The sequence below is a fragment of the Acetobacter sp. P1H12_c genome (genome assembly GCF_018811975.1).
In the GTDB taxonomy this organism is placed as follows: domain Bacteria; phylum Pseudomonadota; class Alphaproteobacteria; order Acetobacterales; family Acetobacteraceae; genus Acetobacter; species Acetobacter persici.
Genome location: NZ_JACRVR010000003.1, coordinates 114828 through 171614, shown reverse-complemented (window position 1 = coordinate 171614; position 56787 = coordinate 114828). Strand labels below are relative to the sequence as shown.

Below are 56787 nucleotides of genomic sequence, written 5' to 3'. Positions count from 1 at the left end.
CGAGGGCGATCTGGTGATTACCGATGTGGTGATGCCCGATGGCAACGGGCTGGATCTGATTCCCCGCATCCGGCAGGCGCGGCCTGATCTGCGCATTATTGTCATGAGTGCGCAGTCCAATCTGGTAACGGCGGTCAAGGCCACGCAACGCGGGGCGTTTGAATATCTCGCCAAGCCGTTTGACCTGAAGGAACTGCTGGGCGTTGTGGCCCGCGCACTGGTAGCCCCGGCGCATGAGGCGGATAAGCCGGTCGCACTGTCTCCGCCGGAAGAACGCCTGCCGCTGATTGGTCAGTCCCCGGTCATGCAGGGGATTTACCGGAGCATTGCCCGCCTCACGACATCTGATCTGACGGTGATGATCAGCGGGGAAAGTGGCACGGGGAAAGAACTGGTGGCCCGTGCGCTGCATGAATACGGCCGCAGGCGGGGTGGCCCGTTTGTTGCTGTGAATATGGCGGCCATCCCGCGGGATCAGATTGAGAGTGAACTGTTCGGGCAGGAGCGGGTGCCCGGCGCGGTAACAGGCCGAAGCCCCGGACGTTTTGAGCAGGCAACAGGCGGCACGCTCTTTCTGGATGAAATTGGTGATATGCCGCCGGAAGCCCAGACCCGGTTGCTGCGCGTCTTGCAGGAAGGTGAATTTACAACCGTTGGTGGCAGAGCGCCCATTCGTGCGGACGTGCGGATTATTGCCGCGACACACCGGGACCTGCGGCAGGCCATCCGTGCGGGTACTTTCCGTGAGGACTTGTATTACCGGCTGAATGTTGTGCCGCTCCGCCTGCCGCCTTTGCAGGAGCGGTTGGAGGATATTCCGCTGCTGGCCCGGCATTTTCTGGCGCAGAGCCGGGAGGCCGGAGCCGGGGCGCGTGTGCTGGACGATTCTGCCATTGCCCGCCTGCAATCCTGGCGCTGGCCGGGGAACGTGCGTGAGCTTGAAAACCTCATGCGGCGCATTGTGGCGCTTTACCCGCAGGAAACCATCAGCAGTGATCTGGTTGATGCGGAACTGGCCGAACCGCTGGCGCATGAAGCAATTACAAAAAATGAAGTGGTGGAAGAACCGCTGTCTGATGCCATTTCCCGCCATATCATGCGGTATCTGACAGCCGGGCGCGAAGGGATGCCCTTGTATGATCTGTATGAGCGTGTGATTGCGGAGGTGGAACGTCCTCTTATCCAGATGACATTGCAGGAAACGCGTGGAAACCAGATCAAGGCAGCGGCCATGCTGGGGCTGAACCGGAATACGCTGCGCAAGAAAATTCGCGAACTTGAAATTCCCGTTGTGCGCGGTGTGGTCTAACCTGCCTGCATGCAGCGTTTTCTGTCTTCCCTGAGCACTCTTCTGGCCCGCACCCGCTTCCACTGGCTTTTACGGTCTCTGGAGCGGAAAACTGTTGCCCTCACGCTGGCGGCGCTGGCGCTTGGCCTTGGGTTTGCAACCTTTGTGGTGCTGTCGGGCGGCATGTCCTTCGGCCATTATGCGGTTATTGAGCCGCTGGTGGTGGTGCTGAACAGTGTGGTGCTGGGCCTGCTGCTGCTGGCCGTAACCATGCGCGTCGGGCCGATGCTGGTGGAGCACCGGAAAGGGCTGGCGGGTGCCAGACTCCATGTCAGGCTGGTCACGCTGTTCGGGATTGTAGCGGTTGCGCCGACACTGGTGGTGGGCGTCTTTGCGACGCTGTTTTTCCACTACGGTATCCAGATCTGGTTTTCAGACCGGGTGAATACGGCGCTGAATGAGGCCATGGAGGCCTCCCGCGGGTATCTGACGGAACATAACGCCAATATCCGTACCGATGCGTTTTCTATGTCCAACTACATCATGAGCGCACAGAATGAACTGGCCGCCAGCGGCATGAATCTGTTGCAGGACCATGATGCTCTGGCGGAAATGCTGGATAGTCAGGCGACCATGCGCGGGCTGACGGATGCGCTGGTGTATGATCCGATTACCAACAAGGTTGTGGCATCCGGCGGGCTGATGAGCCGCTCCGGTGCGCAGGCTCTGCCACCTCCCGCCGCCACGACGATGGCGCGGTCCAATGATATCGCTATTCTCGATTCTCCAGATCAGCGAACAGTGCGGGCGGTTGTTGAACTGTCCCAGACCCCGGCGCTGATGCTGGTGATTACCCGTCTGGTGGACCCCACCATTCTGGAACATATGCACCGCACAGAAAAAGTGATTGCGGACTACCGGCGGCTTAACGGCAACCGCGCCAAGATCCAGCTGACATTTGTCATGATTTTTGCGCTTGTCGCGTTACTGGTGCTGGCGGCGGCGGCGCTGATTGGGCTGGCGCTGGCAAACCAGATTGCCAGACCGCTCGGCCTGCTGATTCTGGCGGCCCGCCGCATCAGTGAGGGCGATCTGGGTGTGCATGTGCCCGAAGCCAACCGGGATGATGAGGTGACAAGCCTTTCCCGCGCCTTCAACCGGATGACGGAGCAGCTTGCCAGCCAGCGTTCTGAGCTCATGGTGGCCTATGGGCAGATCAATGAGCGGCGGCGCTTTACGGAAGCCGTTCTCTCCGGCGTGTCCGCCGGGGTGATCGGGCTGGATGTAGAGCAGCGGATTGAACTGCCGAACCGTGCGGCAAGCCTGCTGCTGCAAATGGACCTGATGAACGCCATTGGCGAACCTCTGGCGACCCGTGTGCCGGAATTTGCTGAACTGCTGGCCGAGGTCCGCTCCGTGCCCGATCAGGTTGTTACGCGGGAAGTGCAGACCGGGCCGGAGACAAGCCGCCGCATGTTGCTTGTGCGGATTGGCGCGGAACTGCGTGGCACGGTGACGGAGGGCTATGTGATGACGTTTGATGACATCACGGCCCTGCAACAGGCTCAGCGAAAAGCCGCGTGGGCGGATGTGGCCCGCCGCATTGCGCATGAGATCAAAAATCCGCTGACCCCCATCCAGCTTGCAGCCGAACGGCTGAAGCGCCGCTTCCTGCGGGAAATTACGTCTGATCCTGAGACATTTGCACAATGTGCGGATACCATTGTGCGCCAGGTCGGGGATATTGGCCGCATGGTGGATGAATTCTCCGCCTTTGCCCGTATGCCCCAGCCTGTCATGACCAATGAGGATCTCTCCCGTATTATTCGGGAAGTTCTGGTTTTGCAGCGGAATGCGCACCCGGAAATTACCTATCATGTCGGGCTGCCGGACAGAGGGCCGGTGGTGCGGTGTGACAGGCGGCTGATCAGTCAGGCGCTGATCAACCTGTTGCAGAATGCAGCCGATGCCATTGCCATGACAGCAAAACAGGGTGATGCTGAGGGAAATGGCTCACATGCGGCGAGTGCTGTATGGATTGGTCTGAGGGAAGAGGAAGGCAACGTCGAAATTTCTGTTGCGGATACCGGCGTCGGTCTGCCTTCGGGCGACAGGCATCGGCTGACTGAGCCATATGTGACGCACAAGGCGAAAGGCACCGGGCTGGGGCTGGCTATTGTGAAAAAGATTATGGAAGACCACGGGGGTGCGGTGCGTCTGGAAGACAGGGCGGAGGGAACTGGAACGGTGGCTATTCTGATTTTGCCGATGAAAGACGACCATGGCGCATGAAATCCTGATTGTTGACGATGAGCCCGATATCCGGATGCTCATTGAGGGCATTCTTGAAGATGAAGGCTATGAAACGCGGGTTGCCGCGACATCAGATGCCGCCATTGCCGCGTTTCGGGCCCGCAGGCCGTCTCTGGTGATTCTGGATGTGTGGTTGCGGGACTCTCAGCTTGATGGGCTGGGCATTCTGAATGTGCTGCACGCGGAAGAGCCGTCGATCCCGGTGATCATGATTTCCGGGCACGGCACAATTGAAACCGCTGTTGCGGCCCTCCAGCATGGCGCGTACGACTTTATTGAAAAGCCGTTTCAGGCTGACCGCCTGCTGGTTGTGGTGCGGCGTGCGCTGGAAGCCTCGCGTCTGGCACGGGAAAATGAGGAACTGCGCCTGCGCGCCGGACAGGATACGGAGCTGTTTGGCAACAGCGCGCTGATTACCGCCGTGCGCGGCCAGATTGAACGTGTCGCCCCCACCGGCTCCCGTGTGTTGATTACCGGTGGCCCCGGTGCGGGGAAGGAAGTTGCTGCCCGGATGATCCACGCCCGGTCCCGCCGGGCCGACGGCCCGTTTGTGGCCCTGAACTGCGCTATTCTCGCCCCCAACCGGTTTGAGGAAGAGCTGTTCGGGCTGGAAGGGGCGGCCGATGGCACGGGCCGGCGCACAGGTGTGCTGGAACGCGCGCATGGCGGGACGCTGGTGCTGGATGAAGTGGCGGACATGCCGCTGGAAACACAGGGCAAGATTGTGCGCGCCCTGCAGGACCAGACGTTTGAGCGGCTGGGGGGCTCGACCCGCGTAAAAGTGGATATCCGGGTGCTGGCCACCACCAACCGGGACTTGCAGGCCGAGATTATGGCCGGGCGCTTCCGGGAAGATCTGTATTATCGGCTGGCCGTTGTGCCCTTGCGTCTGCCGGGCCTGCGGGAACGGCGGGATGATATTCCGGGGCTTGCGGAACTGTTCCTGCGTCGCGCTGCGGAAATGGCAGGTCTGCCCCAGCGTGAACTCTCAGCGGATGCGATTGCGGCCCTTCAGGCTTATGACTGGCCGGGTAATGCGCGTGAGTTGCGGAACCTGATGGAACGCGTGCTGATTATGATGCCCGGCAACAGTATGGAACCCATCCGGGCGGAAATGCTGCCGTCCACGCTGGGGGAGGGGGCTCCGGCCCTGCTGAAGTTTGATGCCTCCGCCGATGTCATGAGTCTGCCCCTGCGGGAGGCGCGAGATATGTTCGAGACGCAGTACCTGCAGGCCCAGCTCCTGCGTTTTGGCGGAAATATCAGCCGGACAGCAATATTTGTTGGCATGGAACGCAGCGCACTGCATCGCAAACTGAAGCAGCTTGGTGTAACCTCTGAGGAACGAGGGGTCGGCTGACGTGTTTGCATTCACTGTGCAAGCCATCGTCCGGCTATAACAAAAAACGAGAATAGGGCCTCCCACCGTGGATAAGGACACCGGATATAATGTGCAGGACGCGTTTCTGAGCCAGATTCGCCGTTCGCGCTCATCTGTGACAGTTTTTCTTGTGAATGGCGTAAAATTGCAGGGCAATATTACGTGGTTTGATGATGCCGCCGTTTTGCTGAAACGCGACGAGCATACACAGCTTATTTACAAGCATGCCATCAGCACGGTCATGCCGACTGTGCCTGTTAATATCTTTGAAGCACCGGAAAATGGTGCTCAGACAGACAGAGAACCCACACTTGGCGACGATTTTATCTGATACAAAGCCTGTTGCGACCCGTGGCGCGGTTATTCTCCCGTGGGAAAAATCCGCCCATGATCAGGACGTAAGGGCAGCGGAAGCCCGGCTTGAGGAAGCAGTTGGTCTGGCGGCCTCCATCGGGCTGGTGATTGTTTTACAGGCCACCCTGCTACTGCGGGCCAGACGGTCCGCGACCTTACTGGGCAAAGGGCAGGTCGATTCCCTCAAAATTGCCGTGCAGGCTGAGAAAATCGACGTTCTGGTGGTGGATGCCCGGCTTAGTCCGGCGCAGCAGCGTAATCTGGAAACCGCGTTTGGCTGTAAGGTTATTGACCGGACCGGGCTGATTCTCGACATCTTTGGCGCACGCGCTGCGACAAAGGAAGGGACGCTGCAGGTCGAACTGGCGCATCTGGAATATCAGCGGTCCCGGCTTGTGCGGCTGTGGACCCATCTGGAGCGTCAGCGCGGAGGCTTCGGCTTCCTCGGTGGCCCGGGTGAAACGCAGATTGAAGCTGACCGCCGGATGATTGGTGACCGCATTGTGCGGCTCAAGAAAGATCTGGAGCAGGTGCGCCGCACACGCGGGCTGCACCGCCAGGCCCGCAAGCGGGTACCGTTCCCTGTGGTGGCACTGGTTGGGTATACCAACGCGGGGAAATCAACGCTGTTCAACGCGCTGACGGGGGCGACTGTTTATGCAAAAGACCAGTTGTTCGCGACGCTCGATCCGACCATGCGGGCTATTACGCTCCCCTCCGGCCGACGGGTGATTTTGTCCGATACCGTGGGCTTTATCAGTGACCTGCCGACGGAGCTGATTGCGGCCTTCCGCGCAACGCTGGAAGAAGTGGCGGAAGCAGACATTATCCTGCATGTGCGCGACATTGCCCACCCGGACAGTGCTGCGCAGAAAAAGGATGTGTTCCACGTTCTGGAAGGCATGGCGCGGGATAACATGATTGAGCCAGACTGGTCTGGTCGCATGATTGAAGTGCTGAACAAGATTGATCTGCTCGGTGAGCCGGAAGAGCTGGCGCAGATGGGCGATGCGGTTGCGATTTCCGCCATGACCGGAGACGGTCTGCCGGAACTGCTGGCCCTGATTGACCAGCAGATGACGGCGACGATGGAAGAGGTGCGCTATCGTGTGCCCTTGTCTGACGGCGCTGCCTCTGCATGGCTGCATCAGCATGGTGAAGTTCTGAACCGTATTGATGATGAAGAGGGCGCGGATATTACCGTTCGCATCAAGGCTGAGGATCGGGCACGTTTTGAACTGTTGTTCAAACAGGTTGAACCGCTTCTGGCGTAAAGTCTGATCCGGGTATCGGTTTGCAAAACGGTCAGGTTCTGTATGAGCCTGACCGTTTTTTATGGCCTTGTTTTCCCTTCTGTTCCCGTAATGTTTTGCGGGCAGATGCAGGAGGTCCTCACCAATGGATATCATTCTGGCGCCGACCAACCTTGGACTAAGCCCGCTTTATGCAGGGCATGAACCCGGAACATGGCGTGCGCCGCAGGCGCTGATGTCTGCGGGGCTGTTGGAGGCTCTGGGCGTGGAAGCCTCGGTTATCAGTCTTCCGCGTCCTCATTATTCTCCGGAGCCTCCAGCCGGGACACTTATCCGCAATGGCTATGCAATACGCACGTTCAGTCTGAGGCTTGCGGAAGAGGTGGCGAAGAGTGTCGCGAGTGGGCGGTTTGCTCTGGTGCTGGGCGGGGATTGCTCAGTTCTGCTGGGAGCTCTGGCGGGTGCGCGGCGCAGTGGTCCGTTGTCCCTCATTCATTGTGACGGGCATAGTGATTTTCGGCATCCCGGTAATTATGACGCGAGCCGGACAATGAGTGGCGTGGCAGGGATGGATCTGGCACTGGCGACAGGGCGAGGGGAAGATTTTCTGACCCAATGGCCCGGGAGCACTGGCCCGTTAGTGCAGGATGTGCATGTGCTCCAGATCGGGGAACGGGAAAGCCATGACGCTGATTTCGCATGGCCCGATAGTGTTCAGACAGTTATCACCCAGATTGATATTTTTGCGTTTCAGGCACTAGGGGTATCCGGGGCCTCTCTGGTTCTTCAGGAATTTTTAAAAAAGCAGCCTGCTGGCTTCTGGATTCATTTTGATGTGGATGTTCTGGACCAGAGCATCATGCCCGCGGTGGATTGCCCAGGTTCGCCCGGTCTTTCGCCTGATGATGTGGTGGCTCTCCTCAACCCTCTGCTCTCTGATGCACGCTGTCTGGGTATGACAGTTGCCATTTATGATCCGGACAAAGATCCGACGGGATGCTGTGCCAGAACATTGGTCGAGATATTGGGGCAGTTCGCATACCGGACTACTAAGGCGCCCGGCTAAATGCGGAAGCGTCTGGCCCCTGTGCGCGAGTGGCAGGTGGGGTGGAGAATTTGTAGATTTTCCTTCAGTATTTCAGGAAATTTTTGAAAGACACGCGAGCCGGTGAAGCCTGTTCCTGTTCTTTGAGGGAACGGGAACAGAGCTTTCGTTTACGCTTCTGGTTGCGCTGCCATCAGGGCCGCAACAGCCTCCCATTCCGGGGCGGCGTCTGCTGCGCCGTGGCGTGTTGTCGCCAGTGCGCCGCAGGCTGAAGCAATTCTTACGGCTTGTGAAAGCGGTTTCCCCTGAGCCAGAGCGAACGCCAGTCCGGCGTTGAAGCAATCTCCCGCTGCCACAGTGTCAACCGGGTTGACCGAGAAGGGCGCACTATGGCCGCTCTGCGTGCCGTCATGCCAGAACACACCCCGGCTACCCATTTTAACCAGAACCGCCCTGACGCCTTTTGCAAGAAGCAGATCAGCCGCGCGGGCAGCGTCTTCCGCTGTGTCCGGGCGCAGGCCGGTAAGCTGGAAGGTCTCACTTTCATTCGGGGTTAGAATATCAATCTCCTGCCAGAGCGCATCCGGCAGGCCCTGTTCCGGGGCAGGGGCAGGGTCCAGAACAACCAGAGCGCCCGCTGCACGCGCTTTGCGGGCCGCAGCCAGAACGGCGGCGTGAGGAATTTCAAGTTGCAGCAGGACAACGGCGGCACGTTCCAGCCAGGCAGATGCGGCCTTAACGTCCGTCTCATCCACAGCCATGTTCGCTCCGCCAACGACCGTAATGCAGTTTTCCCCGCTGCCATCTATCCCGATCAGGGCGATACCTGTGGGGTTGGCAGTGTCTTCCCGCAGCGGAGCCAGATCAACCCCAAAGCCTTCAAGCGCCTGACGTGCCTGCGCGCCAAAACTATCCTGACCGATGCGCCCGGCGAGTGCGACCTGAAGACCGGCCCCCGCAGCCAGCCGCCCGGCAGCAGCAGCCTGATTGCTGCCTTTGCCGCCTAGCATCACGGCGTAGCTTTCTCCATGCACCGTCTCACCGGGGCGTGGCAGGCGGGCAGCACGCGCTGTGACGTCAATATTGATGCTGCCAAAGGACAGGATCAGGGGCTTCAGGTTCGGCATGGGGTGTATTCCGCTCAGATTCGAGCGCCCTGTTTAGCATAAAGCAGCGGCGGCAGAGGAGGGGAGGCTAGCAGGCCGGGCGAAGCGGTATGCGCGTCAGTCGAACTCGGTCGGCAGGGTGGGGGTCGCATGATGTGCAAAGAGTCGTTCAATCTGGTGCGGGAGAACGCGGCCGGTTGAAAGGTCAGCGGGGATTTCGTCACGAGCAAAAAAGCGCACTTCGCTGGTTTCAATACTGGTGGTGGGGCTGCCGCCTGTCAGTTCTCCAAGAAAAAACAGTTTGGTCACGGTAAAGGCTTCCGGCGGCTGATGGCCCTGCGTGGAACGATCAAGCGCCATGGCGAGCTTGGTAATGCGGACGGTATAGCCGGTTTCTTCCCACACTTCCTTTGCCGCGCAGTCTGCAGCGGTCAGGTTCACATCGGTCCAGCCGCCGGGCACGGTCCATTTGTTATGGTCCAGCACTTCCCGCACCATGAGAATACGGTCGTCTTTGTCAAACACGCCGACGCGCACTTCCAGTTTTGGTGTGGCATAGCCAGACTGTTCCTGAAAAAGCGTTTCTATTTTTCCGGCGGGCAGCCCGCTCCCTTCCGCCATCATCCGGGCTGCGAGGGTGCGCAGCATTTCATAGCGTTCTTTATCAAAAGGGTCTCTGGCGTAGGTCAGCCCGGTCTGGGAAATGCCCTGAAGTTCACGGGCCCACAGCAGCCAGTTGGGTTCAGCCATAAGGAAACTCCCTTCATCATGCGCGCAATAAAAAACGGGAAGGCCTGAGCCTCCCCGTTTCCGTTGTGCCTGTTTGTCGGGTGATCAGGCAAGAGCCGCCGCGGCGTCCTGACCGTTAATGAGGAGGCCATCACCGTTGGCGGAGACTTTAACATCCTCACCATCATGGATGGTCCCCTGTAGCAGCAGTTCTGCCAGCGGGTTCTGAAGGCTGCGCTGGATGACCCGTTTGAGCGGGCGGGCCCCATACACAGGGTCATACCCCTCATTGGCCAGCCATGCGTGGGCCAGATCATCCAGACTGAGGACGATCTTACGATCTTCCAGCAGCTTTTGCAGGCGGCGGATCTGGATATCCACAATCTTGGTCATGTCTGCTTTCTGCAGGCGAGAGAACAGAATGATTTCATCCAGACGGTTCAGGAATTCCGGACGGAAATGCTCCCGCACCACCTTCATCACCTGTGCCTGCACCATGTCGGTCGATTCACCGTCCGGCTGGTGGGCCAGAACATCGGAGCCGAGGTTGCTGGTCAGCACAATAATGGTGTTGCGGAAGTCTACCGTGCGGCCCTGACCATCCGTCAGGCGGCCATCATCCAGCACCTGAAGAAGAATGTTGAAGACATCTTCATGCGCTTTTTCAACTTCATCAAACAGGATGACCTGATAGGGCCGACGCCGCACCGCTTCTGTCAGAACGCCGCCTTCTTCATACCCGACATAACCCGGAGGGGCACCAATGAGGCGGGCGACTGCGTGTTTCTCCATGAATTCACTCATGTCGATCCGCAGCAGAGCCTTTTCATCATCAAACAGGAAGCGCGCCAGAGCCTTGGTCAGCTCGGTTTTACCCACACCCGTCGGGCCGAGGAACAGGAAGGAGCCAATCGGGCGATTGGGGTCCTGCAATCCGGCACGCGCCCGGCGCACGGCGTTGGACACAGCTTTAAGCGCCTGCTCCTGACCCACTACGGATTTACGCAGATCATCTTCCATGCGCAGCAGTTTGGCGCGTTCACCTTCCAGCATGCGGTCCACCGGCACACCTGTCCAGCGGGAGACAATGGAGGCCACGTCCTGATCCGTCACGGCTTCTGACACGAGGCCGCTTTTGCCTGCGTCAGACTGGGATTTCTGCGTTTCCTCTTCAATCTGCGCCTGAAGATTGGGAATGACGCCATACATCAGCTCAGAGGCTTTACCGAGGTCGCCTTTACGCTGAGCCACTTCCACTTCGGACTTAGCCTGATCAAGCTGTTCCTGAAGCTTCTGCACAGCGTTCACACGGTCTTTTTCCGCGTGCCAGGCCGCACTCATGGCGTCAGATTTTTCTTCCAGATCGGCCAGTTCCGCTTCCACGGCTTCCAGACGATCCTTGCTGGCGCTGTCATTTTCCTTGCGCAGGGCTTCACGCTCGATTTTGAGCTGAATGACGCGACGGTCGAGTTCGTCCAGTTCTTCCGGCTTGCTGTCAATCTGCATGCGCAGGCGGCTGGAAGCCTCGTCAATCAGATCAATCGCTTTGTCCGGCAGGAAGCGGTCCGTGATGTAGCGGTTGGACAGCGTGGCTGCAGAGACCAGCGCACCGTCCGTAATCCGGATGCCGTGGTGCAGCTCATATTTTTCCTTGATGCCGCGCAGGATGGAGATGGTATCCGCAACCGAGGGTTCCCCCACAAAGACCGGCTGGAAGCGGCGGGCAAGCGCTGCATCCTTTTCGATATATTTGCGGTATTCATCCAGCGTGGTGGCACCTATGCAGTGCAGGGTACCGCGGGCCAGTTCCGGCTTGATAAGGTTGGAGGCATCCATTGCCCCATCCGTGCGGCCAGCGCCAACCAGCGTGTGCATTTCATCAATAAAGAGAATGACCTGCCCTTCGGCCGATTCAATTTCTTTCAGAACAGCTTTCAGGCGTTCTTCAAACTCACCGCGATATTTGGCGCCAGCCACCAGAGCGCCCATGTCGAGCGAGAGCAGCTTTTTGTTTTTGAGTGCTTCCGGCACGTCCCCGTTCACGATGCGCTGGGCCAGACCTTCCACAATGGCGGTCTTACCCACGCCGGGTTCACCAATCAGCACCGGATTGTTCTTGCTGCGGCGGGCGAGAACCTGAATGGCGCGGCGAATTTCCTCGTCACGGCCAATCACAGGGTCCAGCTTGCCAGCTAGTGCTACTTCCGTCACGTCACGGGCGTATTTCTTCAGAGCATCAAAATTGGCTTCAGCGTTTTCGCTGGTCACGGTGCGTCCTTTGCGGATGGTGGCAATGGCTTTGTCCAGAGCGTCCGGCGTGGCGCCGTTCTCTTTTAAAGCGCGCGCGGCAGGGCTGTCAGAGGCAGCAATGGCCACCAGCAGGCGGTCCTGCGCTACAAAGGAATCACCGGCTTTTTGGGCCTGCTGCTCGGCAGCATCCAGCACACGGACCAGATCGGGTGTGGCGGATGGCTGGCCAGCGCCGCCGCCCTGTACTTTAGGCAGTTTTGCCAGAGCCTGTTCATTCGCCGCTCTTACGGCATCGGGGTTGCCCCCGGCCGCGCGGATCAGCGAGGAGGCAGCCCCTTCCTCATCATCCAGCATGGCTTTGAGAAGATGTTCCGGTGTGAGCTGCTGATTAAAATCGCGGATGGCGATTGTCTGTGCGGCCTGCAGAAAACCGCGAGACCGTTCAGTAAATTTTGCGATATCCATAATTTCCCTCTTGTCCCTTCTACTCAGGCGACTGAAGGCCTTGTCTCCATCCCATTATGGCAATGGCGGCATGGTCTTTTCTCGCAAACAGAGATTGGAAGACCTGTTGCAACAATCAAGAGGGGGTGATGCAGGGCTGGTATTTTTTGCAGGCAATCAGGCAAAAAAACGCCTCCGGTGAGGGAGGCGTTCTTTGCGGATCAAACTTGAAAAAAACTCAGGCAGCGTTGAGCTGAGCTTCAGCAAATTCGTAGTTTGCCAGCTTGTCCAGATAGTTGGTGATGTAGTCCGGGCGGCGGTTGCGGAAGTCCAGATAATAAGCGTGTTCCCACACATCCAGACCCAGCAGCACCTTGCCCTGACCTTCAGCCAGCGGGTTGGAGCCGTTGGCGGTTTTGGTCACAGCCAGCTTGCCGTCCTGACCCAGAACCAGCCATGCCCAGCCGGAGCCGAACTGCGTGGTGGCGGCCTTCTTGAATTCGTCCTTGAAGGCATCAACGCTGCCAAAGTCACCGTTGATTTTTGCGGCCAGCTTATCCGGAATGGCGCCACCGTTGGCGGAGAGGTTCTGCCAGAAGAGGATATGGTTCCAGTGCTGCCCTGCATTGTTGAAAACAGGAGCCTGAGCGCTGTCACCTTTAACGGCCAGAATAATTTCGTCGAGGGATTTGCCCTGCAGCGCCGGGTTGGCTTCGACAAAGTTGTTCAGAGCCGTAACATAGGCCTGATGGTGTTTGTCATGATGCAGTTCAAGCGTTTCCTGGCACATGCCGCGTGCGGCAAGAGCGTTGTAGGAATAGGGAAGGGCTGGCAGTTCAAAAGCCATGACATACTCCATAAGAAAAAAGCGCGCGGATATGCGCCATAATCCAGAGCTATGAGGCTCCGGCACATGCGTCAAGGGAGGGCGGTGTGACAATCGTGCTTTTCTGCGGGCCGGTCACACACTCTTGTCCCTGCATGCGGTGTCTTTCTGATTAACGTCTTCTGCCGGAAAAAGATCCCTTGAGGCCTGATCAGGCGTGGCAGATTTTTCCATCAGGCCCGGTTACAGCAGGTTCAGGTTCAGGTTCAGCGTCAGCAGCAGGAGTGAGGGTTGAAGGTCTAGAGGAGAAAGGCGTGCTGGCTGGAAGGGGTGCAGCAGATAAAATGACGGCAGAGAAGATGCAGGGGAAGAGTGCGTGAAGAGAGAAGAGCGGGGTGAGCAGTCGGCAGGGCCTTCCAGAACGGAGGGGCTGGAGGAGGCCGTGCGTCAGGCGGACCCTGATCGCGCTTTGTGTGCGGGGTTTTTGCCTGCTTCCGTCCGGGCAGACGTGACGGTGTTGCTGGCGTTCCACACAGAACTCACCCGTGCGCTGGCCCCGGCGCGGTCTGCTGCAATAGCCGGGCCTATGGCGGGGCTGATCCGCCTCCAGTGGTGGCGGGATGTGCTGGAGGGGGTGCGTGCTCCGGACCACGCACTGGCTCCGGCGATTTTGTCCGCGCTGGCGCGTGGTGTTTTTCATCGGGAGACGCTGCTGCGGGTTCTCAGCGCACGGGAAGCAGAACTTAACCCTGAGCTGGAAGTCAGCCCATGGCGGCAGATGATGCGGGACGGCGCAGGCGGTGTGCAGCGGGCGGTGGGTGAGGCGCTTGGTGTGCGGGATGAGGCTGTACTGACGCGGCTGGAAGCCAGTGGCGCGGCCTACGGTGCAGGCGCCATGCTGCGGCACTGGCCGCATATCCAGCAGAGCGGGCGGTATTTATTCCCCGGAGAGACTGCGACCCTGCGGCAGGAGGGCGAGGCGTTTCTGCAAAGCTGTGGCATGGAAACACTGCCCGCAGCCGGGAGGCTTGCCGCTCTGCCCGCTGTGCTGGCTACCCGGGATCTGGCGCGGACCAGCGCGCAGGCCGGGCAACCGCGCGGGCTGGGGGACCGTCTGGCCGTGATGCGGGCAGGCTGGAAGGCGGCCCGCATGTTTCAAAAGTCCAGTGAGCCAGCGTTATAAACCGGGGCTATAAACCGGAAAGCTGCCGTCCTGCTGGCGTGCTTTGCGCTGTGGCGTAAAGCTCCACCAGTTTCTGGCTTCTCCCGTACGGGCCTGATGAATGGCCGCGGCAAAGACATCATGCACGCAGGGGTCATGCCGCTGCCGGGTTTTCTGGCAGAGCGTCAGATAAAGGTGATCCGCGTCCTGCCCGGCAAGTTGCCCGATTGTCTGGATTTCCAGCACGGCAAAGTCCGCAAGTGCGGCCTTGCCAATGTTGCGCAGGCTGGCGAGGCCCCCGTGGCCATCCGGCGCAGCCGGTTTCCCGGCCTCGCGTTGCTGAGGTGAGTCGTCAGGCATCATTCGCGACGATATGTTCCATCACCCCGATCAGGGCAGAATAGTCCTCATTCGCGGCAGCGCGACGGGTGAGGGAGAGTTGCTGCGTTGTGGCGGCCATGGTCGGCATGGGCACAGCCTGACGGGCGGCGGCATCCAGCAGCAGGCGCATGTCCTTCTGCATCAGGCGGGTGGGGAACTGCGGCGTGAAGTCTCCCTCCTTAGCAGCCCGGATTTTACGTTTGTGGTGGGGGGAGATTACGGCGACTTCTCCCAGCGCATCAAACAGCATCGAGCGGTCCAGCCCGGCCGCCAGACCGTAGGCAATGGTTTCCGCTACGGCTGCAAGGCCAGCCCCCATAATCCCGTTAATCACCAGTTTCAGCCGTGCGCCGCTGCCAGACGGCCCGGCGTGGATGGTTGTCTTGCCAATGCAGTCAAACACGGGGCGGGCGCGTTCCAGCAGGGCGTCGTCCCCCCCGGCCAGCACAACCAGAGCGGCGGCTTCAGCTTCCGGCGTGCTGCCGGAGACGGGGCAGTCAATCACACAGACCTGTTTGTCCTGCCCGGCTTTCTGGAGCGCATCCGTCGCTTCCGGGGAGACAGAGCTGGTGTTGAGCAGCAACTGGTTTGCGTGGGCACCTGCCAGTGCGCCGTGTTCTCCATACATCGCGGCGGTCAGTGCTTCATCATCCGGCACGCAGACAAGGATGATATCCGCTTTGCGCGCGACATCGGCAGGGGTGGGGAGGAAAGGTGTGGTGCCATCGCCTCCCTTTCCGGAGGGGGTATAGGCAACCAGAGCATATCCGGCCTTTTTCAGGTTATCCCCCATCCGGCTGGCCATGGCGCCAAAGCCGATAAACCCAATGGTCTGCTGCGTCGTCATTCTGCAAGTCCCTGTTCTTGTGTGTGCGCGGAGTATGGCAGAAACGGCCGGGCGGCTCATGTGGTTTCCTGCATGGCGCTGTTACACGAAATGCGGCGTAAGGCCGGACGGCGCGACCGGCTACCAAATTTTCATGACGCTTTTTTCCATATACATCCGCCAGACTTTCGTTTTCACTGAACGGACTGGTTAGAGTTCTGTAAAAAAGGAAGGGGCTTCCTTATGGCTGTGTATCGCTATCCTCGCCCGGCTTCCTCGGATATTACGCCGCGTCGGCTGTTTTTTTCACGTCGGGCTTTGCTGGGCACAGCTGTCGGGGGTGTTCTGGCCGGTGGCCTCAGGCCCGGTATGGCACAGGCTGATGCGCCTGTTACGGAGTCTGCACGCGGCTGGCCAGCGGCTGAAACGCCGACACCTCGCGATGATGTCACACATTATAATAATTTTTATGAATTCGGGATGGAGAAGAGTGACCCGGCAGAACTGTCCGGCGGGTTTCACCCTCGCCCGTGGCAGGTGCAGGTGGACGGGCTGGTTGACCACCCGCAAACCTGGGATCTGGATGCGCTGGGCGCGCGCTTCGGGCATGAGGACCGGCTGTATCGGATGCGGTGCGTTGAGGCGTGGTCCATGGTGATCCCGTGGCAGGGGTTTGAACTGGGGGCGCTTCTGCGGGCCGCAGGTGTTAAAGCGGGGGCGCGCTATGTTGCGTTTACGTCTGTTGTCCGGCCTTCTGAAATGCCGGGGCAGAGGGGCGGTTTGTTCTCACTGAGCTGGCCGTATGTGGAAGGGCTGAGGCTGGATGAGGCCATGCATCCGCTCACCCTGCTGGCAACAGGGGTGTATGGGGAGGCGCTTCCTGCCCAGAATGGTGCGCCCATCCGGCTGGTTGTGCCGTGGAAATATGGGTTTAAGGGCATCAAATCCATCACGCGGATTACCGTGACAGATCAGCAGCCCCCCACAAGCTGGAACAGGATGGCGCCGGAAGAATACGGGTTTTACGCCAATGTTAATCCGGATGTGGACCACCCGCGCTGGAGCCAGTCGAGCGAGCAGATTATTGGCGAGGGCAGTCTGTTCCGGACAGCGCGCAGACCCACGCGGCTGTTTAACGGCTATGCGGAACAGGTTGCCAGTTTGTATCGCGGTATGGATCTGAGGAAGGATTTTTAGGCAGATGGCTCCAGCACCCTCGGGGCGGCGGCGTTCCCGTTTTTCACCGTTAACGCGGCAGATTTTTCTTTATCTGTTTGGCCTGCTTCCCGCTGTGCTGGTGCTGGCACAGGGCATGGCAAACATGCTGGGGCCTAACCCGGTTTCGGCCTGTTTGCATGAATTCGGGCGGTGGGCGTTCCGGTTTTTGCTGATCTCACTGGCAGTCAGCCCGATAAGGCGTTTTGCTAAGCTGGATTTCATGGTCTATCGCAGGCCGCTCGGTTTATTGGCATTTACCTATGCGGCGTTGCATGTCGTGTTTTATGCTGGTGTGGCAAGGCATTTTGATACGCATGTTCTGTGGAAGGATTTTACGTCCCGCCCGTTTCTGACGTTCGGGCTTCTGACATTTCTGATCCTGCTCGTGCTGGCTCTGACATCTACCCGCAGGGCGATTATGGCTCTGGGGCGGCGTTGGGCAAAGCTGCATAAGTTGGTGTATGTGGCCATGATGCTGGCCTCTGTGAATTACACCATCGCCTTTAAAACCTGGCATGTAGAGCCATTTATTTATGCAGCACTCGCGGCTGGTCTGCTGGCCTTGCGGCTGGTGCCAAAACAGACAAAGCGCGCTGCCTGATTATAGAAGTCATACATGCCATGCTGGTGACAGCAGTGAGGCGGTTTGCTCTCCCGTTCTCTCCAGCATGGCTGCTTGACCAAAGGGGACATCCAATCCGCTCTGTTTACGCGCGTCCGTCTTTGGGAAAACACCTGATTGTGGACTTGCTGGTCTTAAAAGCCGGATGAAAAATTCTGATAAAAAACCCCGCCAGACGGGAAATCTGGCGGGGTTTTTTGTGCGACTAGTCTGAAAGCCTGATTAAGCAGACGGAGAGATCTGTGTCTCTGCCAGAAGTGTGTCATGCCCCAGCGCGTTGAGAAGCTGAGCGGCTCGGGCATCCGGGTTGAGGATCTGCACGGTTTTGCCGCGCCCCTGCAGGCGTGAGACGATTTTTTCCAGCGTGTCGGCGGCGCTGATGTCCCACAGACGGGCGTCTTTCAGGTCCAGCACGATGTGTGTGGCCTTGTCCTGAAATTCAACGGCGTCAGACAGGAGGCTGGCGGAAGCAAAAAAGACCTGCCCGTGAATGTAATAGGTACGGGTTATGCCATCCGGGCTGAGGGTGTCAGTAATTTTCAGAAGTGTCATGACCTGAAAGGAGAAGAACAGGCCGCTCAGCAGCACGCCGCAGGCAACCCCCGCCGCCAGATCATGCGTGAGCACCACCACCAGAACTGTGACCAGCATGACGGTGGAGGATAGGCGCGGGTGGCGCACAAGGTCCCGCAGGGAAGACCATGAAAACGTGCTGACGGACACCATGATCATGATGGCCACCAGAGCCGCGACAGGCACGCGGGCCACGAAACCATGAAAGGCTACCAGAAGCAGCAGCAGGAATGCCCCGGCGGTAAAGGTGGAAAGCCGACCGCGCCCCCCGTAACGCAGGTTGCCAACCGTCTGGCCGATCATCCCGCAGCCAGCCATGCCGCCAAACAGACCGACAAATATGTTGGAGAGGCCAAGGCCCGTACATTCCATGCGCTTGTTGCTGTGGGTGTCCGTCATTTCATCCACCACCGTGGCGGTCATGAGGGATTCCAGCAGTCCGACCATGGCCATGGCAAAGGCGTAGGGCAGCACGATTTTAAACGTGTCCAGCGTCAGCGGCACATGCGGCAGCGTGAAGGACGGCAGGCCGGTGGGGAGAGCGCCCAGATCAGACACCACATGGACAGGCATAGGCACGGCCATGGTCAGGCCCGTCAGCACCAGAATACAGATCAGGGGGGAGGGGATGGCGGTTGTCAGGCGGGGCAGCAGATAGACAATGGCTAGTCCCAGAGCAATGAGCGCGTAGGTGTGCCATGTGACATGCAGCATCTGCGGAATCTGCGCGGAAAAAATCAGCAGACCGAGCGCGTTGACAAACCCTGTCTCCACCTCCCGTGAGACAAAGCGCATCATGCTTTGCAGTCTAAGCAGGCCAAACCCGATCTGAAAGGCCCCGGCCAGAAGGGTGGCAAGCAGCAGATACTCAAACCCATGCCCATGCACGAGGTCCGCTGCGACCAGAGCAACAGACCCGGCAGCGCCGGAAATCATCCCCGGTCTGCCGCCCGTAATGGCAATGGCGATGCTGATAACAAAGGAGGCAAACAGCCCCACCGCCGGAGCCACACCCGCCGCGTAGGAAAAGGCAATGACTTCCGGAATGAGGGCAAAAGTTCCAACCATGCCCGCCAGAAGATTTTTGACCGGATCGTCCGTCCATTCTCTGAGATATTGGCTAACAGTCACGAGACCTCTTTCTGCTGTGTCCGATATTTTGTCTGATGCTGTAGGGCATAAGATGGAGACACCCGGATCGGAAAGGTTTTTCTGAGATTGTGCTGCGCCGGGTGCGCCGGTATGCGTGGGTTATGGATGCGCATATTCCTTCTCCCGCTTCTGCTCCCCTGATCTGGATTCTGGCTGGTGAGGCGAGCGGTGACGTGCTGGGCGCCCGCCTGATGCAGGCGCTGCGTGCGCGTAACCCGGCCATCCGCTTTGCCGGTGTGGGCGGTGTGCGTATGGAGGAGCAGGGGCTGCGCAGCCTGTTTCCTATGCGGGATCTGGCCGTAATGGGGCTGGTGGAAGTGCTGCCGCGCCTGCGCGCGCTCTCAGCGCGGCTGAATGAGGCTGTGCAGGATATTGAAGCCCGCAGCCCGGACCTTGTGGTGACAATTGACAGTCCCGGTTTTGCCCTGCGCGTGCTGCGTCGCATTCGGGGTCTGGGCATTCCCCGCGTGCATTACGTGGCCCCGCAGGTCTGGGCGTGGCGGCAGAAACGGGTGAAGGAATTCCCCGGCTTGTGGGAAGAGCTTTTGTGCCTTCTGCCGTTTGAAGAAGAGTTTTTTAGCAAGCATGGATTGCTGACAAAGTTTGTCGGGCATCCGGTGCTGCAATCAGGAGCCGAGACGGGCGATGCCGCGCGCTTCTACCGCAAGCATGGGGTGAAGGAGGGCGCGCACGTCCTGATTCTGATGCCCGGTAGCCGACGCTCCGAAGCGCCGCGCCTGTTGCCTGTGTTTGGAAAAATGCTGGCCCTGTTGCGGCAGGAGATGCCGGATGTGGTGCCGGTTATTCCAGTCTCCCCTGTTGTCGCGGCGACCGTGGCGCGCGAGACTGCTCGCTGGCCGGTGCGCCCGGTGATTGTGACGGATGTGCAGGACAAGCATGATGCATTTGCCGCCGCTGGAGCCGCGCTGACAAAGTCTGGCACATCTACGCTGGAGCTTGCGCTGGCCGGGGTGCCCATGGCGGTGACCTATCGGGTGAACCCCCTGACGGCCTTTATGGCGCGGCGGCTGATCCGTGTGCCGTATGTGGCAATGGTCAATCTGCTGGCGGGCCGGGCCGTGGTGCCGGAACTGTTGCAGGAACAGTGTCGTCCCTCCGTGCTGGCACGCGCCGTGCGGGCATTGTTTGAAGACCCTGAGATGGGCCACGAACAAAAGGAAGCCTTTAAAACCGTGTTGCAGGGTTTGCAGGGGCCGGGGGGCACGCTGCCAGCCGAAGCCGCGGCAGACGCTGTAATTCAGTTGCTTGCGGAGCGGTCTCAAAAGGAACAGGGGCCATAAAAGCCCTGAAGAGTTCAGACTGATTCCGGGTGGCGGAAATATTTTTCCTGAAAAATTTGAGGCTTTTTGCCGTTTAGGTTTACTGAGTAGCTGGTAGCCAGAGGCGGCCTGTTGAGCAGCCTCTGTACAATATTCCTCTTAAGCCTTTTTGCCGTAAAGCGCGTTCGGGTCGATTTCCGGCTTCATCAGTTCCACCAGCCCTTCAGGCCTGAAGGCGCGATAGAAACAACTGCGGCGGCCTGTGTGGCAGGCAACGCCAATCTGGTTGACCAGAAGCAGCACGGCATCTGCATCGCAATCCAGACGGGCTTCAGTCAGATACTGGATTTGTCCGGATGTTTCCCCTTTGCGCCAGAGCTTTTTACGGCTGCGGGAGAAATAGCAGACGCGGCCTGTCTCCAGGGTTTCCTGAAGGGCTTCACGCGTCATCCAGGCGATCATCAGCACTTCGCCGGTGTCATGCTGCTGGGCAATGGCGGCAATCAGGCCGGAGGCATCGAATTTAACGGTGTCCAGCATGGCGGAAAGAGCGGAGGGGGCAAGGGGCTGATAGGTCATGAGGAAGAAGACGAATCCGGGTTAGGGGTGGACGCAGGCGGCTGGGGCGGCACAAGGGCCTCAGCAAGCCAGACGGGCGGGCGGGGCACAAGAGTATGCCCGCCACAATCCAGCTTTTGTGTCACAGCACTGGTTTTGAGCAAAGCAAGCCCGACATGATCCTGTGAGGAGCAGAGCGTGCCCACCTCCACACCTCCGGCCAGAACGGGTGTGCCGGGGGCGGGCATCGGGCCGGTGCTGGCAACCGGCACCATGCGTTTTTTGACCAGCGTGCGGTAATGCATGCGGGCCGTTACTTCCTGCCCCATATAGCAGCCTTTGCTCCATGAGACGCCGCCCAGCAGGTCCATATTGGCCTCGGCGGCCAGTGTGCGGCCCACTTCACAATCCTGCACCCCGTCTGGCAGACCCAGAATCAGCCGGTGCAGATTGTAGTCCTGAGGGGTGTCGGTCGGCTGTGTGGCCTCCGGCACATCCAGCAGACGCCACCCGGCGGCGGGCAGGCGCGGGTCCGCAAAGCTGATGCTGTTTTCCAGCAGGGCGGCATCTGGCGCGTTCCCCCATGCGACCATAACGCGCATGCCGGTGGGCTCCATCTGCACATCGGCCCGCAGACGAAAGCGCAGGAGCTGTTTGCACAGGGTATCCGCCTGCTCACTGGCGCAGTCCAGCAACAGGCAGGTATCATCCGGATCTGACACCAGAAAGAAATCTGCCTGCCAGCGGCCTTGCGGTGTCAGGCAGGCGGACCATGTGGCCTGCCCCGGCTCAAGCGCCGCGACGTCGGCTGTCACAAGCCCTTGCAGGAATTTGACCCGGTCCGCGCCGGAGAGTTTCAGAACGGTCCGGTTTTCCAGCAGGGCACTATGAGAAGAGGTTGGCATGACAGGTGCTCCCGATGATGAGGCAGACTTTATAACGGCCGGCTGAGTGTTTCAAAAACATCCACTGCCGGAGCAAGCCCGTGGATATGCGTGCGGTGCCACAGGGCATAGAACAGTAACGTCCATGCTGCGGGGCCGGTTTTGCGGCCTGCGGCTGCCTGAAAGAGTGCCCGTACCCGCTCGGGTCTGGCAATTTCCTGAATGCAGTCCTGTTGTGCAACAAGCTGCCCCAGCCGCGCTCCATCCTGCGCAATCCATGTGCCGATGGGCACGGTAAAGCCCTGTTTGGGGGCAAAGGGACGGGCTGCGGGGCAGTGCTGTTCCAGCCAGCGGCGGAGCAGCCATTTGCCTTTATCGTCCCGCACACGGAGGGTGTCGGGCAGCTGCCAGGCCAGATCTGCCACAACCGGGTCCAGCAGGGGGGTGCGGCCTTCCAGCCCGTGGGCCATCAGGCACCGGTCCAGCTTGAGCAGGAGGTCATTGGGCAACCATTCCGCAATATCGACGGATTGCACCGCGGACAGGCGGGTGGGGGCGTTTGCCGCGCACATCTCAGCGGCCATAAGGCCATCGCGCCAGTGTAAGGGCCGGTGGCGGAGCGTGTCCAGACGGTCAAACATGCCCTGCCGCCACATGCGGCGACCGCCCTTCCACCATGGCCGCACGGCGGAGCGATACCGGCCGTAGCCCGCAAACAGTTCATCCCCGCCTTCACCGGACAGGATCACGCGGACATCCCTGGTCGCTTCACGCGCCAGAAACCATGTGGGGATAATGGCGTAATCGGCCGCAGGGTCATCCATGCATGCGGCTATGGCTGGCAGATGCTGCCAGACCATGGCGGCGGTAATGCGCACGGTCTGATGCTCAGTCTGCGCTGCGCGGGCGAGGGCTGTGGCGGCATCGGCCTCATCCGCTGCGTTGCGGGCGTCAAAAACGGCTGTCCATGTGCGTAATTTTTCAGGACGGGGCAGGCGGCTCATGGCAGTCAGCAGGCTTGCGCTGTCAATCCCGCCGGATAGGAACAGGCCGAAAGGCACATCCGCGCGTTCATGCGCCTGCACGCTGTTCATCAGTGCGTCGTCCAGACGGGCCAGCGCAGCCTCTTCCGTCAGGATGTGGCGGGTGTCCGGCCGGGAGGGGAGGGGGGAAAGCCGCTGGCGGTCCAGAATACGGCCCTGCACGATGCGGAGCGTCTCACCCGGCAGGACGCGGGAGATGCCTTTGAAAATCGTCTCCCGCCCGGTAGTGAACTGAAGTTGCAGCAGTTCATCCCGCGCGGAGGAGGACTCCGTGCGGGGCGCAAGCCCTGCGGCCAGCAGGACGGCGGGTTCGGACGCAAACGCAACGCCGCCGTCAAATTCCGTGAAATAGAGCGGCTTTATGCCAAACGGATCCCGGCAGAGCAGAAGCTCATCCTGTGCACTGTCATACAACGCAATGGCATACATGCCGCGCAGATGGCGGGGGAAGTCCGCGCCATGCCGCTCCCAGAGACGCAGGGGGGATTCACAGTCGCTGCCGGTTTTGAAATGATCGGGGCCGATTTCAGCGCGGATTTCCGGATCATTATAGATCTCGCCATTGGCAATCAGGGTGCCTGATCCTGCGGAAAGGGGCTGATCCCCACCTGCAATATCAATAATCGAGAGGCGCGTATGGATCAGGTCCGCGTGCGGAAAGCGGGCAAAATGCGCGCCATCCGGGCCACGATGTTGCAGGGCGGCGGCCATGCGGTCCAGCACATCCTGCCCGCAGGGGGGCGTGCCGCGTGTGTAAACCAGACCACCAATGCCGCACATCAGGGCGCCTCCACTGTGGACAGGAAGTCCGACCATGCCCGGAGCACAGGGGCTGTGGCAAACGTCTGATCATAGTCCGCGCGGCCTGCGGCGGCGAGCTTGCTCGCTCTCACCGGGTCTTCCAGCACGGCGGCGAGTTGCTGTGCGAGGGCGCGGTCATCCTCCACGGGGGCCAGAAGCCCGTTTTCTCCGGAGCGGATCAGTTCCGTCGGGCCTTGCGAGGCTGCGGCCACCACGGGCTTCTGGGCTGAAAACCCTTCAATCACCACATTGCCCAGCGGTTCATGCCGGGAGGGGCAGACAAGGGCCGAGCAGGCGCGAATCAGGCCGCCGGGCTGCGTGGCCCAGCCGGGCATCAGCACGCGGTCGGCCACGCCTTCCTTGCGGGCAAGGTCTTCCAGTGCGGCGCGTTCCGGGCCCTCCCCGGCAATAACCAGCCAGATGCCGGGGAGGTGCGTCATGGCGCGGATCAGCACATCAAACGCCTTATTGGTGTGCAGGCGGCCCAGAGCCAGAAGAAAAGGCGCGCCGGGGGGCAGGCCTTCCGGGCGGACGGGGGACGTGCTGGCCAGTTCCGTGGCAAAATTGGGCAGGTAATGCAGCCGTTCCTGCGGCCAGCCCTGCTCGCGCATCCAGTGCACCAGCCCGTGGGTGTTTCCAATCAGGTGTGAGCAGCGGCGATAATAGGACAGATCATAAAACCCGCCGAGCCGCCCGGCCAGAATCCAGTCACCCTGTGGGGTGAAGCGCGCCGCGCGGTTCATCCAGGCAACCGTCACGCGCGGGGCAAACTGTTTGAGGCGCGCGCGGATTTGCGGGCGCGTCCGCCAGTCTGTCAGGCCGCCAAAATTCAGTTCACAGGCAGGGGCGCCGCCAGCCTGCATACGGGCCGCGCGGGCTGCGTCCTTGCGGATGATGGGCAGGACGGAAAGGCCGGACGCAGCCTGCGCCATACAGAGCCGTTCAAAAAACAGTTCAGCCCCGCCGGTGGGCGCTCCGGCCATAACGTGCGCAACGCGGAGGGGGGAGGAAGGGAAGTGTCCGGTCATGCGTGTGTTTCCGCCAGCAGGGTAGAGGCCGCCTGTGTGACAGCCGCAACGGAAAGTCCGGCAATGGGGGCTTCTCCCTCCGGTCCGGGGGCGGCAATCCATGTGGCGCAGCGGCCTGACGGAGCATATTCTGAGGCGCGGGAGGGGCCAAAAAGCCCCAGAGTCGGCGTTCCCGCAGCCGCCGCCAGATGCATGAGGCCGGAATCGTTCCCGATAAACAGGCAGCACCGGGCCAGCATGGCGGCAACCTGCGTCAGGGAGAACTGGCCACCGGCATCAATCGCGTTCGGCAGGGCTTGCAGAACAGGCAGCGCAAGGGCGCGTTCCTGCTCACCGGGGCCGTAGAAAATGGCCGGCCGGGCAGCCGGGTTCTGGCGGGACAGGTCCGCCCACAGCGGCAGATAGCGCTCTGTGGGCCAGATTTTGCCGGTCCAGTTGGCCGTGGGGCCAAGCGCAATAACCGGGCCGCCCTCGGCAGGAATGATCTGACTGGCGAAGGTTTTGTCCGCCTCGGAAAGCCAGACTGTTGGCATCGGCGGAGGGGAGAGGTGAAAAAGCTGCGCAAGATGGTTCAGCCGCAGGCCGGGGCGGCGGCCCCCGCGCATGATCATCCGTTTGCGCGTACGCAGAAAAAACGTGGTGGCGGAGCCGCGCAGATCAAGCGCGAGATCCCATTTCTGGCCAATGCAGGCTTTCCACAAATCCAGCCAGTGCCGGTCATGCGGGCGCTTGGTCATGATGATCACGCGTTCGAGTCCGGGCAGGTTCTGAAATAACCCGGCGGCCACGGGCCCGCAGGCAATGGTAAAACGCGCATTGGGGTAGATCTGGATAAGGTGAGCCAGAAGGCCGGTCGAGAGCACGGCATCGCCAAGGCGTGTGGCCGTGATGAAGAGAATGCGCATTGGAAAGAGTCTATACGGGCCTCTCCCCGTTTTTCCAAGTGCGCGGCACGGAAGGAAATTTTATGCCGTATTCTGGCCCACAACAGGGTGCAGAAGGCGGGGGATGGACATTTGCACGGCCTGTGTCATGTGAACGCGCAGGTATGCCAGCAGCCGCCCGAAGGTTCGGGCCGGAGATGGCGTGCAGAACAGGGAAATTGAGAATGAGGAAAGGTTTTTTTCTGGTTTTGGGTGGCCTGCTGGCCGGGGCTGTTCTGGCAGACTCCGGGACGGCCCGGGCCGCAACCGGAGCATGGGGTGCGCCTGCCTGCGGGGCGGAGCCTGCGGCGCCGTCTGTCGATGTGTCATCCGTTGAGCATTACAACGCCAGCGTGGACAAGGTGACAGCTTATGAAAAGGCTGCCCGGGCCTATAATACCTGTGTGGCCCGCGCGGCCAACAAGGAAGAGACTGCCATCAGCAATGAAGCACGGGAAAAAATCGCCCATATTCATGAAGGCAGTTCTGTGGTGCAGAAGCGGATTGCCGGCAATTTTGTGCATCTGACAGCCTCATTGAAAGCCGCAAGCGCAAAATTCGGTGGCAGCGCGCACTGAGGGCTGGCCTTCTGCCACGTATGTTAAGGGGTGTCTTTCTCGCAGGTGGCTTGTATGATGGGTGTGCATAGGGCAGAAGTGCCGATTACGCACGCATCATAGTCAGAACGGGAACCAGCCAGACGTGGCAGAAGATGTTTTCAAGGAAGTTGACGACGAATTGAAGGCTGAACGCCTGCGTCAGACTGCTCGCCGTTATGCTGGTCTCGGGATCGGGGTGATCGCCGCCGTGGTGGTCGGGGCCGGAGCGTGGTCATGGCATGTATCCAGCCAGAAATCGGCCTCTCTTGCCGCCACCGGCTCCTACCTGACAGCCCTACGTGAGACGGATCATCTTCCGCCCGCTCTCTCTACACAGACGCCGCTGACGGAAACGGCCCAGACCGGCCTTTCTGCCTTGCAGAAGCTGGTGGCGACCGCCCCCAAAGGTGTGGCAACACTGGCCCGCCTGCAGGAAGGCGCGGTGCAGGCCGCGCATGGTGATGTCAAAGCGGCTCTGGCAGCATGGGATGCCGTGCAGACGGACCAGAGTGCGGACCCTGTCCTGCGGGATCTGGCCACGCTGTTATGGTGCCAGAAACAGCTTGATGCGGGGGACCCGGCTACGCTGCGCTCACGCCTGTCTCTGCTGACTGGCAGCGGCAAGCCGTGGAATGGTCTGGCGACAGAAGCTCTGGCGACGCTGGATGTCCGTGAAGGGCATCTGGATGACGCCCGTAAGAAATTTGCCGTGCTGGCCGCGGCGCAGGACGTTCCTTCGGGCGTGCGGAACAGGGCTCAGGCGCTGTCCCAGGCTCTTGATCCGTCGGCAGGGTGAGGCATCATGAGTAATAAAACAGACGCTGGCAAAACAGACTCCGGCAAAACACGTTCCGGCTCTTTTGGCCGTCCGTCCGTCGCACGCAGAAAGCTTCTGGCCGGGGCCGCCATGATGCCCGTTCTGGCGGGTTGCAGCCTGTTTGATGAAGATGAAAAGCCCATTCTGGCAGGCCACCGCACCAATGTGCTGTCCTCCGGCGCGGGGCTGACGGTCGATAAGGAAGACCGTACCCCCATTACCCTGCCGGAAGCGGTTTCGGTTTCAGACTGGCCGCTGGTTGGCCGCGTGACCTCGCATGTTGGCAGCAACTACCGCTGGGGTGGGCTGCATCCGCGCTGGACGAAGGATATCGGGGCGGGCATTTCCGAACCGGACCTGTTGGCATGGGCCGCTCTGGGCGACTTTGGCCGCGGGCTGATCCAGTCTCCCCCCGTGGTGCATGACGGGCGTCTGTTCATCATGGATGCCCGGTGTGTGGTGCGGGCGTTTAGCTGGCCGCATATGTCACATTTGTGGACCATCAACCCCAAACCCAAGAAGCTCCAGTCCAGCAACGTGGGCGGCGGCATCGGCGTGGATGGGGATACGGTCTATATCATCGACGGTATTTCTCAGGCGCTGGCTGTCAATGCGGCGACTGGTAAGGTCAAATGGCGCTCCGATTTCGGGACGCCGGGCCGCTCCGCACCGACTATCGCAGATGGCCGCGTGTTTTTTGCAACCATTGACGAGCGCCTGTTTGCACTGGATGCCGCAACCGGCAGCCAGCTCTGGTCCTACACGGCGACGGCGGCGGAAACCACGGTGTTCGGCCAGCCTGCTCCGGCGGTGGTGAATGGTGTGGTTATCGCCGGGTTTGGCGGGGGAGACCTTGTGGCTTTCCGCGCGGAAAGTGGCGAGGTTGTCTGGAGTGACATGCTCGGCAATGTCGGCAGTCAGGCCAGTACGCTGAATCTGGCCTGTGTGCGTGGCCTGCCGGTTGTGGTGGACAGCACGGTTTATGCCGTCAGTCTGGCGCAGGTTATGGCTGCGGTGGATATCCGGACAGGCCGTCGCCTGTGGGAGCGTGCCGTCGGGAGCCAGAACAGCCTGCTGTGCGTGGGGGACTGGCTCTATGTTCTGTCTCAGGATGATCAGCTTGCCTGTATCGACCGTCTTTCCGGCCATGTGCGCTGGATTACGCAGCTCCGCCGGTTTGAGCGTGTCGATGTCAGCAAAAATATTGTGACATGGATTGGCCCGGTTATGGCCGGTGGCCAGCTTGTGTGCGTCAGTACCATGCCGGGCAACGGTGTTGTGCGCGTCAACCCGACGACGGGTGCCATTATTTCCGTGGATTCCACGGATCAGGTTTCTTTTGTTCCCCCTATTGTTGTTGACGAGCAGATGCTGATTGTCACCAACGACGGAAAGCTTCGTTCTTATGGCTGATCGTCGGCGGCCCATGCGGCCTGTTGCGCCTGTACCTTCTGCTGATCTCCCTCTGGTGGCTATTGTTGGCCGTCCGAATGTTGGCAAATCGACTCTGTTTAACCGCCTTGTTGGCCGCCGTCAGGCGCTGGTGGCCGATACCCCCGGCGTCACGCGGGACCGTAAGGAAGGTCTGGCTGTCCTGCGGGGGCGCACCATCCGTCTGGTCGATACGGCAGGACTGGAAGAGGCAGCTCCCAACACGCTGTTCGGGCGTATGCGGGCATCGTCCGAAAGTGCCGTGCGGGATGCCGTACTTGTGCTGTTCTGCATTGATGCGCGTGCAGGCATTACCCCGGCGGACGAGCATTTTGCCGCATGGGTGCGCAAGCAGGGGCGGCCGGTTATGCTGGTGGCCAACAAGGCGGAAGGGCGTGGTGGCGCGGCCTCTGCCATGGAAGCCTATTCTCTCGGGCTGGGGGAACCTGTTGCGGTTTCTGCCGAGCACGGGGAAGGTCTGTCTGACCTGATGGGCGAGATTGTTGACCATCTGCCGCCGGAGCCGGAACCAGAGGACGTATTTGAAGAAGAAGACGCATTCGAGCCAGATGCAGAGGCGCTGGACCCGGATGCGGAAATTGTTCTCCCCGCCCGTCCGCCCGGCCCGATCCGGATTGCGATTGTTGGCCGCCCGAACGCCGGGAAATCCACGCTTCTGAACTCCCTGCTGGGAGAAGAGCGGATGATTACCGGACCGGAACCCGGTCTGACGCGCGATTCCGTCGCGGTAACGCTGCATGATGAAGGCGATGTGTTTGAGGTGGTGGACACCGCCGGTCTGCGCCGTAAGGCCCGGATTGATGAAGCACTGGAAAAAATGTCGGTATCCGCCTCCATTGAAGCCCTGAAAATGGCGGAAGTGGCGGTGCTGGTGCTGGATGCCACGCTGGGTGTGCATGAGCAGGATTTGCAGATTGCCCGCCTGATTGAGCGTGAAGGCCGGGCCTGTGTGCTGGCCCTGAACAAATGGGATGCGGTGGAAGACCGTAATGCCACGCGTCAGGCTATTCTGGACCGCCTGAGCATTTCCCTTGCCCAGATGCGGGGCGTGCCGGTGGTGACGTTCTCCGCGCTGACGGGGGCCTCCGTGCATCGGTTGCTGCCCGCTGTGCGGGAAGCGTGTGAAGTTTGGAATGCCCGTGTGCCCACCGGAGCGTTGAACCGCTGGTTTGAGGAAGCGCTGGAACGCCATGCGCCGCCGCTGGTGGATGGCCGTCGCCTGAAGCTGCGTTACATGACGCAGGTGAAAGCCCGGCCGCCGACATTCGTGATTTTTGGCACCCGCGCCGAGCAGACGCCGGAAGATTACAAACGGTATCTGGTGAACGGCCTGCGTGAGACCTTTAATCTGCCGGGCGTGCCGATCCGCCTGCAAACGCGCGGGACGAAAAACCCGTATTCCAAATAAACCCGTCTTCGGGCCCCGGAATTATAGGCCCATCAGGCCGTCCGGGTTGCAGGGTTTGAGGCAGAATGTTTTGAAAAGGGCTCTCTGGAAACAGGGGGCCCTTTTTCTGTTGGGGGTTAGTGAATCACCCAGGACAGTGGCAGGCAGATCAGCAGGCCGAGGACGGCAATGAGCGTTTCAATCATCGTCCAGCTCCGCAGGGTCTGGGAGAGGTTCATCCCCAGATATTCCTTCATCTGCCAGAAGCCTGCATCATTCATCAGGCTTAGCCCTACGGAGCCAGCCCCCGTAACCAGCACCAGCAGTTCCGGTGAGACAGAATGGGACGCGGCCAGAATGGGGCCGACAATACCGGAGGCTGTTGTGGTGGCGACCGTCGCGGAACCCGTGGCGATACGGACCAGCAGGGCAAGCATCCATGCCAGAACCAGCAACGGCACATGCGCGCCCAGCGCCAGATTTGTAATGGCGTGGGACAGCCCGCTATCTATCAGTTCCCGCCCGAAGCCCCCACCAGCGCCAATCAGCAGCATGATGGTGGCTGTCGGGGCCAGACATTCATTGCTGAAGCGCAGGACAGTCTCACGGGAGAGGCCACTGAGGCTCCCCATCAGCCAGAAGGACATCAGCGTCGCGACAAGGAGGGCAATATCCGTGTTCCCCAGAAAATGCAGAATACGGTAGGGCAGGGCTGTTGCGGGCCAGACCAGTTCAGCCAGCGCGCCACCCAGCATCAGCACAACCGGGCTGAGCAACGTCGCGCAGGAAAGCGCAAAGGATGGCAGTTTGTCGTGCTCAAACTCGCCGGTAAACTGCTCCTCCAACGCCGTGGGAGCCAGCGCGCCGATGCGCGGTGCGATGTACCAGGTGTAAACCGGCCCCGCGAGCGCTGCGATGGGCGTGCCAATGACAATCCCCCAGAACAGCGTGCGGGCCGTGTTGGCATGATACGCTGTAATCGCCAGTAACGTGGCCGGGTGCGGGGGCACCATGGCATGCGTGACGGATAAGGCCGCCGCCATAGGAAAGGCCAGAACGGGCAGAGGCAACGTGTTGCGGCGGGAGAGAATGAAAGCCAGCGGAATTAGCAGCACGAACCCGACTTCAAAAAAAACTGGCAGCCCGACCAGCAGGCCAATCACCATCATTGCCCATGACAGATGTTTTTTCCCGGCCATGCGGGAAATGGTCAGGGCGATCTGGTCCGCGCCGCCGGTTTCCGCCAGAATTTTCCCCAGCATGGTGCCCAGTGCCACAACACCCGCCACATGCCCCAGAACGTGGCCCATGCCGTTTTCAAAAGAGCTGATGGCCTGCTCGGTTGGCATGCCCGTTGCCAGAGCCAGCCCGACGGAGACGATAAAGAGCGTCACAAAGGGGTTGAGGCGCGCCACGCCGATCAGGAGCATGAGCAGGACGATGGCGGCGGCTGTCAGGCCTGAGGCGAGTAAGGGCGTCATGACCCGAGGATGGAGCGGGACGGGGCCTGAATGTCAACCATTCGTGCAGGCTGGGGGCTGTCGTCTTTTCCGGCGGGGGAGCAGCCAGAAAACGCAGGGCCAGTCAGGAGCAGGAGATTTCTTGTTATTTCATAAATGAATAAATCCACTCTCTCCGCACGCGCACAATTCCGTGTGCTGGCTCCTGTGTCCCGTTGTCTGGTGGTATGCCGCAGAAAGACCAGTAAGCCTGACTGGCCTTCCCCTTTCCGGTTCAGGGTGGCACAGAAGCCCTCCGGCGCAGGACGTGAGACGTCAGAAAAGGAATGATCAGGCTGATGAATGAACATGCGCAGAACGCAGGAACGACGGTAGAGCCGGCAGCCACGGCAGGGCTGTATGGCCGCGCGCGGATGTGGGCCATGCTGGCGGTCTCGCTTTCCGTGCTGATGGCCTTGCTGGATTACGCCATTGCCAACGTGGCCCTGCCCGATATTGCGCGGGACCTGCATGCGTCGTCCTCAGCGTCCATCTGGGTGGTAAATGCGTATCAGCTTGCCAGTCTGGTCTCTTTGCTGCCGCTGGCGGCACTGGGGAGTATGGTCGGGTTTGCGCGCATGTGCCGCTTTGGCATCGTGCTGTTCATGGGCGCTTCTGTTCTGTGTGCGCTGGCGACGACACTCCCCGCACTTGCTGCGGCCCGTGTCTTACAGGGCATTGGCGGGGCGTGCATCCTTAGCGTGAATATTGCCCTTGTGCGTTATATCTATCCGCATGCGGAAATTGGCAAAGGCATTGCCCTGAACGGCGTTGTGGTGGCCATAGGCGTGGCGCTGGGGCCAACGGCGGCGGCTGCTATTCTGACAGTGGCCTCATGGCCCTGGCTGTTCTGGGTGAATCTGCCGCTGGGGGCTGTGGCGCTGGTCATGGCATTTTCCGCATTGCCTGCCGTGCCGCCAAGTGGCGCGCGCCCGGATATTGCGGGCAGCCTGCTCTGTATGCTGGCGTTTGGGGCGCTGGTTATGGGTGGAGACGGGCTGGCGCATCAGTCCGGCATTATCCTGTCCTGTGGTCTGATTATGGTGGGGCTGCTGTCCGGCCTGTTGCTTATCCGGCGGGAGAGCGGGCTTCCGCAGCCTATTTTGCCAGTTGATATGCTGGCCAGACCGGACTTTGCCATCGCGTTTGTCACCGGGCTTTGCGGCTTTGTGGCCTCCAATTTTTACATCATCTCCATGCCGTTTACGCTGCATGATGTGCTGGGCATGAGTGCGGCGGAAACAGGTCTGCTGATCACGCCCTGGCCGATCGGGATTATGTGCGCGGCCCCTCTGGTACGGCGTCTGGCCGATACGGTATCCGCCGGGGTGCTGTCTTCCATTGGGTTGCTGATGACGGCAACCGGGTTTTTCCTGCTGTGGAGCATGCCCGCGCACCCGACTGCTCCTGATATTATCTGGCGGACCTGGCTGGCTGGTTGTGGGTTTGGCCTGTTCCAGCCGCCGAACAACCGCGCAATGATGGTCTCGGCCTCACACGCGCGGGCCGGGGGCGCAAGCGGCATGGTGCAGGTGGCGCGTCAGGCTGGGCAAACCCTTGGAGCCATGGGGGTCGCGGCTTTTTTTGCATTATTTGCAGAGGGTGCTGCGCTCAACTGCCTGCTGACTGCGGGCTGCGTCGCGGTGTTTGCCGCCTTGCTGAGTTCCAGCCGGTTACTGGCGGGACGCCGGGCTGACAAGCCAGCCTGAAGGGCCAGCCTGACAAAGCGGGTATTAAAAAAATCAGATGTTAAAAAAGGCTGGCGCGCAGGGAGCAGCCAGCCCGGAGAATGCGTGATCAGATCTCGCTTTCACCAAAGATACGGGTCACATCACCGCTCCATGCGCCGTAATAGCGTTCCAGCCAGCGTTCCGCCTGCGTGGGGCCACCGGCGGCCATGGCGGTCAGCGGGGCCAGATAAGCCCATTCTTCCCGCTCGTTTTCATCCACAAAGCCACGCGCCTGAAGGCCATCCATGGCAATGCCGATAACCTGTGCGGCCAGATCCCGCACGGTGCCTTCACCCCATGGGGTGTTCAGCGCTTGAGACGGCACCAGCGCCCGCAGCTTGGCGTAATCTTCCCACGGGTGCTCACACACCAGTTCATAAGCGGCTTCCAGTGCGGCATCATCATACACCAGGCCAACCCACAGGGCGGACTGGGCCAGCATCATTTCCGCAGAGCCCGCATCGGCGCCGCGCATTTCCAGAAACTGCTTGAGGCGCACATCGGGGAAGGCGGTGGAGATGTGGTTTTCAAAGTCAGCCAGAGTAGGGCTGACATCCTCCAGCCCGTCCTGACGGTCCCCGTTCATCCATGCGCGGAAGGAGCGGCCGGAAACATCGCGCATCTTGCCGTCACGGATGATGAAATACATGGGCACATCCAGCACCCACTCCGCATAGCGTTCAAACCCGAAGTCTTTTTCAAACACGCAGGCGGGCATCCCGGCACGGGCGTTGTCCGTGTCTGTCCAGATGCGGGCGCGGTTGGAGAGGAAGTTGTTGGGCTTGCCCTCAAAGAACGGAGAATTGGCGAACAGAGCCGTGGCAACGGGTTGCAGGGCCAGAGAGACCTGCATCTTACGCACCATATCCTGCTCGGACCCGAAATCCAGATTGACCTGCACGGTACAGGTCCGCTGCATCATATCCAGACCCAGCGCGCCCACTTTTGGCATGTAATTGCGCATAATGGCGTAGCGGGATTTGGGCATCCACGGCTGGTCGGCCCGTGTGGCGGTCGGGTGGAAGCCCAGCGGGCTGAAGCCTAGCCCCAGTTTGCGCGCCAGCGGACGCACGGACTCATAATGCGCGGCCAGTTCTTCCGCTGTTTCATGCAGTGTGCTCAGGGGGGCGCCTGAGAGCTCAAACTGTCCTGCCGGTTCCAGAGAAATGCCAGCGCCCTTCTGCTCTTCAATGCCTTTCAGGCCAATAATCTTGCCTTCATCCAGAATGGGCTGCCAGTCATCCGGTTCCACTTCCTGAAGGCCGTCCAGCAGCGCCTCTATGCCTGCCGGGCTGTAAGGAGGTGTTGCGTAAGCGGTGCGCCCTGCCTGCGGACTGGTGCCGGTTGCCGCAGCCTCTGGGCGGACCCAGCCGAATTTTTCATGCTCCGTGCCAATGCGCCATGAATCGCGGGGCTTGCATCCTTTGGCAAAAACCTCGGCCAGCTGAAAAACTGAACGAACGGGTGTGTCGTCGTGGGCATCGGCGTGAGACATTAGAAATCACTGTTCCTTGAAAAACAGCCCGGCAGCAGGAGGCGGGCCAGAACGAAGGTAAGGGTATTCTGACTAATCCTGCGCGGAGCGCAAGCCGTCGCCCATAAGCGCCAGTCCTGCGGCTACCGCCGTATCAGCCCGCAAAACCAGCGGCCCCAGAGAAATGGGGGTGATAGCCGGACGCGCAAGGAGGGCGCGGCATTCCGTATCGGAAAAACCGCCTTCCGGGCCAATTAGCAGGCCATCGCCCGCGCGGGCATCGCGCAGGGTGGCGTGGAGCGTAACGCCACGGTCCTCCGCACGCTCCATCGCGGTAAACAGACGGGCCTCCTCCGGCCATGCGCCCAGAAGGCTGGCAAGGGGGCAAGGTTCGGCAATGCTCGGGATATCCAGCCGCTCGCACTGCTCGGCGGCTTCCGTGGCGATCGCTTCCAGCCGTTCGGGGTTGGTGCGGTGGGTGTTGGTGCGTTCTGTTATAACGGGCAGGAAGCGCGTCACCCCCAGTTCCGTCCCCATACGCAGGACCATATCGGTCGCATCGCGCTTGAGGAGCGCGAAGGCCAGAACAAGCTCCGGCCGGGGAGAGGGTGGGCGCAGGGGCTCCGTCAGGCTCAGGCTGCCGCGATCCTTGCGAATCTCGCCCAGAGTGGCCAGCCATTCCCCCATTTCCGCATTAAATACCCGCACAGGGTCTCCGGCCTTTTTCCGCATGACGGTGCCCAGATAGCGGGCCTGCGCCGGGCTGAGCAGGCAGGAGGTACCTGCCCCTGCCGCACCCTCGACGGCGTCCAGCGGGATGAAAAGGCGGGGAAGATGCTCGGGCGAACTCATGGCATTCAGCACTCAGGCAGGTTGGGGCGGTAGGAGAGGCGCGGTCCGGGGGGATCGGTCTTGGAATGATCGCCTGATGTTTAGGCGGTAATCCACGCCCGCGCAAAGAGGTTCATGCCAGAGCGCAATTTATGGCATACCCGCGGCACCTGTTGTGTTTGCTTAAAAGGACTGCCTGTATCGTGTCAGCGTCTTCCGGTCATACCGATATCCGGGTAACGGGCTGGATTGCCCGCCTGCCTCCGGCCCTGCGTCCTTATGCCCTGCTGGCGCGGCTGGACCGGCCTATTGGCACATGGCTGCTTTTCCTGCCCGGTGTCTGGGGGATTCTGCTGCCGCAGGGTGTGCCGGTTGCGGAGCGGGTGCGGCTGATCGTGCTGTTTGGCATTGGCAGTCTTGTCATGCGGGCCGCAGGCTGCGTGGTGAACGATATGTGGGACCGGGATATTGACCGGCAGGTAGCCCGCACCGCAGGCCGTCCGCTGGCGTCCGGCGCGTTGCGGATGCGGCATGCGGTGCTGTTTCTGGCTCTTCTGCTGGCGATTGGCCTCGCGATCCTGCTTCAGTTGAACGGGTTGTCCCAGATTCTGGGGGCGTCTTCTCTGGTGCTGGTGGCGTTGTACCCTCTGGCCAAGCGGTTCACATGGTGGCCGCAGTTGGTCATGGGCTTTACCTTCGGGTTTGGCGCACCGCTGGGCTATGCGGCGGCGGCAGACCATCTCTCCCTTGCGCAGCTTGCCTTATATGCCGCGACTATCGTCTGGCAGCTTGGGTTTGATACCATCTACGGCTTTCAGGATATGGAAGATGATGCCCGGATTGGCGTAAAATCCACCTCGCGGCTGATGGTCGGGCGGGCAAAGGGCTTTATCGGCATCTGTTACGCCCTGATGGTAATTTTGCTGGCTGTGGCCGCAGGCCTTGCGGGCACAGCCAGTCTGTTCTGGCCGGCTCTGCTTCTGCCGCTGGTCCTGCTGTGGCGGCAGGTTGCGGGGCTGAACCCGCAGAATCCGGCGCTGTGTCTGGCGCAGTTCCGTGCCAATCGGGAAATTGGTCTGGCGGTGGCTCTGGCCTTTCTGGCGGGGCTTGTTGCTGTGTGAACGGTTGACGCCGGTCCGGACTGGGCCGGTACTAGTCTGTAGGAAAAGTAATGAAAGGGGCGGGATCAGGTTATGGCCCCGCTCTTTTTGGTTTTTAAAAGAATTAATTCATAATACTAATTTGAAAATGAGAAATATTCTCATTATGTAAGAATAAATTGAGATTTATCCTCAAAATCCTTATAAAAAGCAGATGCGCAAATTTACAGCTCTGACTGAACAGGAAATTCTTGCTCTGGCCATTTCCAATGAGGAAGAGGACGGACGCATCTATGCCGATTTCTCCTATACATTGCAGGAGAATTACCCCGACACCGCGAAAATTTTTGCGGACATGGTGCATGAGGAAGATGACCACAGGCGGCATCTGATTGATGTCTATGTCCGGCGGTTTGGCGCACATATTCCTCTTATCCGCCGTCAGGATATTGCCGGGTTTATGCCGCGGAAGCCTGCCTGGCAGATTCAGGGGCAGGGGATTGAGGTTGTGCGGCGTTACGCGGAGGACATGGAGCGCGATGCCGCCCGGTTTTACCGTCAGGCTGCCCTGCGCACCAATGATGCTGAAACCCGGAAACTGCTGGGGGATCTGGCAACAGCGGAAGACCAGCACGGCCGCGCCGCCAGTGATATGACCTCCCGCCATCTGACGGAAGACAAACGTGAAGACGAGGATGAAAACGCCCGGCGGCGGTTTGTCCTCCAGATTGTTCAGCCCGGTCTGGTTGGCTTGATGGATGGGTCCGTGTCCACGCTGGCCCCGGTTTTTGCGGCAGCCTTTGCCACGCATGACCCGCACAGCGCGTTTCTGGTCGGGCTGGCGGCCTCGTTAGGAGCCGGGATTTCCATGGGTTTTGCGGAGGCACTGTCGGATGATGGTGCCCTGTCCGGTCGCGGCAAGCCGCTTATCCGCGGGCTTGTGTGCGGGACAATGACGATGGCGGGCGGTATTGGCCATACCCTGCCGTTCCTGATTGGCTCCTTCAGCGCCGCAATGGGGGTCGCTATTGCCGTTGTGGTGGTGGAACTGTTCCTGATCTCATGGATACGGTGGCGGTATCAGGATACGCCTTTCGGCTCCGCCATTGTGCAGATTGTATTTGGTGGCGCGCTGGTTTTTCTGGCGGGTGTGCTGATCGGCAGTTCCTGAGGCTGAGCCTGTCTCTTTCTCTGTGTTTACGCCCTGATAGCGCTGCCTCTGTTATCCGGCGTCTGCTGGTGGCATACTGTGGGTGCCATAATAAAGGCGCGGGCAAGAGGTTTGCCGGCGGCCTGTGGTCACCAATGGGAATGACAGCGCGTATGACACCACGTTCCGGCAAATTTTCCGCCCTTTGTCTCGCTCTTTCGGTAGGGGGCAGTGTGAGCGCACTGGCCCCTGTTGCTCCGGCTCTGGCGCAGGTCGGGACACAGAGCGCTGTTCAGAGCGCACAGCAGGCGGAAGCACCGGAGGGCATCACGCTCTCCGCGTCTGACAAGGCATGGCTTGGCAAGATTGAAAAGGCGCTCAACAGCGTCACGACCTTTCAGGCGCATATGCAGCAACTGGATGCGGACGGTAAGCGTACCACCGGCATTGTCTGGATGCAGCGCCCCGGCCAGATGCGTCTGGCGTATGACCCGCCAACCCCGCTCCTGCTTGTCGCCAGTCAGGACAAGGTAGTGTTCCGGGACAACCAGCTTGACCAGACGACCGTGATCCCGATGGATCGCACCCCGCTGGGGCTGCTGCTGCGCAAGCATGTCAGTCTGGCGGAGGATGTGACCGTCACCGGCTTTCAGCATGAGGGTGGCCTTGTGCAGGTAACGGTTGTGCGCACGTCCTCCCCCGGTGATGGCAGCCTGACGCTGGTGTTTTATGATAACCCGGTCTCCCTGCGGTCCTGGAGCGTGGTGGATGCGCAGGGACGCGAGACCCGTGTAACCCTGTTTGATGTCAAAAGCGGAATTACCATTCCCGCCGGTACGTTCACGCTGCCTGCGCAGCCGGAGTAAGGCGCGCAGACAGGCCACAGCTCTGCCCTGAGATTAAGGGTAGGGGTGGTAAAACAGAGGCGGCAACCCGATATCAGGGGCGGATATTTTCAGGACAGGCAGGTATGGCGGCACGGCGCACAACAGCTTCAGACATGGCGGTGGGTGAGGACCTTTTTGGAGGTCAGGCACCGTTATCCGACCATGCGCCGTCGGCGGCCCATCCGGCACGTCCTGCCCCGAACCAGCCTCTGGCTGACCGCCTGCGTCCTGACAGACTGGAGGATGTCGTCGGGCAGGCGCATCTGCTGGGGCCGGACGGAACGCTTACCCGCATGCTGGAGCGTGGTTCCCTTGCCAGCCTGATTCTCTGGGGTGGCCCCGGTGTGGGGAAGACAACTATTGCCCGGTTGCTGGCACAGGCGGCTGGCCTCCGGTTTGTGCAGCTTTCTGCCGTATTTTCCGGCGTGGCGGACCTGAAAAAAGCCTTTGAAAACGCTCGCAGGCAGGCGGAAGCCGGAGGCGGCACGTTGCTGTTTGTGGATGAAATCCATCGCTTTAACCGCGCCCAGCAGGATGGTTTTCTGCCTGTGGTGGAAGACGGGACAATTGTGCTGGTGGGGGCTACGACGGAAAATCCGTCCTTTGCGCTGAATTCCGCCTTGCTTTCCCGCTGTCAGGTTATGGTGCTGAACCGGCTGGATGATCCGGCGGAGGAAGCCCTGCTGGCCCGGGCGGAGGAAGAAACCGGCCGCGCGCTACCGCTGACGGAAGAGGGGCGGGCAACACTCCGCGCCATGGCGGACGGGGATGGCCGGTATCTGCTGAACATGGTGGAGCAGATTCTCAGCCTGAAGACGGATGCGCCGCTGGATGCGCAGGCGCTGGCCCGCCTGCTGGCTAAACGCGCCGTGCTGTATGACCGGGACCGGGAAGAACATTACAATCTGATTTCCGCCCTGCATAAGTCCATGCGGGGTTCCGACCCGGATGCCGCCCTGTACTGGTTTGCGCGGATGCTGGAAGGCGGGGAAGACCCGCGTTACCTCGCCCGGCGCATGACCCGCTTTGCGGCGGAAGATGTCGGTATGGCGGACCCGCATGCCCTGCCGCTGGCCATTGCGGCGTGGGAGACATATGAGCGTCTAGGCTCCCCCGAGGGTGAGCTGGCTCTGGCCCAGCTTGTGGTGCATCTGGCCACGGCCCCCAAATCCAACGGCGTTTACAAAGCCTATGGCGCGGCCCGGCGGGCGGCCAAGGCCACCGGCAGCCTGATGCCGCCTGCCCATATCCTCAATGCCCCGACAAAACTGATGCAGGATATCGGCTATGGGAAGGGCTATCAGTATGACCATGATACGGAAGAGGGCTTTTCCGGGCAGAACTATTTTCCGGACGGCATGAAGCGCCAGACCTTCTATAATCCAACCGGAAAAGGCTTTGAGCGGGAGATCCGCCATCGTCTGGAAACATGGTCCCGCTTGCGGGATCGGCGTCAGTCGTGAATATCGTCGCATGAGTGTTGTGATTCTGACTGTCAGCGAGGACGAGGCGGATATTCGCCTTGATCGCTATTTTCGTCGCCATTACCCGCATCTGACGCAGGGTGCGCTGCAAAAACTGTGCCGTACCGGGCAGATTCGGGTGGATGGCAAACGGGCTGAGGCCTCGACCCGCCTGCAACCGGGTCAGTCCGTGCGGGTGCCGCCTATCCCGATGGCTGCTAAACCGGCGAAGGATGCCCCGCGCCCGCTGGATGAGCGGCTGGTGCGTGAAATTCAGGGCATGGTGCTGTATCAGGATAAGCATCTGATTGTGCTGAACAAACCGGCAGGTCTGCCGGTGCAGGGCGGCCCCGGTATTACCAAACATGTGGATATGATGCTGGACGGCCTGCGGGCTGAGGCGGATGACCCGCGCCCGCGTCTGGTACACCGCATCGACCGGGATACATCCGGCCTGCTGCTGCTGGCCCGCACACCGGGTGTTGCCGCCAAGCTGGCGGAAGCCTTCCGTGGGCGGGACGTGAAAAAGACCTATTGGGCTGTTGTGGTGGGGCGGCCTGACCCGATGGAGGGTGAGATTGATCAGCCTCTGGCGCGGCTCGGGGTTGGCGCAAACGCCATTATGGTGGCGGCAGACCGGAAAGACCCGGACGGTCAGTATGCCCGGACGTCCTATGAAGTCGTGGATTCGGCTGCGCGTAAATTTTCATGGCTGGCGCTTTCTCCGCATACGGGCCGGACGCACCAGTTGCGTGTGCATTGTGAATCGCTCGGCACCCCGATTCTGGGTGACCCGAAATATGGCGGGGAAACCGCGCATGTTGATGGCTTTGCAGACCAGCTGCATCTGCATGCCCGGCAACTGGATATGCCACATCCGGCCGGAGGGCGTCTGACGGTGACGGCCGAACTCCCGCCGCATATGCGTGAGACCTTCCGTTCTCTGGGCTTCACGCCGGGGGCTACGCCCAAACCGTCTCGTCGCGGCGGATAACAGCGACTTCTGGAACGCAGGAGGAAGGCCCATGCGGCTGAAATGGAAGATCGGTCTGGTGGCCGGAGCCGCCGTGCTGCTGGTGGGCGGCGGGAGTGTTGTGTCCGCCATGCAGGAGGCGGACTGGCTGCGCGTCCGGCTGGTAGCGGCGGTAGAGGAAAAAACCGGCCGCCATCTGGCGATTGACCATCTGCATGTCTGGCTTCTGCCGTTCCCGTGGGTGGAAGCGCGTGGTGTGCATTTGTCCGGCGTGGCAGAGGGTGATAGCGCAGCAGGCGCACCGGAGGAGCAGACAACCCGCACAATGCTGGACGTGGCGGAAGTGCGTGCGCGCCTCGGGCTGTTGCCGCTGTTCAGCCATCGCATTGTTTTTAATGATGTCAGCCTCATTCAGCCGCATGTTTCCCTGCGTCGCCTGCCGGATGGCCGGGCGGACTGGGTGTTTACGCCGCCTGTGCGGCCGGAAACCGGCGGGGGCAGCACGTCCTCCGGCCAGATGCACTGGGATGTCAGTGTTTCCACGCTCCGCGTCTCTAAAGCGGATGTGCGGTGGGATGATCAGCTCCGGCGCAAGACAGGTCAGATCGGATTTGAGCGTATTCAGGCAAGTAATCTGGACGGCGCCGCGCCCACGTTTGACGTGCGGGGGGAAAAGGGGAAGGGCCAGTTTGTGCTGACAGGCCAGACAGGCCGCCTGCTGCCCGCACGCGTCAGGGATTTCCCGGTACAGTTCAAACTGGCGCTGAATATTGCGGGCCACCCTGCGGGGCTTGCGCATCTTGATGGCAGGATCACGGACCCTGACGGCGCTCGGGTCTATGCGCTTCAGGCCGGAGGGTCTCTGGGGCAGTTGCGGGATCTGGAGCAGTTTTTCCCTCGGGCGGACTTGCCGGACGGGCAGAATATTTCCGTGGATGCGCAGATTGCCGGGGCAGGCCAGCAGCCCGTGGTGCAGGGGCTGCATGTGCATACCGGGCAGGTTGAACTGGGCCGCTTTGTGCCCGGCAGCAAGCTGACCCGCGCCATGCTGGACGCGACAAAAGCGGAAGACCCGCTGACGGTGCAGGCTGACGGCCAGCTCGGGGCGCAGGCTCTGGCGCTGCGGGGCACGTTTGGGACGCTGGCGCAGATGACGGCGCTCGCCCTCGCGCCGGAAAAGACGGAAACCCCGGTGGACCTGACCCTTGTGGACGGGGCTTCCAGCCTGAAAATGGCTGGCACGCTGGGTGGCGGCCATTCATCCGTGGAGGTGCATGGTGTGCTGGACCAGCTTGCCCCCGGCGGCACCTACCCGACAGCAGAGAGCGTGAAGGTGGATGGGCATGTGGAAGCCGCATCCACACTGGGGCTGGTGAAGAGGCATGCGCCGGAGGATCTGGTACGCGGTCTGACGCTGAACATGACTGTGGAAAGCCCGCACGTCAGCTGGCGAGACCTGAGCTGGTCTCAGGTCACCAGCCATGTGGCGGTGCAGAACGGGAAGCTGGTGGCGGACCCGGTGCAGGCTGAAGGCTCAGACACCGCGCAATCCGCCCGGTTTGTTTATGATGCCTCCGGCAACAGCCCGGCCTATGAGATTGCAATGCACCCCGTCGTGCTGCCGGTGACGGCTGTGCAGGGCTGGATGGGGGCACCACCCCTGATGCAGGGGGCGCTGATGCTTGTCGGCGCCGTTAGTATGCAGGGGGATGATGCTGAGGCACGGCGGCGGACGCTGGCCGGGCATATCGGCGCGTCCGTGGTGGATGGCTCTATTGGCGGGGCGGCGCTCCGCACTCTGCTGGGGCCGGATATCCCGTTGAAAGGCAAAATGCCGGTGCGCTGCTTCGGCACCCACATGCAGCTTGCTAATGGGTCTGCACAGATTGATCTGCTGGCTATGGAAACCCCGTTCCTTTCCCTGCACGGGCACGGTACGGTCGGGCTTGGAACGCATGTGCTGGACCTGCATCTCTCGCCGCGTGTGTTGCTGGGAGGGGCTTCGGCCTCATCTGATCTGCGGGTAACGGGCACGCTGGCAGCGCCCGTGCCGAAAATGGAACCCTCTTACGGCGGGCGTTACGGCCTGAACATCGGCGGGGATGATGGCGGTAATGATAACTGCCCCACATTGCTTTCTGCTGCGCGGGAAGGAGGGACGGGTCCCGCCCCGACGGTCCCCAAAGTCGGGAAAGACGGCAAGGTGATGAATATGTTGCGCGGGCTGGGACTGTTCAAATGACCGGTTCTGAGAAGGCGCCCGCTCCGGCGGGGGCACGCAAGCGGTTCTGGAAACAGGCCAGCGTTGTGCCGGAGCAGGACGGGTTTGCTGTCCAGCTTGACGGCAGACCCGTCCGCCTGCCGGAACGGACCGTGCTGGCTGTGCCCTCCCGCCCGCTGGCGGAGGCACTGGCGGCGGAATGGCAGGCGGCTGGCCTGACCGTAGGCGGATATTTCCGGCCGGAAGATCTGCCGATGACCCGGATTGCCGGCTCCATGCTGGAGCGTATACCCGGCGCGCGGGCGGGCGTGATCGACAGTCTGCTGGCGTATGCGAGCAGTGACCTGCTGTGTTATCGCGAGGCCGGGAATTCCAGACTGGCCCGGCGGCAGCGGGAGCTGTGGTCTCCCTGGCTGGACTGGTGTCAGGATACGTTCGGGATGGCGTTGCGCACTACGGAAGGTGTGATGCCCATCACCCAGCCGGACGCTACCATGCGGACGCTGCGTGCGCTGCTGGAGTCTCTCCCGGATGCGGAACTGGCCGTGCTGGGGGTTGCCGTCCCCGCGCTGGGGAGCCTCTATCTGGGGCTGGTTCTGGTTAAAGGGCCGGGTACGCCGGAGGAACTGGTTGCCTGCGCCACGCTGGATGAGCGGGAGCAGATGGCGATCTGGGGTGAAGATACGGATGTGACGGACCGTATTGCCATGCGCCTGCGGGATGTGGCGGACGCTGCCCTTTTTCTTGAACTGCTGCGTAAGGCGTAAAGCGTAAGTAGTAAGGCTTCCTGCTACTGCTGGCTGCGCCCGTGTTTTATGTGTTGATCGACACGCATCTGCCATGAATTTGCCCCGGTCTGCCTCCAGACAGAACCTCACAGACTGATGAACGGGAGCGTTCTCTCAGCCTGAAAAGGCGGTCATGTCACCGGATGAGGAGCATGCAGATGCGATATGAATCTACGGGTGGAGAACCTCGGCATCAGGTCCCGTCACGTTCCGGCTCCCGGGCGCGGTTGCAGGGGCGGGTGGCCCATGCTGTTGCAACCTGCGCCATGGGCTCCTGGTTTCTGCTGGGGCTGATCCCGGTCTTTGTCATCATCTATTCCATGAGCTGAAACAGACGCCTCTGGTGACAGTGCAGTGACTCATCTTGCACAGGGGCCGGGGATTGTCTGATAGTCATCAGTGCACAGATTTTTTCAGGAGTTGTCAGAGTCCATGAATTACAGAACTGGTTTCCTTGCCGCAGCGGCAGTCATTGGTCTCTCCGTTGCAGCTCTGCCTGCCTCAGCACATCCCGGCCATGGGGGCTTTCCGCCGCCGGGTGGTCCGGGCGGCCCCGGCGGACCGGGTGGCTGCATGCCGGGTGGCCATGGTGGCGGGATGAGCATGCTGGAAGGGCTGGACCTGACCAAGCAGCAGCGCAAAAAGATCGACGCCATTCTGCGTGAAGCCCATGATCAGGATCACGGGGATGATATGCGGGATGATGCCTCCAAGATCCATCAGCAGATTCAGGATATCCTGACGTCTCCCGGTCCGGTTGATAAAGACAAGATTGCGGCGTTGCAGCAGCAGCAGGCGACTCTGCGTGCACAGGCTGAAGCCCGCCATCTGGACGTGGCTGCCCGCATCCACGATGTGCTGACGGCGGACCAGCTTGCGCAGGTCAAGGCGCGTCAGGCCAAGATTCATGACCTGATGGAGCAGCTCCGCGAGGTTGAACACCCCGCGCCGCCGGTTTCCGACAAGTAAAAGACAGACGTTTCTTGACTCGGTGAGAGCGGGGCTGTAACCCGTTCTCACAAATCAGGACCGCCACTCCGCGAGTGTTCGCGCAGTGGCGCGTCTCCTTTTGGGGTATTACGCTGTTGTTCGAGGCACTTTCAGGCAGGCTTTCAGGGGTTTTTGACGGGCTCGCCAAACGTGGCGCGCTGTCCGAAGCCGACGTTATGGAGGCAATGCGCGAAGTCCGTCTGGCTATGCTGGATGCAGACGTCGCGCTGCCTGTGGTCAAGGACTTTGTTAACAAGGTAAAGGAACGCGCCGTAGGGGCGGAGGTGCTGGAAAGCATTTCTCCCGGTCAGGCCGTTGCGAAAATTGTTAATGATGCGCTGATTGATGCCCTCGGCGGAGCGGGCGCCGTCCCGCTCAACCTGAACGCCGTGCCGCCTGTGCCTGTCCTGATGGTTGGCTTGCAGGGGTCCGGTAAAACCACAACATCCGGCAAGATTGCGCTGCGTCTTTCCATGCGTGAGCGGAAAAAGGTGCTGCTGGCGTCTCTGGATACGCAGCGCCCCGCCGCGCAGTTGCAGTTGGCGCAGCTTGCCGAGCAGGCGCATGTCGCCTCCCTGCCGATTGTTGCGGGCCAGACACCGGTTGAAATCGCCCGGCGCGCGATGGATGTGGGTCGGCGCGAAGGCTATGACGTTGTTATTCTGGATACCGCAGGCCGTCTGTCCATAGACGAAGCGCTGATGGAAGAGGTCCGGCAGGTTCGTGCCGTGACCCAGCCTGCGGAAACCCTGCTGGTTGTGGATGCCATGACCGGGCAGGACGCCGTGAACACAGCCAAGGCGTTTAATGACGCTGTGGGTGTGACCGGCGTGGTGATGACCCGTATGGATGGTGATGCCCGCGGTGGCGCGGCCCTGTCCATGAAGGCCATTACCGGCGCGCCCATCAAGCTGACCGGTTCCGGTGAAAAGCTGGATGCGCTGGAAGAATTCCACCCCGAGCGTGTTGCTGGCCGTATCCTCGGTCTGGGCGATATTGCCGGGTTGGTGGAAAAAGCGGCTGATACCCTTGACCATGAAGAAGGGGAGCGGCTGGCCAAAAAGATGATGGCCGGCAAGTTTGATCTGGATGATTACGCATCTCAGATCAAACAGATCAGCAAGCTTGGGTCCATTTCCGGAATTGTCGGCATGCTGCCGGGTATGGGGAAAATCAAGGAAGCCCTTGGTGACAAGGATCTTGATACCTCCGTTCTCAAAACGCATCTGGCCATTATTTCATCCATGACCAAAGGCGAGCGTAAAACGCCAGCCGTTATCAAGGCGTCCCGCAAGAAGCGGATTGCAGCCGGGTCAGGGACGAGTGTTCAGGAGGTCAACAAGCTGCTCAAGCAGTTTGATATGATGTCCTCAATGATGAAGCGCTTTAACAAGCTCGGCATGAAAGGTCTCATGCGCCAGGGTATGTCCGCGCTCATGCCTAAAGGAATGGGAGGAGGGCCGCCGGGTGGTGGCCGTCCCTTCCGCTAAAGCGGCCTGTTTCTATCCGAAGTTTTTTCAGGGTTTTGGAGAAGTCTGAATGAGTGTTAAAATCCGTCTTGCCCGTGCAGGTGCCAAGAAGCGTCCTTACTACCACATCGTTGTGGCTGACAGCCGCTCCCCGCGCGATGGCCGTTTTATTGAAAAAGTGGGTTCCTACAACCCGATGCTGCCGTCCGACCACGCTGAACGCGTGCGTCTGGTGAACGACCGCATCACCCACTGGCTGGCTCAGGGCGCGCAGGCAACCGACCGTGTTGCACGTTTCCTCGGCAACGCTGGTCTGGCTCCGAAGCCGGCTTACAACGAGCAGCCGAAGCAGGCCGCTCCGAAGAAGAAAGCTCAGGAACGCGCTAAAGCTGCTGCTGCCGCTGCTGAAGCCGCAGCCTGAAGCCAGAGCGAGCTAAGCTGACCGGATCATGCGCGCAGACCTTATCCAGATAGGCGTTGTTGGCAGGCCGCATGGCGTGCGCGGGCTTGTGCATGTGCACAGCCACGCAGCCGATGCGTCCGCGCTGGAAGCCTACAAGGTTCTGGTGGATGATAAGGGGCGGGAATGGTCTCTGCGCTGGCGCGGGGCGGACGGTGTGGCGGAACTGCGTGATGCGCAGGGCACGCCACTGGCCGACCGGACTGCGGCACAGGCACTTGTCAATACTCGTCTTTTCGTGCCGCGTGATGCGCTGCCCGAGCCTGAGGAAGAAGAATTCTACCATGCTGATCTGATCGGCATGGAGGCGCGGGAAGGCGACTGCTCTCTGGGGCAGGTTGTCATGGTGCATGATTACGGGGGTGGAGCCAGTCTGGAACTGACCGGGGGCGTGCTGGTGCCGTTCACCCGGGCCTGCGTGCCGGAGATTGATCTGAAAGGGCGTGTGGTCACCATCGTGCGCCCCGTTGAGGTCTCTGGTGAGGAAGGGCGCGGTGTGGGGGCAGCTAAGGCGGCGGGGCCTGCGGCATGAGCTGGCAGGCAACGGTGCTGACACTGTTTCCGGAGATGTTTCCCGGTCCGCTGGGGCTTTCTCTGGCGGGTCGCGCGCTGGAAAACGGTGTGTGGTCCTGCACGGCGCAGGATATGCGGGAGCATGGTCTGGGCCGGCATCGGGCGGTGGATGATTCCCCGTTTGGTGGGGGCGCAGGCATGGTCATCCGCCCGGACGTGGTGGATGCCGCTCTGGCAGCCACGCAGGTTCCGGTGGATGTGCCGCGTGTGTTTCTCACACCGCGTGGCCGCCCGCTCCGGCAGCAGGACGTGCAGCGCTACGCACAGGGGCCGGGTCTCGTACTGTTGTGCGGCCGGTTTGAAGGCGTGGATGAACGCGTGCTGGAAAGCCGGAAGATCGAGCAGGTTTCCATTGGAGACTATGTTCTGTCCGGTGGAGAGACAGCCGCCCTTGTGCTGCTGGATGCCTGCATCCGGCTGCTGCCCGGCGTGATGGGGTGTGAGGATAGCGGGGTTGAGGAAAGTTTTTCCGAAGGCCTGCTGGAATATCCGCACTATACCCGTCCTGCCGTATGGGATGGTCAGAACGTGCCTGAAGTCCTGCTGTCAGGAAATCACGCGGCAATTGCTGCGTGGCGTCAGACGCAGGCGGAAGAAATCACGCGGGAAAGACGGCCGGACCTGTGGTCTGCCTGGCTGGCTCGCAGGGAGAAAAACGGGGCTGCTGCCAACGGGAAAAACGGGCAGACAGACCCAACAGGGGTTTGAGGAAGGATACCGAAATGAACATTATTCAGCAGTATGAAGCTGCAGAAATCGAACGTCTGACAGCCGCTCGCGCCGTGCCGGAATTCGCAGCCGGTGATACGCTCCGCGTGTCCGTGCAGGTTGTTGAAGGTGAGCGCAAGCGTCTTCAGGCTTTTGAAGGTGTTGTGATTGCCCGTTCCAACAAGGGCCTGAACAGCAACTTCACCGTGCGCAAAATCTCCAATGGTGAAGGCGTGGAACGTGTGTTCCCGCTCTATGCGCCGACCATTGCGGAAATCAAGGTTGTGCGTCGCGGTAAAGTGCGTCGTGCAAAACTGTATTATCTGCGTGGCCGTAGCGGTAAGTCTGCTCGTATTGCTGAACGTCCGCGTGACGTTGCAGCACCGGCAGCTGCTGGCTAAAATCACGTTGCAGCAGGCGGCCTCTGGGCGGCCTGCTTCACCGCAAAACCCGGTTGGGCTTCGGCCCGCCGGGTTTTTGGGTGCTGAGAAGATGAAGGCGCGGGTTTTTCGTCTGTTGGACCAGGGCTGAGTTCAGGCTGATCTGCGCGAGTCCGTGCCGTTCCATGAAAGGGGAGGGCCATGGCGCCGCGTACGTTATTCGACAAGATCTGGGACCACCACGTTGTCGAAACTTTGCCCGATGGCACCTCTATCCTTTATATCGACCGTCACCTTCTGCATGAAGTGACAAGCCCGCAGGCGTTTGAAGGCCTGCGTCTGGCCGGGCGTAAGCTGCGTCACCCTGAAATGACGATGGCTGTGGTAGACCATAATGTCCCCACGTCTGACCGCACCAAACCCATTGAAGAGCCGGAAAGCCGCAACCAGATTGAAACGCTGGAGCGGAATGTGAAGGAATTCGGGGTTCCGTATTTCCCGCTGCTTTCTGCTTCTCAGGGTATTGTGCACGTGGTCGGGCCGGAGCAGGGGATTTCTCTGCCGGGCATGACCATTGTGTGCGGAGATTCCCATACGTCCACGCATGGCGCCATGGGGTCTCTGGCGTTCGGTATCGGCACGTCTGAAGTCGAGCATGTGATGGCAACCCAGACCATTCTGCAACGGCCTGCCAAGAACATGCGTGTGACGGTGGAAGGGCAGCTTGCTCCGGGTGTGTCCGCCAAGGACGTCATGCTGGCGATTATCGGGCATATCGGCACCGCAGGCGGCACCGGGCATGTGATCGAGTTTGCAGGCTCTGCCATCCGGGGGCTGGATATGGCTGGCCGTATGACCATCTGCAACATGTCCATCGAGGCAGGCGCGCGGGCCGGGCTTGTCGCCCCGGATGACACGACGTTTGACTATGTGCGCAACCGCCCGTTTGCCCCCAAGGGTGAGGACTTTGAGAAAGCAGTTGCTTTCTGGCGCACGCTGGCAACGGATGATGGCGCGCATTTTGACAAGGAAGTTTCTCTGCGCGCTGAGGATATCGCTCCCAGCCTGACATGGGGCACCAGCCCCGAAACCGTCCTGCCCATTACCGGCACGGTGCCGGACCCTGCCCAGGAAGCGGACGAATCAAAACGTGCGCAGATGCAGCGTATGCTGGATTATATGGGGCTTGAGGCCGGGCAGAAAATTGCGGGGACGCCGGTGGACGTGGTGTTTATCGGCTCCTGCACCAACAGTCGGATTGAAGACCTGCGCGCTGCGGCTCAGATTGCCGCAGGCCGCAAGGTGGCGGACGGCGTGCGCGCTATGATTGTACCCGGTTCCGGGCTGGTCAAAATGCAGGCGGAAGAAGAAGGTCTGGACAAAGTCTTTCTGGATGCCGGGTTTGAATGGCGTGAGGCCGGATGCTCCATGTGTCTGGGGATGAACCCGGACAGACTGACACCGGGACAGCGTTGTGCGTCCACCTCCAACCGTAATTTTGAAGGACGTCAGGGGCCGGGTGGGCGGACGCATCTGCTGTCTCCCGCCATGGCGGCGGCGGCGGCGGTCACGGGATACCTGACGGATGCGAGGGAGCTGGTCTGATGGAAAAATTTACAACCCTGTCTGCTGTTGCTGCCGCTCTGCCGGAAGACAACATTGATACGGACAAGATCATTCCGGCCCGCTTCCTGAAAACCACGCAGCGCACGGGTCTGGGGAAATATGCGTTTGACAGCATGCGCTATCGCCCGGACGGGTCTGAAAATCCGGATTTTATCCTGAATAAGGAACCCTGGCGGAAAGCCGAGATTCTGGTCACATATGACAATCTCGGCTGCGGGTCTTCCCGTGAGCACGCGCCCTGGGCGTTGCTGGATTTTGGGATCCGCTGCGTGATTGCCCCGTCTTTTGCGGATATTTTCTTCAATAACTGCTTCAAGAACGGCATCCTGCCGATCCGCCTCCCGCGTGAAATCTGTGATCAGCTCATGTCGGACTCCACCATGGGCAGCAATGCCCGGCTGACCATTGACCTGCCCCGGCAGGTCGTGATCCGCCCGGATGGTGAGGAAGTGCCGTTTGAAATTGATCCGTTCCGCAAGCACATGCTGCTTGAGGGGCTGGATGATATTGGCCAGACACTTCAGCACGAGACTGAAATTAAGTCCTTTGAACAGAAGGTTGCCGGGGAACGCCCCTGGATGCCTTCAATCACCCTTGATTGAAGAATGGGAAAAACCATGACTGCACAGCCTGCAAAACTGCTCGTTCTGCCCGGGGATGGTATCGGGCCGGAAGTGATGCGGGAAGTTGGCCGCGTTATCACATGGCTGGAAAAGAACCGTGGCCTTGCGTTTGACATCACGGAAGATCTGGTTGGTGGCGCGTCTCTTGCGGAATATGGCGAACCAATCCGGAATGAGGTGATTGAAAAAGCCCGCGCGGCGGATGCGGTTCTGTTCGGCTCCGTGGGAGACCCGCGCTGGGGGCATGTTGGTTTTGAAAAGCGGCCGGAAGTTGCCATTCTCAAACTCCGGCAGGAACTGGAGTTGTTTGCCAACCTGCGCCCGGCCAAGGTGTTTGACGCACTTGTGGATGCCAGCACGCTGAAGCCCGATGTGGTGCGTGGACTGGATATCATGATTGTGCGTGAGACGGTCGGCGGTATTTATTTTGGGGACCCGCGCGGAATTGAAACTCTGCCGGACGGCACCCGCCGCGGTATCAACACGGAAGTCTACACAACGCCGGAAATCGAGCGTGTGGCGCGTGTGGCGTTTGAAATGGCCCGCAAACGGTCTGGTCATGTCTGTTCCGTTGAAAAATGCAACGTGATGGAAAGCGGTCTGCTGTGGAAAGAGGTTGTGACGGACCTCCATGCTCGTGAATTTGCTGACGTCAAACTCACGCATATGCTGGCCGATAACTGCGCCATGCAGCTTGTGCGTAATCCGCGCCAGTTTGATGTGATTGTTACCGGCAACCTGTTTGGGGACATTCTGTCCGATCTGGCCTCCATGCTGACAGGCAGCCTTGGTATGCTGCCGTCCGCAACGCTGGGTGCGGTGCAGTCTAACGGCAAATCCGCTGCGCTGTATGAGCCGATCCATGGCAGTGCGCCGGATATTGCAGGGCAGGGTATTGCCAACCCGATCGCGCAGATTCTCTCTTTTGCTATGCTTCTGCGCTATTCGCTCAACCTTCAGGAAGAAGCGAAGATGGTGGAAGAGGCTGTCTCCCGCGTGCTGGAAAGCGGGCTGCGGACAGCGGATATCATGAGCGACGGCATGGCGCGCGTGGGCACATCCGTGATGGGTGAGGCCATTGTCCGTGAACTGGATAAACTCCAGAAATAAGGTTTTCTTTTCAGGTGGCTGCTGTGCAGCCTGAAAAAACGGCCCCCGGTGTGAGAACGCCGGGGGCTTTTTTTGTTTGCTCCAATTTGTTGGGCCGGTGGGTAGACTGTTTTTCAATACGGTGAAAAAACAGTCTGCATGATCCATCAGATTTTTCCGGGAACAGTAAGAATGCGTTTGAAACGTTTACTGCTGGCAGGGGCTGCCTCGGCGCTGCTTATGGCAGAGGCCGCACAAAGCGTACTGGCACAGACGGCTGCCGCCGGTGCCGCGCCGGTCATTACAGCCAATACGACTATAGCGTTTCTGGATGATATTCATGGTTCGCAAGCCATGGCATGGGTGCGGGCCCAGAACCTGCACACCACCAGCACGCTGGAAAAAGACCCGCGTTACGCCGGATTTTACAAGACCGTTCTGTCTGGTCTTCAGGCGCCGGACCGTCTTGCCATGCCGTCTCTCATGGATGGGGCCGTCTGGAATTTCTGGCAGGATGCAGCCCACCCGCATGGGATCTGGCGCGAGGCCAGTCAGGCCTCTTACCTGAAAAAAACACCGGACTGGACCGTGCGTCTGGATGTGGATGCTCTGGCAAAACAGGATGGGATCAACTGGGTTTTTAAAGGTGCGAACTGCCTTGCTCCGGCGGATGAGCACTGCCTTGTGGCGTTGTCCAATGGTGGGGAAGATGCCGAGACGCTGCGGGAGTTCAACACAAAAACCGGCCAGTTTGTGCCGGGTGGTTTTGTATTCTCCCGTTCCAAGCAGACGGCGGCATGGGTCGATGCCAATACGATTTTGCTGGCGCGTGACTGGGATGGAAAAGGCACAACGCTGACGCCGTCAGGCTACCCGTATGTGGTCAAAACCATGATACGGGGTGCGGCAGCCGGACAGGAGGCAGAGCTTTATCGCGGCGAGCCTTCTGATATGGCGGTTATGCCGATGGTGCTGACAGATGGAGACGGGCACCAGCTTGTGCTGATCCAGCGGAATGTGAACTTCTTTGAAACCCGTTATGCCGTGGTGGAGGGCGGCAAAAGCCTGCGCTGGCTTGCACTGCCTGCAAAAAGCGAAATTCAGGGGATGCTCAAAGGGCGTCTGATCGTCTCTGTGGAGGAAGACTGGCACCCGGCCGGGCAGGCTGCAATTCCGGCGGGGAGCCTGTTGTCCGTTGATCCGGCCGCAGCGGAGCAGGGTGTGCAGGTTATTTTCACTCCCGGTGCGTCTCAGTCCATTGATCAGGTGGGTGTTACGAAAAACACCGTGGTCGTGAGCCTGTTTGATAACGTGCGCGGTCGGGCAATGCGCTTTACCGCGCCGCAGGCCGGTCAGCCCTGGCAGGCAACACCGCTTGCGCTGCCGGATATGACCTCTATCCATATTGTCGATACGGATCACGCATCAGACACAGCGTTCCTGAGTGTGGAAGGGTATCTGGAGCCGTCTCAGCTCTGGCTGCTCGAGGGGAAGGGGCAACCGCGCAAGGTGAAATCCGCTCCGGCGCGATTCAAAACGGATAATCTGGTTACGGAGCAGTTCTGGGCAACCTCCACGGATGGCACCCGGATTCCGTATTTCATCGTGCATCGGCGTGACATAAAGCTGAATGGTGCCAACCCGACTTTGCTCACAGCCTATGGCGGCTTTCAGGTCTCTTACACCCCGCTTTACGCGCCGGAAATCGGCCAGCTCTGGCTGGAGCGTGGCGGTGTGTATGTGGTGGCGAATATTCGCGGTGGCGGGGAGTTTGGCCCCGCATGGCATGAGGCAGGCCGTAAATCAGGCAGACAGAAAGTCTATGATGACTTCGCCTCCGTCGGGCGTGATCTGATCAGCCGCAAGATTACCTCACCGCGTTATCTCGGGATTCGCGGGCGTTCCAATGGTGGCCTGTTGTCCGGGGTGCAGATGACACAGCATCCGGACCTGTGGAATGCCGTGATTATCGGTGTGCCGCTGCTGGATATGGAGCATTTTGAAACCATGTCTGCCGGGGCTTCATGGGCTGCGGAATATGGGTCTATGTCCGTTCCGGCAGAAGCTGATTTCCTGCGGTCTATTTCTCCGGTGCAGAATCTGAAAGCGGATATTTCCTATCCGGAACCGTTTATCTTTACAGCCACCAGTGATGACCGCGTTGGCCCCGTCCATGCGCGGCGCTTTGCTGCGCGGCTTGAGGCAATGGGGAAGCCATTCTTCTATTATGAAGATATTGAAGGCGGCCATTCCGGAACGGTGAACGCGCCGGAAGTTGCGCATGAGCGGGCGCTGGAAGCGGTCTATCTGTCTCATCGTCTGATGGACAAGGAATGAAAAAAGGGCGGGACACACTGCGTGTCCCGCCCTTTTTTAGCGTTCTGTGTGCGGAAGCTTTAGAAGCCTTCGCGCTCGAGACGCTTGCGTTCCATTTTACGGGCGCGGCGCACAGCCTCAGCAGACTCACGTGCTTTACGCTCGGAAGGCTTTTCGAAATGACGACGCAGCTTCATTTCACGGAAGATGCCTTCACGCTGCATTTTTTTCTTGAGCGCTTTGAGAGCCTGATCGACATTGTTGTCACGGACGAGAACGTGCACTTGGCCACTAACCCCTGTTTCAGAAAACCCGGATAACCCCGGTTTTGACGTGATATGGAAAAGACTCGGTTCAGCACTTCCGTGCCACCGATTCCTCTATTGGTGGCGTCTATAGCACGGGCTTGCAGAAAGACACAATTCGTTCTTGCTTCCCGGCAACAAACTCTTGTGAGGACTGAACAGGGCTGTAAGGAGGCTGGTATGGCTATTTTGAAAATTGCCCGGATGGGCCACCCTGTTCTGCTCAGGCGGGCGGATGAGGTAGCGGACGTCACCGCGCCGGAGATCACGTCTCTGATTCAGGATATGATGGAAACCCTGAAGGATGCCGGGGGTGTCGGGCTTGCGGCGCCTCAAGTCCATGTTTCAAAAAGGGTTTTCCTGTATTTTGTGCCGGAAAGCCGGAGTGAGGGAGAGGATGACCCGCCCTGCGACGTACAGGTGCTGATCAACCCGGTGCTGGAGCCCGTGGGGGAAGAGCAGATGCCGCGTCTGGAAGGGTGCCTGTCCATTCCCGGCCTGCGGGGGGAAGTTCCGCGCTACAGGCGGGTCCGCTATGCGGGATATGATCAGAAAGGCAACCCGGTGCACGGCGTAGCCTCAGGCTTCAGAGCAAATGTCATGCAGCATGAAATGGATCATCTGGACGGGATTCTTTATCCCATGCGAATGGATGATCTTGGAAAGCTCGGATTTGATACCGAGGTAACGCGATACGGAGTGCGGACATGACCACCACAGGATGGGGCAGGGTCGAGCAGGCAGTTTCTCTGGCTGTAGCGGGGCTGGCGACGGGCAGTATGCCATTCCCTGTTGAGCGGGATGCCGTGCGGGATACGGCGCTGCGCAAACTGGCGGCTGTTGCCGGGCAGCGCGGGTGGAGCGTGCAGGTCCTGCGGGATGTTGCCGGGCCGGAGGCAGACCTGCTGTTCCCCGGTGGGCCGGTGGAAATGGTCGAGGCCTGGTCAGACCTGTGTGACCGGGAGATGGTTGCCGCCATGCAGGAGACTGCGGAGCTCCGCCTGAGCCAGCGTGTCCGGCAGGCCCTTCTGCTGCGTCTGCCCGTGGATCAGGCCATGCGGGCCGGCGCCAGAAGCGGGTTTGCCACGCTGGCGACGCCCTGTGCACGTGGCGCGTTGCGGCGTTCCCTGATGCGCACCGTCAACGCCATCTGGCAGGCGGCGCAGGATGAGTCCTCAGGCATGACGTATGTGACCAAACGCCTCACGCTCGGGGCGGTCTATGGGGCGACTCTGCTCTACTGGCTGGCGCGCGGGCAGGATGAGGCCGCTCTTGCGGCCTTTATTGATCGCCGGCTTGCTGGTGTGCTGCGTCTTGGGCAACTTCGCGCACGTCTGAGCGGCAGAAAGGCCCCTGTGCGTCCGGCTGCGGTCTGAGGGGCGGCGCGTGCAGCAAGGCGGCAGACGCTGATGACATCAGGATATCGCCCACATGATGAGGCCGGTGCGGGGCTGCTCTTTCTGCGGGAAGAGCAGCTCAGGCTGGCTCAGACCATGATGTTTCTGGCAGGGCGCGATATGGCGGCTGCCCTTGAACCGATTCTGACAGAAGAAAAACTGGGAAGCGCGCATTATCGGGTTTTGCAGGTGCTGGCGTTCAGCCCCGGTATTCCGGTTAGCCGCCTTCAGGACACCTTGGGTGTTACCAAGCAAAGTCTGGGCCGGACGCTCGGCGAATTGCAGGACCGTGGCTATCTGGACAGTGAAACCGGGCTGCGGGACAGACGACAAAGGTTGTTGCGGCTCAGTAAAGAAGGGCAGGCTGTGGAGGCCCGTCTGTTTGCCGTTGTGCGCCAGCGCCTGAGTGCGGCCTATCGGGAAGCGGGAGGGGCTGCCGTGGAAGGGTTTCGGCGTGTGATGCACGGAATGCTTTCTGAAAGCAGCCGCGCCATGATGGCGGATGACGCCGCCGGACGAAGAAAGGGACGCAATGGAACTTAGTCACCGTGAGAGTGTCCCGGAAGAAGGAACGGCCCCCCATGTCATAGTGGTGGATGATGACCCGCGCCTGAGGCGTCTGCTGCAACGCTATCTGTCTGAACAGGGGTTCCGCATCAGCGTTGCGGCCAGTGCGGCGGAGGCCCGGCAGGCCTTACAGGGGATTCAGCCGGACGCCATGGTGCTGGACGTTACCATGCCGGGTGAAAACGGACTGGAACTGACGCGCGCCTTGCGGGATGCCGGGCAGGATCTGCCCATTGTGCTGCTGACGGCGCGTGGTGAACCCGCTGACCGGATTTCTGGTCTGGAAGCGGGCGCGGATGATTATCTGGGGAAGCCGTTTGAACCACGGGAACTGCTGTTGCGGCTCAAGGCGCATCTGCGTCGTCTGACGCCCGCACCCGCCGCGGACAATCTGCGTATTATCCGTTTGGGGGAGAAAGAGTTTGATCCTGTCCGCGCCTTGTTGTCCGGCCCGGAGGGGAATGTGCATCTGA

General features: G+C 60.4%; 53 protein-coding genes (2 of these 53 running past the window's edge). 37 read left to right on the top strand and 16 right to left on the bottom strand.

From position 1 onward, the window contains the following. The 6 genes from ntrC to KP699_RS04300 all read left to right on the top strand — a co-directional run. Nucleotides 1–1309 carry the 3' portion of a nitrogen regulation protein NR(I) gene (gene ntrC / locus KP699_RS04325; protein WP_215761735.1) on the top strand. Its footprint begins 140 nt before the window's first position, so only the last 1309 of its 1449 coding nucleotides appear in the window; the start codon falls outside the window, past its left edge; it ends in the stop codon at nucleotides 1307–1309. 9 nt (nucleotides 1310–1318) lie between these two features. Beyond that, nucleotides 1319–3580, top strand: a complete 2262-nt coding sequence (locus KP699_RS04320; protein ID WP_212354524.1) for a PAS domain-containing sensor histidine kinase — start codon at nucleotides 1319–1321, stop codon at nucleotides 3578–3580. Beyond that, nucleotides 3570–4961 carry a sigma-54 dependent transcriptional regulator gene (locus KP699_RS04315; RefSeq protein WP_077931388.1) on the top strand — a complete coding sequence of 464 codons (1392 nt, stop codon included), beginning with the start codon at nucleotides 3570–3572 and terminating at the stop codon, nucleotides 4959–4961. Before KP699_RS04320 ends, KP699_RS04315 begins: the two co-directional genes overlap by 11 nt. Before the next feature lie 67 nt (nucleotides 4962–5028). After that, nucleotides 5029–5313: an RNA chaperone Hfq gene (hfq, locus tag KP699_RS04310; RefSeq protein ID WP_025826794.1), complete on the top strand. Its 285-nt coding sequence runs from the start codon at nucleotides 5029–5031 to the stop codon at nucleotides 5311–5313. Further along, nucleotides 5264–6610, top strand: coding sequence for a GTPase HflX (hflX, locus tag KP699_RS04305; protein ID WP_051551864.1), 1347 nt, complete (start codon nucleotides 5264–5266; stop codon nucleotides 6608–6610). The genes hfq and hflX overlap by 50 nt, the downstream gene beginning before the upstream one ends. Nucleotides 6611–6734: 124 nt before the next feature. Then, nucleotides 6735–7655, top strand: a complete 921-nt coding sequence (locus KP699_RS04300) for an arginase family protein (protein ID WP_215761734.1) — start codon at nucleotides 6735–6737, stop codon at nucleotides 7653–7655. 149 nt (nucleotides 7656–7804) lie between these two features. Here the strand turns inward: KP699_RS04300 and rbsK are convergent, their stop codons facing one another. The 4 genes from rbsK to KP699_RS04280 all read right to left on the bottom strand — a co-directional run bounded on the left by rbsK (nucleotide 7805) and on the right by KP699_RS04280 (nucleotide 13010). Continuing rightward, on the bottom strand, nucleotides 7805–8761 hold the full coding sequence (gene rbsK / locus KP699_RS04295; protein WP_215761733.1) for a ribokinase: 957 nt from the start codon (nucleotides 8759–8761) through the stop codon (nucleotides 7805–7807). Between the two features lie 96 nt (nucleotides 8762–8857). After that, nucleotides 8858–9490, bottom strand: a complete 633-nt coding sequence (locus tag KP699_RS04290) for an NUDIX hydrolase (RefSeq protein WP_215761732.1) — start codon at nucleotides 9488–9490, stop codon at nucleotides 8858–8860. An 84-nt stretch (nucleotides 9491–9574) separates the two neighbouring features. Beyond that, on the bottom strand, nucleotides 9575–12184 hold the full coding sequence (gene clpB / locus KP699_RS04285; RefSeq protein ID WP_215761731.1) for an ATP-dependent chaperone ClpB: 2610 nt from the start codon (nucleotides 12182–12184) through the stop codon (nucleotides 9575–9577). A gap of 217 nt (nucleotides 12185–12401) precedes the next feature. Then, nucleotides 12402–13010, bottom strand: coding sequence for a superoxide dismutase (locus KP699_RS04280; RefSeq protein ID WP_025826803.1), 609 nt, complete (start codon nucleotides 13008–13010; stop codon nucleotides 12402–12404). A gap of 355 nt (nucleotides 13011–13365) precedes the next feature. On the opposite strand from KP699_RS04280, the gene KP699_RS04275 reads away from it, so the two are divergent. After that, nucleotides 13366–14172, top strand: coding sequence for a squalene/phytoene synthase family protein (locus KP699_RS04275; protein ID WP_215761730.1), 807 nt, complete (start codon nucleotides 13366–13368; stop codon nucleotides 14170–14172). Here KP699_RS04275 and KP699_RS04270 read toward each other — a convergent pair. After that, entirely contained in the window at nucleotides 14167–14514 is a 348-nt protein-coding gene (locus KP699_RS04270) for a helix-hairpin-helix domain-containing protein (RefSeq protein ID WP_252346781.1), read from the bottom strand. The two genes, KP699_RS04275 and KP699_RS04270, sit on opposite strands and share 6 nt — an antisense overlap. Further along, nucleotides 14504–15379, bottom strand: coding sequence for an NAD(P)-dependent oxidoreductase (locus KP699_RS04265; RefSeq protein ID WP_215761729.1), 876 nt, complete (start codon nucleotides 15377–15379; stop codon nucleotides 14504–14506). The genes KP699_RS04270 and KP699_RS04265 overlap by 11 nt, the downstream gene beginning before the upstream one ends. A 222-nt stretch (nucleotides 15380–15601) precedes the next feature. On the opposite strand from KP699_RS04265, the gene msrP reads away from it, so the two are divergent. Continuing rightward, entirely contained in the window at nucleotides 15602–16555 is a 954-nt protein-coding gene (gene msrP, locus KP699_RS04260) for a protein-methionine-sulfoxide reductase catalytic subunit MsrP (protein ID WP_215761728.1), read from the top strand. Between the two features lie 4 nt (nucleotides 16556–16559). Continuing rightward, nucleotides 16560–17177, top strand: a complete 618-nt coding sequence (locus KP699_RS04255; protein ID WP_215761727.1) for a sulfite oxidase heme-binding subunit YedZ — start codon at nucleotides 16560–16562, stop codon at nucleotides 17175–17177. A gap of 243 nt (nucleotides 17178–17420) precedes the next feature. Here the strand turns inward: KP699_RS04255 and KP699_RS04250 are convergent, their stop codons facing one another. Beyond that, the gene (locus KP699_RS04250) at nucleotides 17421–18902 is read right to left on the bottom strand and encodes a SulP family inorganic anion transporter (RefSeq protein ID WP_215761726.1); all 1482 of its coding nucleotides are present in this window, start codon (nucleotides 18900–18902) and stop codon (nucleotides 17421–17423) included. 134 nt (nucleotides 18903–19036) lie between these two features. Here KP699_RS04250 and lpxB point away from each other — a divergent pair, with 134 nt between their 5' ends. Next, nucleotides 19037–20224: a lipid-A-disaccharide synthase gene (gene lpxB / locus KP699_RS04245; RefSeq protein ID WP_215761754.1), complete on the top strand. Its 1188-nt coding sequence runs from the start codon at nucleotides 19037–19039 to the stop codon at nucleotides 20222–20224. Nucleotides 20225–20362: 138 nt separating this feature from the next. On the opposite strand, the gene hisI is transcribed toward lpxB, so the two are convergent. From hisI to KP699_RS04220, 5 genes are read right to left on the bottom strand one after another with little or no spacing between them, the layout of a single operon-like run. Then, on the bottom strand, nucleotides 20363–20782 hold the full coding sequence (gene hisI / locus KP699_RS04240) for a phosphoribosyl-AMP cyclohydrolase (RefSeq protein WP_212360545.1): 420 nt from the start codon (nucleotides 20780–20782) through the stop codon (nucleotides 20363–20365). Then, nucleotides 20779–21666: a folate-binding protein YgfZ gene (locus tag KP699_RS04235; RefSeq protein ID WP_215761725.1), complete on the bottom strand. Its 888-nt coding sequence runs from the start codon at nucleotides 21664–21666 to the stop codon at nucleotides 20779–20781. The genes hisI and KP699_RS04235 overlap by 4 nt, the downstream gene beginning before the upstream one ends. Before the next feature lie 29 nt (nucleotides 21667–21695). Continuing rightward, nucleotides 21696–23468: an asparagine synthase (glutamine-hydrolyzing) gene (gene asnB / locus KP699_RS04230; RefSeq protein ID WP_215761724.1), complete on the bottom strand. Its 1773-nt coding sequence runs from the start codon at nucleotides 23466–23468 to the stop codon at nucleotides 21696–21698. After that, nucleotides 23468–24517 carry a glycosyltransferase gene (locus KP699_RS04225; RefSeq protein WP_215761723.1) on the bottom strand — a complete coding sequence of 350 codons (1050 nt, stop codon included), beginning with the start codon at nucleotides 24515–24517 and terminating at the stop codon, nucleotides 23468–23470. The genes asnB and KP699_RS04225 overlap by 1 nt, the downstream gene beginning before the upstream one ends. Beyond that, nucleotides 24514–25422 (bottom strand): glycosyltransferase family 9 protein, encoded by a 909-nt coding sequence (locus KP699_RS04220; RefSeq protein WP_215761722.1) that lies wholly within the window; start codon nucleotides 25420–25422, stop codon nucleotides 24514–24516. Before KP699_RS04220 ends, KP699_RS04225 begins: the two co-directional genes overlap by 4 nt. A 203-nt stretch (nucleotides 25423–25625) precedes the next feature. Between KP699_RS04220 and KP699_RS04215 the strand changes: the two genes are divergently transcribed. From KP699_RS04215 to der, 4 genes are all read left to right on the top strand, one after another. Continuing rightward, a complete protein-coding gene (locus KP699_RS04215; protein WP_215761721.1) occupies nucleotides 25626–26018 on the top strand; it encodes a hypothetical protein in 393 nt (130 codons plus the stop codon). Nucleotides 26019–26142: 124 nt separating this feature from the next. Continuing rightward, on the top strand, nucleotides 26143–26835 hold the full coding sequence (locus KP699_RS04210; protein WP_212354492.1) for a tetratricopeptide repeat protein: 693 nt from the start codon (nucleotides 26143–26145) through the stop codon (nucleotides 26833–26835). Between the two features lie 111 nt (nucleotides 26836–26946). After that, nucleotides 26947–28269, top strand: a complete 1323-nt coding sequence (locus KP699_RS04205; RefSeq protein ID WP_215761753.1) for a PQQ-binding-like beta-propeller repeat protein — start codon at nucleotides 26947–26949, stop codon at nucleotides 28267–28269. Between the two features lie 13 nt (nucleotides 28270–28282). Then, the gene (gene der, locus KP699_RS04200; RefSeq protein ID WP_025825836.1) at nucleotides 28283–29716 is read left to right on the top strand and encodes a ribosome biogenesis GTPase Der; all 1434 of its coding nucleotides are present in this window, start codon (nucleotides 28283–28285) and stop codon (nucleotides 29714–29716) included. A 116-nt stretch (nucleotides 29717–29832) separates the two neighbouring features. Here der and KP699_RS04195 read toward each other — a convergent pair whose 3' ends face one another. Next, nucleotides 29833–31176: a gluconate:H+ symporter gene (locus KP699_RS04195; protein WP_215761720.1), complete on the bottom strand. Its 1344-nt coding sequence runs from the start codon at nucleotides 31174–31176 to the stop codon at nucleotides 29833–29835. Between the two features lie 317 nt (nucleotides 31177–31493). On the opposite strand from KP699_RS04195, the gene KP699_RS04190 reads away from it, so the two are divergent. Next, nucleotides 31494–32903, top strand: coding sequence for an MFS transporter (locus tag KP699_RS04190; RefSeq protein WP_212354488.1), 1410 nt, complete (start codon nucleotides 31494–31496; stop codon nucleotides 32901–32903). Between the two features lie 88 nt (nucleotides 32904–32991). Here the strand turns inward: KP699_RS04190 and KP699_RS04185 are convergent, their stop codons facing one another. Continuing rightward, entirely contained in the window at nucleotides 32992–34419 is a 1428-nt protein-coding gene (locus tag KP699_RS04185; protein ID WP_215761719.1) for a glutamate--cysteine ligase, read from the bottom strand. A 72-nt stretch (nucleotides 34420–34491) separates the two neighbouring features. Further along, nucleotides 34492–35250 (bottom strand): 16S rRNA (uracil(1498)-N(3))-methyltransferase, encoded by a 759-nt coding sequence (locus KP699_RS04180; RefSeq protein ID WP_215761718.1) that lies wholly within the window; start codon nucleotides 35248–35250, stop codon nucleotides 34492–34494. Between the two features lie 182 nt (nucleotides 35251–35432). On the opposite strand from KP699_RS04180, the gene ubiA reads away from it, so the two are divergent. The 18 genes from ubiA (at nucleotide 35433) to KP699_RS04090 (ending at nucleotide 54066) form a co-directional block, all read left to right on the top strand. After that, nucleotides 35433–36350 carry a 4-hydroxybenzoate octaprenyltransferase gene (ubiA, locus tag KP699_RS04175; RefSeq protein WP_212354482.1) on the top strand — a complete coding sequence of 306 codons (918 nt, stop codon included), beginning with the start codon at nucleotides 35433–35435 and terminating at the stop codon, nucleotides 36348–36350. A gap of 193 nt (nucleotides 36351–36543) precedes the next feature. After that, complete coding sequence (gene mbfA / locus KP699_RS04170; RefSeq protein WP_215761717.1) at nucleotides 36544–37500, top strand: iron exporter MbfA; 957 nt, start codon at nucleotides 36544–36546, stop codon at nucleotides 37498–37500. 152 nt (nucleotides 37501–37652) lie between these two features. After that, complete coding sequence (locus tag KP699_RS04165; RefSeq protein WP_215761716.1) at nucleotides 37653–38345, top strand: outer membrane lipoprotein carrier protein LolA; 693 nt, start codon at nucleotides 37653–37655, stop codon at nucleotides 38343–38345. Between the two features lie 104 nt (nucleotides 38346–38449). Then, nucleotides 38450–39829, top strand: a complete 1380-nt coding sequence (locus KP699_RS04160) for a replication-associated recombination protein A (protein WP_077931409.1) — start codon at nucleotides 38450–38452, stop codon at nucleotides 39827–39829. A 10-nt stretch (nucleotides 39830–39839) separates the two neighbouring features. After that, on the top strand, nucleotides 39840–40823 hold the full coding sequence (locus tag KP699_RS04155) for an RluA family pseudouridine synthase (RefSeq protein ID WP_215761715.1): 984 nt from the start codon (nucleotides 39840–39842) through the stop codon (nucleotides 40821–40823). A 31-nt stretch (nucleotides 40824–40854) separates the two neighbouring features. Continuing rightward, nucleotides 40855–43044, top strand: coding sequence for an AsmA family protein (locus KP699_RS04150; RefSeq protein ID WP_215761714.1), 2190 nt, complete (start codon nucleotides 40855–40857; stop codon nucleotides 43042–43044). After that, the gene (locus KP699_RS04145) at nucleotides 43041–43790 is read left to right on the top strand and encodes an ATP12 family chaperone protein (protein WP_215761713.1); all 750 of its coding nucleotides are present in this window, start codon (nucleotides 43041–43043) and stop codon (nucleotides 43788–43790) included. The genes KP699_RS04150 and KP699_RS04145 overlap by 4 nt, the downstream gene beginning before the upstream one ends. Nucleotides 43791–43969: 179 nt before the next feature. Further along, nucleotides 43970–44140 (top strand): hypothetical protein, encoded by a 171-nt coding sequence (locus KP699_RS04140; RefSeq protein ID WP_202205684.1) that lies wholly within the window; start codon nucleotides 43970–43972, stop codon nucleotides 44138–44140. A gap of 103 nt (nucleotides 44141–44243) precedes the next feature. Further along, on the top strand, nucleotides 44244–44780 hold the full coding sequence (locus KP699_RS04135; protein ID WP_077931413.1) for a Spy/CpxP family protein refolding chaperone: 537 nt from the start codon (nucleotides 44244–44246) through the stop codon (nucleotides 44778–44780). Between the two features lie 116 nt (nucleotides 44781–44896). Beyond that, the gene (ffh, locus tag KP699_RS04130) at nucleotides 44897–46291 is read left to right on the top strand and encodes a signal recognition particle protein (protein ID WP_215761752.1); all 1395 of its coding nucleotides are present in this window, start codon (nucleotides 44897–44899) and stop codon (nucleotides 46289–46291) included. A gap of 49 nt (nucleotides 46292–46340) precedes the next feature. Next, nucleotides 46341–46691: a 30S ribosomal protein S16 gene (rpsP, locus tag KP699_RS04125; protein ID WP_025825857.1), complete on the top strand. Its 351-nt coding sequence runs from the start codon at nucleotides 46341–46343 to the stop codon at nucleotides 46689–46691. 28 nt (nucleotides 46692–46719) lie between these two features. After that, a complete protein-coding gene (gene rimM / locus KP699_RS04120; protein ID WP_215761712.1) occupies nucleotides 46720–47262 on the top strand; it encodes a ribosome maturation factor RimM in 543 nt (180 codons plus the stop codon). Further along, nucleotides 47259–48011, top strand: a complete 753-nt coding sequence (trmD, locus tag KP699_RS04115) for a tRNA (guanosine(37)-N1)-methyltransferase TrmD (RefSeq protein ID WP_086656086.1) — start codon at nucleotides 47259–47261, stop codon at nucleotides 48009–48011. The genes rimM and trmD overlap by 4 nt, the downstream gene beginning before the upstream one ends. A 14-nt stretch (nucleotides 48012–48025) precedes the next feature. Next, a complete protein-coding gene (rplS, locus tag KP699_RS04110) occupies nucleotides 48026–48412 on the top strand; it encodes a 50S ribosomal protein L19 (protein ID WP_025825863.1) in 387 nt (128 codons plus the stop codon). Nucleotides 48413–48592: 180 nt separating this feature from the next. Next, nucleotides 48593–49996 (top strand): 3-isopropylmalate dehydratase large subunit, encoded by a 1404-nt coding sequence (gene leuC, locus KP699_RS04105; protein ID WP_215761711.1) that lies wholly within the window; start codon nucleotides 48593–48595, stop codon nucleotides 49994–49996. Continuing rightward, complete coding sequence (gene leuD / locus KP699_RS04100; protein ID WP_077931416.1) at nucleotides 49996–50619, top strand: 3-isopropylmalate dehydratase small subunit; 624 nt, start codon at nucleotides 49996–49998, stop codon at nucleotides 50617–50619. The genes leuC and leuD overlap by 1 nt, the downstream gene beginning before the upstream one ends. A 15-nt stretch (nucleotides 50620–50634) precedes the next feature. Beyond that, nucleotides 50635–51750, top strand: coding sequence for a 3-isopropylmalate dehydrogenase (gene leuB / locus KP699_RS04095; RefSeq protein ID WP_212360592.1), 1116 nt, complete (start codon nucleotides 50635–50637; stop codon nucleotides 51748–51750). 171 nt (nucleotides 51751–51921) lie between these two features. Then, nucleotides 51922–54066 carry a prolyl oligopeptidase family protein gene (locus KP699_RS04090; protein ID WP_252346779.1) on the top strand — a complete coding sequence of 715 codons (2145 nt, stop codon included), beginning with the start codon at nucleotides 51922–51924 and terminating at the stop codon, nucleotides 54064–54066. 59 nt (nucleotides 54067–54125) lie between these two features. On the opposite strand, the gene rpsU is transcribed toward KP699_RS04090, so the two are convergent. Continuing rightward, entirely contained in the window at nucleotides 54126–54329 is a 204-nt protein-coding gene (gene rpsU, locus KP699_RS04085) for a 30S ribosomal protein S21 (RefSeq protein ID WP_006557524.1), read from the bottom strand. Nucleotides 54330–54530: 201 nt separating this feature from the next. Here rpsU and def point away from each other — a divergent pair, with 201 nt between their 5' ends. The 4 genes in view from def to KP699_RS04065 are tightly spaced (at most 33 nt apart) and all read left to right on the top strand, a layout consistent with a single transcriptional unit that may run on beyond the window. Next, nucleotides 54531–55061 (top strand): peptide deformylase, encoded by a 531-nt coding sequence (gene def, locus KP699_RS04080; protein WP_215761710.1) that lies wholly within the window; start codon nucleotides 54531–54533, stop codon nucleotides 55059–55061. Continuing rightward, nucleotides 55058–55726 (top strand): rpsU-divergently transcribed protein, encoded by a 669-nt coding sequence (locus KP699_RS04075; protein ID WP_215761709.1) that lies wholly within the window; start codon nucleotides 55058–55060, stop codon nucleotides 55724–55726. The genes def and KP699_RS04075 overlap by 4 nt, the downstream gene beginning before the upstream one ends. A gap of 33 nt (nucleotides 55727–55759) precedes the next feature. Further along, nucleotides 55760–56290 carry a MarR family winged helix-turn-helix transcriptional regulator gene (locus KP699_RS04070; RefSeq protein WP_025825876.1) on the top strand — a complete coding sequence of 177 codons (531 nt, stop codon included), beginning with the start codon at nucleotides 55760–55762 and terminating at the stop codon, nucleotides 56288–56290. Further along, nucleotides 56280–56787: the 5' portion of a response regulator gene (locus KP699_RS04065; protein ID WP_215761708.1), read on the top strand. It continues 224 nt past the right edge of the window; the window shows 508 of its 732 coding nt (coding positions 1–508); its start codon is at nucleotides 56280–56282; its stop codon lies off the right edge, out of view. Before KP699_RS04070 ends, KP699_RS04065 begins: the two co-directional genes overlap by 11 nt.

Excerpts from the sequence above, each read along its gene's own strand:
- KP699_RS04150 (WP_215761714.1), top strand. The coding sequence starts at position 40,855 with ATGCGGCTGAAATGGAAGATCGGTCTGGTGGCCGGAGCCGCCGTGCTG.
- KP699_RS04235 (WP_215761725.1), bottom strand. The coding sequence starts at position 21,666 with ATGCCAACCTCTTCTCATAGTGCCCTGCTGGAAAACCGGACCGTTCTG.
- KP699_RS04070 (WP_025825876.1), top strand. The coding sequence starts at position 55,760 with ATGACATCAGGATATCGCCCACATGATGAGGCCGGTGCGGGGCTGCTC.
- KP699_RS04205 (WP_215761753.1), top strand. The coding sequence starts at position 26,947 with ATGATGCCCGTTCTGGCGGGTTGCAGCCTGTTTGATGAAGATGAAAAG.
- mbfA (WP_215761717.1), top strand. The coding sequence starts at position 36,544 with ATGCGCAAATTTACAGCTCTGACTGAACAGGAAATTCTTGCTCTGGCC.
- KP699_RS04270 (WP_252346781.1), bottom strand. The coding sequence starts at position 14,514 with ATGATGCCTGACGACTCACCTCAGCAACGCGAGGCCGGGAAACCGGCT.
- KP699_RS04165 (WP_215761716.1), top strand. The coding sequence starts at position 37,653 with ATGACACCACGTTCCGGCAAATTTTCCGCCCTTTGTCTCGCTCTTTCG.
- rplS (WP_025825863.1), top strand. The coding sequence starts at position 48,026 with ATGAACATTATTCAGCAGTATGAAGCTGCAGAAATCGAACGTCTGACA.
- KP699_RS04180 (WP_215761718.1), bottom strand. The coding sequence starts at position 35,250 with ATGAGTTCGCCCGAGCATCTTCCCCGCCTTTTCATCCCGCTGGACGCC.
- KP699_RS04145 (WP_215761713.1), top strand. The coding sequence starts at position 43,041 with ATGACCGGTTCTGAGAAGGCGCCCGCTCCGGCGGGGGCACGCAAGCGG.
- hisI (WP_212360545.1), bottom strand. The coding sequence starts at position 20,782 with ATGACCTATCAGCCCCTTGCCCCCTCCGCTCTTTCCGCCATGCTGGAC.
- KP699_RS04160 (WP_077931409.1), top strand. The coding sequence starts at position 38,450 with ATGGCGGCACGGCGCACAACAGCTTCAGACATGGCGGTGGGTGAGGAC.
- KP699_RS04220 (WP_215761722.1), bottom strand. The coding sequence starts at position 25,422 with ATGCGCATTCTCTTCATCACGGCCACACGCCTTGGCGATGCCGTGCTC.
- trmD (WP_086656086.1), top strand. The coding sequence starts at position 47,259 with ATGAGCTGGCAGGCAACGGTGCTGACACTGTTTCCGGAGATGTTTCCC.
- KP699_RS04135 (WP_077931413.1), top strand. The coding sequence starts at position 44,244 with ATGAATTACAGAACTGGTTTCCTTGCCGCAGCGGCAGTCATTGGTCTC.
- def (WP_215761710.1), top strand. The coding sequence starts at position 54,531 with ATGGCTATTTTGAAAATTGCCCGGATGGGCCACCCTGTTCTGCTCAGG.
- KP699_RS04215 (WP_215761721.1), top strand. The coding sequence starts at position 25,626 with ATGAGGAAAGGTTTTTTTCTGGTTTTGGGTGGCCTGCTGGCCGGGGCT.
- KP699_RS04300 (WP_215761734.1), top strand. The coding sequence starts at position 6,735 with ATGGATATCATTCTGGCGCCGACCAACCTTGGACTAAGCCCGCTTTAT.
- KP699_RS04190 (WP_212354488.1), top strand. The coding sequence starts at position 31,494 with ATGAATGAACATGCGCAGAACGCAGGAACGACGGTAGAGCCGGCAGCC.
- leuC (WP_215761711.1), top strand. The coding sequence starts at position 48,593 with ATGGCGCCGCGTACGTTATTCGACAAGATCTGGGACCACCACGTTGTC.
- rimM (WP_215761712.1), top strand. The coding sequence starts at position 46,720 with ATGCGCGCAGACCTTATCCAGATAGGCGTTGTTGGCAGGCCGCATGGC.
- KP699_RS04185 (WP_215761719.1), bottom strand. The coding sequence starts at position 34,419 with ATGTCTCACGCCGATGCCCACGACGACACACCCGTTCGTTCAGTTTTT.
- KP699_RS04225 (WP_215761723.1), bottom strand. The coding sequence starts at position 24,517 with ATGACCGGACACTTCCCTTCCTCCCCCCTCCGCGTTGCGCACGTTATG.
- leuB (WP_212360592.1), top strand. The coding sequence starts at position 50,635 with ATGACTGCACAGCCTGCAAAACTGCTCGTTCTGCCCGGGGATGGTATC.
- KP699_RS04290 (WP_215761732.1), bottom strand. The coding sequence starts at position 9,490 with ATGGCTGAACCCAACTGGCTGCTGTGGGCCCGTGAACTTCAGGGCATT.
- der (WP_025825836.1), top strand. The coding sequence starts at position 28,283 with ATGCGGCCTGTTGCGCCTGTACCTTCTGCTGATCTCCCTCTGGTGGCT.
- msrP (WP_215761728.1), top strand. The coding sequence starts at position 15,602 with ATGGCTGTGTATCGCTATCCTCGCCCGGCTTCCTCGGATATTACGCCG.
- KP699_RS04280 (WP_025826803.1), bottom strand. The coding sequence starts at position 13,010 with ATGGCTTTTGAACTGCCAGCCCTTCCCTATTCCTACAACGCTCTTGCC.
- hflX (WP_051551864.1), top strand. The coding sequence starts at position 5,264 with ATGGTGCTCAGACAGACAGAGAACCCACACTTGGCGACGATTTTATCT.
- KP699_RS04255 (WP_215761727.1), top strand. The coding sequence starts at position 16,560 with ATGGCTCCAGCACCCTCGGGGCGGCGGCGTTCCCGTTTTTCACCGTTA.
- leuD (WP_077931416.1), top strand. The coding sequence starts at position 49,996 with ATGGAAAAATTTACAACCCTGTCTGCTGTTGCTGCCGCTCTGCCGGAA.
- asnB (WP_215761724.1), bottom strand. The coding sequence starts at position 23,468 with ATGTGCGGCATTGGTGGTCTGGTTTACACACGCGGCACGCCCCCCTGC.
- rbsK (WP_215761733.1), bottom strand. The coding sequence starts at position 8,761 with ATGCCGAACCTGAAGCCCCTGATCCTGTCCTTTGGCAGCATCAATATT.
- KP699_RS04320 (WP_212354524.1), top strand. The coding sequence starts at position 1,319 with ATGCAGCGTTTTCTGTCTTCCCTGAGCACTCTTCTGGCCCGCACCCGC.
- KP699_RS04155 (WP_215761715.1), top strand. The coding sequence starts at position 39,840 with ATGAGTGTTGTGATTCTGACTGTCAGCGAGGACGAGGCGGATATTCGC.
- KP699_RS04075 (WP_215761709.1), top strand. The coding sequence starts at position 55,058 with ATGACCACCACAGGATGGGGCAGGGTCGAGCAGGCAGTTTCTCTGGCT.
- clpB (WP_215761731.1), bottom strand. The coding sequence starts at position 12,184 with ATGGATATCGCAAAATTTACTGAACGGTCTCGCGGTTTTCTGCAGGCC.
- rpsP (WP_025825857.1), top strand. The coding sequence starts at position 46,341 with ATGAGTGTTAAAATCCGTCTTGCCCGTGCAGGTGCCAAGAAGCGTCCT.
- KP699_RS04090 (WP_252346779.1), top strand. The coding sequence starts at position 51,922 with ATGCGTTTGAAACGTTTACTGCTGGCAGGGGCTGCCTCGGCGCTGCTT.
- KP699_RS04140 (WP_202205684.1), top strand. The coding sequence starts at position 43,970 with ATGCGATATGAATCTACGGGTGGAGAACCTCGGCATCAGGTCCCGTCA.
- KP699_RS04265 (WP_215761729.1), bottom strand. The coding sequence starts at position 15,379 with ATGACGACGCAGCAGACCATTGGGTTTATCGGCTTTGGCGCCATGGCC.
- KP699_RS04315 (WP_077931388.1), top strand. The coding sequence starts at position 3,570 with ATGGCGCATGAAATCCTGATTGTTGACGATGAGCCCGATATCCGGATG.
- KP699_RS04195 (WP_215761720.1), bottom strand. The coding sequence starts at position 31,176 with ATGACGCCCTTACTCGCCTCAGGCCTGACAGCCGCCGCCATCGTCCTG.